The organism is Klebsiella sp. GW_Kp182, assembly GCF_040062275.1.
Classification (GTDB): Bacteria; Pseudomonadota; Gammaproteobacteria; order Enterobacterales; family Enterobacteriaceae; genus Klebsiella; species Klebsiella michiganensis.
This window is the reverse complement of sequence record NZ_JBEAFQ010000001.1, coordinates 1-57,671: the sequence shown is the minus strand read 5'-3', so window position 1 is coordinate 57,671 and position 57,671 is coordinate 1. Positions and strand designations below refer to the sequence as shown.

Annotated in this window: 52 protein-coding genes (1 of these 52 running past the window's edge); 14 read left to right on the top strand and 38 right to left on the bottom strand. The window is 56.3% G+C overall.

Annotated elements, in window-relative coordinates; translation table 11 throughout:
* On the bottom strand, positions 1 to 697 hold the 5' portion of the coding sequence (pepT, locus tag ABLU88_RS00260; RefSeq protein ID WP_032749571.1) for a peptidase T. The gene continues 533 nt to the left of window position 1, outside the view; 697 of the gene's 1,230 nt are visible here — the first part of the coding sequence; the start codon lies at positions 695 to 697; its stop codon lies beyond the left edge, outside the window.
* A 257-nt stretch (positions 698 to 954) separates the two neighbouring features.
* On the opposite strand from pepT, the gene potA reads away from it, so the two are divergent.
* From potA to potD, 4 genes are read left to right on the top strand one after another with little or no spacing between them, the layout of a single operon-like run.
* Positions 955 to 2,091 carry a spermidine/putrescine ABC transporter ATP-binding protein PotA gene (potA, locus tag ABLU88_RS00255; RefSeq protein ID WP_148851347.1) on the top strand — a complete coding sequence of 379 codons (1,137 nt, stop codon included), beginning with the start codon at positions 955 to 957 and terminating at the stop codon, positions 2,089 to 2,091.
* Positions 2,075 to 2,932: a spermidine/putrescine ABC transporter permease PotB gene (gene potB / locus ABLU88_RS00250; protein ID WP_004849963.1), complete on the top strand. Its 858-nt coding sequence runs from the start codon at positions 2,075 to 2,077 to the stop codon at positions 2,930 to 2,932. The genes potA and potB overlap by 17 nt, the downstream gene beginning before the upstream one ends.
* Positions 2,929 to 3,714 (top strand): spermidine/putrescine ABC transporter permease PotC, encoded by a 786-nt coding sequence (gene potC / locus ABLU88_RS00245; RefSeq protein ID WP_004849960.1) that lies wholly within the window; start codon positions 2,929 to 2,931, stop codon positions 3,712 to 3,714. Before potB ends, potC begins: the two co-directional genes overlap by 4 nt.
* A complete protein-coding gene (gene potD, locus ABLU88_RS00240) occupies positions 3,711 to 4,757 on the top strand; it encodes a spermidine/putrescine ABC transporter substrate-binding protein PotD (protein WP_049070293.1) in 1,047 nt (348 codons plus the stop codon). The genes potC and potD overlap by 4 nt, the downstream gene beginning before the upstream one ends.
* A gap of 56 nt (positions 4,758 to 4,813) precedes the next feature.
* Here the strand turns inward: potD and ABLU88_RS00235 are convergent, their stop codons facing one another.
* From ABLU88_RS00235 to pdxA, 8 genes are all read right to left on the bottom strand, one after another.
* Positions 4,814 to 5,095 carry a hypothetical protein gene (locus ABLU88_RS00235; protein ID WP_014228867.1) on the bottom strand — a complete coding sequence of 94 codons (282 nt, stop codon included), beginning with the start codon at positions 5,093 to 5,095 and terminating at the stop codon, positions 4,814 to 4,816.
* Between the two features lie 254 nt (positions 5,096 to 5,349).
* On the bottom strand, positions 5,350 to 7,353 hold the full coding sequence (gene tkt, locus ABLU88_RS00230) for a transketolase (protein WP_221691025.1): 2,004 nt from the start codon (positions 7,351 to 7,353) through the stop codon (positions 5,350 to 5,352).
* A gap of 18 nt (positions 7,354 to 7,371) precedes the next feature.
* On the bottom strand, positions 7,372 to 8,322 hold the full coding sequence (tal, locus tag ABLU88_RS00225; RefSeq protein ID WP_049084516.1) for a transaldolase: 951 nt from the start codon (positions 8,320 to 8,322) through the stop codon (positions 7,372 to 7,374).
* Between the two features lie 30 nt (positions 8,323 to 8,352).
* Positions 8,353 to 8,811: a ribose 5-phosphate isomerase B gene (gene rpiB / locus ABLU88_RS00220; RefSeq protein WP_004101165.1), complete on the bottom strand. Its 459-nt coding sequence runs from the start codon at positions 8,809 to 8,811 to the stop codon at positions 8,353 to 8,355.
* A 28-nt stretch (positions 8,812 to 8,839) separates the two neighbouring features.
* The gene (locus ABLU88_RS00215) at positions 8,840 to 9,214 is read right to left on the bottom strand and encodes a PTS glucitol/sorbitol transporter subunit IIA (RefSeq protein WP_032693899.1); all 375 of its coding nucleotides are present in this window, start codon (positions 9,212 to 9,214) and stop codon (positions 8,840 to 8,842) included.
* Between the two features lies 1 nt (position 9,215).
* The gene (locus ABLU88_RS00210) at positions 9,216 to 10,235 is read right to left on the bottom strand and encodes a 2-keto-3-deoxygluconate permease (RefSeq protein WP_148851700.1); all 1,020 of its coding nucleotides are present in this window, start codon (positions 10,233 to 10,235) and stop codon (positions 9,216 to 9,218) included.
* A 92-nt stretch (positions 10,236 to 10,327) separates the two neighbouring features.
* Positions 10,328 to 12,046, bottom strand: coding sequence for a four-carbon acid sugar kinase family protein (locus ABLU88_RS00205; RefSeq protein WP_348836073.1), 1,719 nt, complete (start codon positions 12,044 to 12,046; stop codon positions 10,328 to 10,330).
* 35 nt (positions 12,047 to 12,081) lie between these two features.
* On the bottom strand, positions 12,082 to 13,089 hold the full coding sequence (gene pdxA / locus ABLU88_RS00200) for a 4-hydroxythreonine-4-phosphate dehydrogenase PdxA (protein WP_014228860.1): 1,008 nt from the start codon (positions 13,087 to 13,089) through the stop codon (positions 12,082 to 12,084).
* A gap of 242 nt (positions 13,090 to 13,331) precedes the next feature.
* Between pdxA and ABLU88_RS00195 the strand changes: the two genes are divergently transcribed.
* Together ABLU88_RS00195 and ABLU88_RS00190 are read left to right on the top strand one after the other, a co-directional pair.
* A complete protein-coding gene (locus ABLU88_RS00195) occupies positions 13,332 to 14,126 on the top strand; it encodes a triose-phosphate isomerase (protein ID WP_032719679.1) in 795 nt (264 codons plus the stop codon).
* 41 nt (positions 14,127 to 14,167) lie between these two features.
* Positions 14,168 to 15,130: a sugar-binding transcriptional regulator gene (locus ABLU88_RS00190; RefSeq protein ID WP_004101147.1), complete on the top strand. Its 963-nt coding sequence runs from the start codon at positions 14,168 to 14,170 to the stop codon at positions 15,128 to 15,130.
* A gap of 296 nt (positions 15,131 to 15,426) precedes the next feature.
* Here the strand turns inward: ABLU88_RS00190 and cobB are convergent, their stop codons facing one another.
* The 5 genes from cobB to lolC are packed head-to-tail and all read right to left on the bottom strand — an operon-like array spanning position 15,427 to position 20,369.
* Positions 15,427 to 16,257 (bottom strand): Sir2 family NAD+-dependent deacetylase, encoded by an 831-nt coding sequence (gene cobB, locus ABLU88_RS00185; protein ID WP_032693896.1) that lies wholly within the window; start codon positions 16,255 to 16,257, stop codon positions 15,427 to 15,429.
* Positions 16,258 to 16,271: 14 nt separating this feature from the next.
* Positions 16,272 to 17,183, bottom strand: a complete 912-nt coding sequence (gene nagK / locus ABLU88_RS00180; RefSeq protein ID WP_032693895.1) for an N-acetylglucosamine kinase — start codon at positions 17,181 to 17,183, stop codon at positions 16,272 to 16,274.
* Between the two features lie 48 nt (positions 17,184 to 17,231).
* A complete protein-coding gene (gene lolE, locus ABLU88_RS00175; RefSeq protein ID WP_014228856.1) occupies positions 17,232 to 18,476 on the bottom strand; it encodes a lipoprotein-releasing ABC transporter permease subunit LolE in 1,245 nt (414 codons plus the stop codon).
* Positions 18,476 to 19,177 carry a lipoprotein-releasing ABC transporter ATP-binding protein LolD gene (gene lolD, locus ABLU88_RS00170; protein WP_014228855.1) on the bottom strand — a complete coding sequence of 234 codons (702 nt, stop codon included), beginning with the start codon at positions 19,175 to 19,177 and terminating at the stop codon, positions 18,476 to 18,478. Before lolD ends, lolE begins: the two co-directional genes overlap by 1 nt.
* Positions 19,170 to 20,369: a lipoprotein-releasing ABC transporter permease subunit LolC gene (lolC, locus tag ABLU88_RS00165; RefSeq protein ID WP_004849945.1), complete on the bottom strand. Its 1,200-nt coding sequence runs from the start codon at positions 20,367 to 20,369 to the stop codon at positions 19,170 to 19,172. Before lolC ends, lolD begins: the two co-directional genes overlap by 8 nt.
* 305 nt (positions 20,370 to 20,674) lie before the next feature.
* Here lolC and mfd point away from each other — a divergent pair, with 305 nt between their 5' ends.
* Both mfd and ABLU88_RS00155 read left to right on the top strand, forming a co-directional pair.
* Positions 20,675 to 24,121, top strand: a complete 3,447-nt coding sequence (gene mfd, locus ABLU88_RS00160) for a transcription-repair coupling factor (protein ID WP_064380800.1) — start codon at positions 20,675 to 20,677, stop codon at positions 24,119 to 24,121.
* Between the two features lie 166 nt (positions 24,122 to 24,287).
* Positions 24,288 to 25,247 (top strand): L,D-transpeptidase family protein, encoded by a 960-nt coding sequence (locus ABLU88_RS00155; RefSeq protein ID WP_048261592.1) that lies wholly within the window; start codon positions 24,288 to 24,290, stop codon positions 25,245 to 25,247.
* Positions 25,248 to 25,468: 221 nt separating this feature from the next.
* Here the strand turns inward: ABLU88_RS00155 and bhsA are convergent, their stop codons facing one another.
* Positions 25,469 to 25,726 (bottom strand): multiple stress resistance protein BhsA, encoded by a 258-nt coding sequence (bhsA, locus tag ABLU88_RS00150; RefSeq protein WP_004131427.1) that lies wholly within the window; start codon positions 25,724 to 25,726, stop codon positions 25,469 to 25,471.
* A gap of 250 nt (positions 25,727 to 25,976) precedes the next feature.
* Here bhsA and ABLU88_RS00145 point away from each other — a divergent pair, with 250 nt between their 5' ends.
* Positions 25,977 to 26,612: a TetR/AcrR family transcriptional regulator gene (locus tag ABLU88_RS00145; protein WP_004849937.1), complete on the top strand. Its 636-nt coding sequence runs from the start codon at positions 25,977 to 25,979 to the stop codon at positions 26,610 to 26,612.
* A gap of 370 nt (positions 26,613 to 26,982) precedes the next feature.
* The gene (locus ABLU88_RS00140) at positions 26,983 to 29,160 is read left to right on the top strand and encodes a TonB-dependent siderophore receptor (protein WP_049071768.1); all 2,178 of its coding nucleotides are present in this window, start codon (positions 26,983 to 26,985) and stop codon (positions 29,158 to 29,160) included.
* 56 nt (positions 29,161 to 29,216) lie between these two features.
* On the opposite strand, the gene ABLU88_RS00135 is transcribed toward ABLU88_RS00140, so the two are convergent.
* From ABLU88_RS00135 to hinT, 8 genes are all read right to left on the bottom strand, one after another.
* A complete protein-coding gene (locus ABLU88_RS00135; protein ID WP_004131424.1) occupies positions 29,217 to 29,756 on the bottom strand; it encodes a glycine zipper 2TM domain-containing protein in 540 nt (179 codons plus the stop codon).
* 225 nt (positions 29,757 to 29,981) lie between these two features.
* Positions 29,982 to 31,286, bottom strand: coding sequence for an NAD(P)/FAD-dependent oxidoreductase (locus tag ABLU88_RS00130; protein ID WP_004849932.1), 1,305 nt, complete (start codon positions 31,284 to 31,286; stop codon positions 29,982 to 29,984).
* A gap of 234 nt (positions 31,287 to 31,520) precedes the next feature.
* Positions 31,521 to 32,063 (bottom strand): alpha/beta hydrolase YcfP, encoded by a 543-nt coding sequence (ycfP, locus tag ABLU88_RS00125; protein WP_004849931.1) that lies wholly within the window; start codon positions 32,061 to 32,063, stop codon positions 31,521 to 31,523.
* A gap of 36 nt (positions 32,064 to 32,099) precedes the next feature.
* The gene (gene nagZ / locus ABLU88_RS00120; protein ID WP_029946910.1) at positions 32,100 to 33,110 is read right to left on the bottom strand and encodes a beta-N-acetylhexosaminidase; all 1,011 of its coding nucleotides are present in this window, start codon (positions 33,108 to 33,110) and stop codon (positions 32,100 to 32,102) included.
* A 31-nt stretch (positions 33,111 to 33,141) separates the two neighbouring features.
* Positions 33,142 to 33,960: a thiamine kinase gene (gene thiK / locus ABLU88_RS00115; RefSeq protein ID WP_046876503.1), complete on the bottom strand. Its 819-nt coding sequence runs from the start codon at positions 33,958 to 33,960 to the stop codon at positions 33,142 to 33,144.
* Positions 33,941 to 34,576: a penicillin-binding protein activator LpoB gene (gene lpoB / locus ABLU88_RS00110; protein WP_014228847.1), complete on the bottom strand. Its 636-nt coding sequence runs from the start codon at positions 34,574 to 34,576 to the stop codon at positions 33,941 to 33,943. Before lpoB ends, thiK begins: the two co-directional genes overlap by 20 nt.
* A 12-nt stretch (positions 34,577 to 34,588) precedes the next feature.
* Positions 34,589 to 34,963: a YcfL family protein gene (locus tag ABLU88_RS00105; protein WP_014228846.1), complete on the bottom strand. Its 375-nt coding sequence runs from the start codon at positions 34,961 to 34,963 to the stop codon at positions 34,589 to 34,591.
* A 5-nt stretch (positions 34,964 to 34,968) separates the two neighbouring features.
* Positions 34,969 to 35,325, bottom strand: coding sequence for a purine nucleoside phosphoramidase (gene hinT / locus ABLU88_RS00100; protein ID WP_004849924.1), 357 nt, complete (start codon positions 35,323 to 35,325; stop codon positions 34,969 to 34,971).
* Between the two features lie 354 nt (positions 35,326 to 35,679).
* Between hinT and fhuE the strand changes: the two genes are divergently transcribed.
* Complete coding sequence (fhuE, locus tag ABLU88_RS00095) at positions 35,680 to 37,863, top strand: ferric-rhodotorulic acid/ferric-coprogen receptor FhuE (protein ID WP_103814019.1); 2,184 nt, start codon at positions 35,680 to 35,682, stop codon at positions 37,861 to 37,863.
* 99 nt (positions 37,864 to 37,962) lie between these two features.
* On the opposite strand, the gene ptsG is transcribed toward fhuE, so the two are convergent.
* The 14 genes from ptsG to yceD all read right to left on the bottom strand — a co-directional run bounded on the left by ptsG (position 37,963) and on the right by yceD (position 50,599).
* Positions 37,963 to 39,396, bottom strand: coding sequence for a PTS glucose transporter subunit IIBC (gene ptsG / locus ABLU88_RS00090; protein WP_014228844.1), 1,434 nt, complete (start codon positions 39,394 to 39,396; stop codon positions 37,963 to 37,965).
* A gap of 297 nt (positions 39,397 to 39,693) precedes the next feature.
* The gene (locus tag ABLU88_RS00085) at positions 39,694 to 40,488 is read right to left on the bottom strand and encodes a metal-dependent hydrolase (RefSeq protein WP_032749596.1); all 795 of its coding nucleotides are present in this window, start codon (positions 40,486 to 40,488) and stop codon (positions 39,694 to 39,696) included.
* A gap of 10 nt (positions 40,489 to 40,498) precedes the next feature.
* Positions 40,499 to 41,503: a DNA polymerase III subunit delta' gene (gene holB / locus ABLU88_RS00080; protein WP_032749598.1), complete on the bottom strand. Its 1,005-nt coding sequence runs from the start codon at positions 41,501 to 41,503 to the stop codon at positions 40,499 to 40,501.
* The gene (gene tmk / locus ABLU88_RS00075; RefSeq protein WP_025106911.1) at positions 41,500 to 42,141 is read right to left on the bottom strand and encodes a dTMP kinase; all 642 of its coding nucleotides are present in this window, start codon (positions 42,139 to 42,141) and stop codon (positions 41,500 to 41,502) included. Before tmk ends, holB begins: the two co-directional genes overlap by 4 nt.
* On the bottom strand, positions 42,131 to 43,153 hold the full coding sequence (gene yceG, locus ABLU88_RS00070) for a cell division protein YceG (protein WP_103814015.1): 1,023 nt from the start codon (positions 43,151 to 43,153) through the stop codon (positions 42,131 to 42,133). Before yceG ends, tmk begins: the two co-directional genes overlap by 11 nt.
* 2 nt (positions 43,154 to 43,155) lie before the next feature.
* Positions 43,156 to 43,965: an aminodeoxychorismate lyase gene (gene pabC / locus ABLU88_RS00065; RefSeq protein WP_025106910.1), complete on the bottom strand. Its 810-nt coding sequence runs from the start codon at positions 43,963 to 43,965 to the stop codon at positions 43,156 to 43,158.
* A 145-nt stretch (positions 43,966 to 44,110) separates the two neighbouring features.
* Positions 44,111 to 45,352 carry a beta-ketoacyl-ACP synthase II gene (gene fabF, locus ABLU88_RS00060; RefSeq protein WP_103814013.1) on the bottom strand — a complete coding sequence of 414 codons (1,242 nt, stop codon included), beginning with the start codon at positions 45,350 to 45,352 and terminating at the stop codon, positions 44,111 to 44,113.
* A gap of 89 nt (positions 45,353 to 45,441) precedes the next feature.
* Positions 45,442 to 45,678, bottom strand: coding sequence for an acyl carrier protein (gene acpP, locus ABLU88_RS00055; RefSeq protein ID WP_000103754.1), 237 nt, complete (start codon positions 45,676 to 45,678; stop codon positions 45,442 to 45,444).
* A gap of 210 nt (positions 45,679 to 45,888) precedes the next feature.
* Positions 45,889 to 46,623, bottom strand: coding sequence for a 3-oxoacyl-ACP reductase FabG (fabG, locus tag ABLU88_RS00050; RefSeq protein ID WP_004131399.1), 735 nt, complete (start codon positions 46,621 to 46,623; stop codon positions 45,889 to 45,891).
* A 12-nt stretch (positions 46,624 to 46,635) separates the two neighbouring features.
* Positions 46,636 to 47,565 carry an ACP S-malonyltransferase gene (gene fabD / locus ABLU88_RS00045; RefSeq protein WP_025106909.1) on the bottom strand — a complete coding sequence of 310 codons (930 nt, stop codon included), beginning with the start codon at positions 47,563 to 47,565 and terminating at the stop codon, positions 46,636 to 46,638.
* Positions 47,566 to 47,580: 15 nt separating this feature from the next.
* Positions 47,581 to 48,534, bottom strand: coding sequence for a beta-ketoacyl-ACP synthase III (locus ABLU88_RS00040; protein ID WP_004131395.1), 954 nt, complete (start codon positions 48,532 to 48,534; stop codon positions 47,581 to 47,583).
* Between the two features lie 53 nt (positions 48,535 to 48,587).
* On the bottom strand, positions 48,588 to 49,685 hold the full coding sequence (gene plsX, locus ABLU88_RS00035) for a phosphate acyltransferase PlsX (protein ID WP_071846169.1): 1,098 nt from the start codon (positions 49,683 to 49,685) through the stop codon (positions 48,588 to 48,590).
* 202 nt (positions 49,686 to 49,887) lie between these two features.
* Positions 49,888 to 50,061 (bottom strand): 50S ribosomal protein L32, encoded by a 174-nt coding sequence (gene rpmF / locus ABLU88_RS00030; RefSeq protein WP_004101077.1) that lies wholly within the window; start codon positions 50,059 to 50,061, stop codon positions 49,888 to 49,890.
* A gap of 16 nt (positions 50,062 to 50,077) precedes the next feature.
* Positions 50,078 to 50,599, bottom strand: a complete 522-nt coding sequence (gene yceD, locus ABLU88_RS00025; protein ID WP_004849895.1) for a 23S rRNA accumulation protein YceD — start codon at positions 50,597 to 50,599, stop codon at positions 50,078 to 50,080.
* A 141-nt stretch (positions 50,600 to 50,740) separates the two neighbouring features.
* Between yceD and ABLU88_RS00020 the strand changes: the two genes are divergently transcribed.
* Together ABLU88_RS00020 and ABLU88_RS00015 are read left to right on the top strand one after the other, a co-directional pair.
* Positions 50,741 to 51,325 (top strand): nucleoside triphosphate pyrophosphatase, encoded by a 585-nt coding sequence (locus ABLU88_RS00020; protein ID WP_004849894.1) that lies wholly within the window; start codon positions 50,741 to 50,743, stop codon positions 51,323 to 51,325.
* 199 nt (positions 51,326 to 51,524) lie between these two features.
* Positions 51,525 to 52,670, top strand: coding sequence for an alpha/beta fold hydrolase (locus tag ABLU88_RS00015; protein ID WP_048261578.1), 1,146 nt, complete (start codon positions 51,525 to 51,527; stop codon positions 52,668 to 52,670).
* A 12-nt stretch (positions 52,671 to 52,682) separates the two neighbouring features.
* Here the strand turns inward: ABLU88_RS00015 and rluC are convergent, their stop codons facing one another.
* Positions 52,683 to 53,636 (bottom strand): 23S rRNA pseudouridine(955/2504/2580) synthase RluC, encoded by a 954-nt coding sequence (gene rluC / locus ABLU88_RS00010; RefSeq protein WP_014228836.1) that lies wholly within the window; start codon positions 53,634 to 53,636, stop codon positions 52,683 to 52,685.
* Positions 53,637 to 54,333: 697 nt separating this feature from the next.
* Here rluC and rne point away from each other — a divergent pair.
* Positions 54,334 to 57,588: a ribonuclease E gene (rne, locus tag ABLU88_RS00005; protein ID WP_049103761.1), complete on the top strand. Its 3,255-nt coding sequence runs from the start codon at positions 54,334 to 54,336 to the stop codon at positions 57,586 to 57,588.
* Positions 57,589 to 57,671 lie beyond the last annotated feature (83 nt).

Below are 57,671 nucleotides of genomic sequence, written 5' to 3'. Positions count from 1 at the left end.
TGACCATCACCCCTTTCGCCGTACCGGGATGAACATTGTTGCCAACGATCTTAATCGTCACCGACGCGGCGTTAAAGTTCTCGAACTCCAGCTCACCCACGCCGCCACCGTCGACGGTATAGGCCCAGCAGGCGTCAAACGCGGCAACATCGAAATGCTTCGCCCCTTTGCCCACCTCTTCATCTGGGGTAAAGGCCACGCGAATATCGCCGTGAGGAATATTCTTCGCCTTTAGCGTCGCCAGCGCGGTCATGATCTCTGCGATACCGGCTTTATCATCGGCGCCGAGGAGCGTTTTACCATCGGTGGTGATCAGCGTCTGCCCGAGCAGCTGGTGCAGTATCGGGAACATCACCGGCGAGAGGACCTCATCGCCAATACCAAGCGCGATATCGCCGCCGCGATAGTTTTCTACGATCTGCGGATTCACGTTCTTGCCGCTGAAGTCAGGCGACGTATCGACATGAGAAATAAAGCCAATGGCCGGAATATCACCCTCAACGTTAGCTGGCAGGGTGCCCATGACCGTCCCTTTCTCACTCAGCGTCACATTCACCAGTCCCATTTCTTGCAGCTGCGCCTGAAGCAGACGTAGCAGCTTCCACTGACCTTCCGTGCTCGGTACCTGACGCACGCCCGGTTTCGACTGCGTGTCTAAAGAAACGTACTGCAAAAAACGCTCAAGCAATTTATCCATGTAGCCACCCTCTTCTTTTGTGACAACATTATTGATAAGCCGGAAAAACCAAATATTGCGTCAGGTCATTTTTAGCCCGGCAAATGAGAATTTAATACATTTCACACGATAATGTTGTAAAGGTAGTTCATCATGGCGCATCAATCATTGGCGATTACAATCGTTTGCCGTAGAATGCTCGGCCTTATTATTTTATGTGCAAAACCAAAGGTGGTTAACCACAAACCCCGCATCGGTAAGCTTTCCGCTGCGTCTACATGGGACAGAGTCGAAAATTGAATACACAACCGCGTTCGCGTTCTCCGCTGGTTCATCTGGCGGGAATTCGCAAAAGCTTTGATGGTAAAACGGTTATCTCCGACCTCAATCTGACCATCAACAACGGTGAGTTTCTCACCCTGCTTGGCCCCTCTGGCTGCGGTAAAACAACCGTTCTTCGTCTTATCGCCGGACTGGAAAGCGTCGATAGCGGCCAAATCCATCTCGAAGATCACGATATCACCCATATCCCGGCGGAAAACCGCCATGTGAACACCGTCTTTCAAAGCTATGCGCTGTTTCCGCACATGACGGTGTTTGAAAACGTCGCCTTCGGCCTGCGTATGCAGAAAACCCCGACGGTGGACATCGCGCCCCGCGTCCACGATGCCCTGCGCATGGTGCAGCTTGAAGCGTTTGCTCAACGTAAACCGCATCAGCTGTCCGGCGGCCAGCAGCAGCGCGTGGCGATTGCCCGCGCGGTGGTGAACAAACCGCGCCTGCTGCTGCTTGATGAATCCCTCTCCGCCCTTGATTATAAACTGCGCAAGCAGATGCAGAACGAACTGAAGGCGCTGCAGCGTAAGCTCGGCATCACCTTCGTCTTCGTGACCCACGATCAGGAAGAAGCGCTGACCATGTCCGACCGTATCGTGGTGATGCGCGAGGGTAAAATCGAGCAGGACGGTACGCCGCGCGAAATCTACGAAGAACCGAAAAACCTGTTCGTCGCCAGCTTTATCGGCGAAATCAACATTTTCAGCGCCACGGTCATTGAACGGATTGACGATCGGCGGGTGCGCGCCAGCGTCGAAGGCCGCGAGTGCAATATCTACGTCAACTTCGCCGTTGAAAAAGGCCAGCGGCTTAACGTTCTGCTGCGCCCGGAAGACCTGCGCGTGGACGAGATCCACGACAGTAATGACGCCGATGGCCTGATAGGCTATATCCGCGAACGCAACTATAAAGGCATGACGCTGGAATCGGTGGTTGAACTGGAAAACGGTAAAATGGTGATGGTCAGCGAATTCTTTAATGAAGACGACCCTGATTTTGACCACTCGCTCGACCAGAAAATGGCCATTAACTGGGTAGAAAGCTGGGAGGTTGTGCTGGCCGATGAAGAACACCAGTAAATTCCAGAATGTGGCGATCGCCACCATCGTGGGCTGGCTTGTGCTGTTTGTCTTTCTGCCCAACCTGATGATCATCGCCACCAGCTTTCTGACCCGCGACGACACCAACTTCGTCAAGCTGGTCTTTACGCTGGACAACTACGCGCGCCTGCTCGACCCGCTCTACTACGACGTGCTGCTGCATTCGTTGAATATGGCGCTGCTGGCGACGCTGGCCTGCCTGGCGCTCGGCTACCCTTTCGCCTGGTTCCTGGCCAGGCTACCGGAGAAGGTGCGCCCGCTGATGCTGTTTCTGCTGATCGTGCCGTTCTGGACCAATTCGCTGATTCGTATCTACGGCCTGAAGATTTTCCTCAGCACCAAGGGCTACCTTAATGAATTTTTGCTGTGGCTGGGTATCATCGATACGCCGCTGCGCATCATGTACACCCCCTCGGCGGTGATTATCGGCCTGGTCTATATTCTGCTGCCGTTTATGGTGATGCCGCTCTACTCGAGCATCGAGAAGCTCGACCGCCCGCTGCTGGAAGCGGCAAAAGACCTTGGCGCCGGTAAGCTACAAACCTTTATCCGTATCATCATTCCGCTGACCATGCCGGGGATTATCGCCGGCTGCCTGCTGGTGATGCTTCCGGCTATGGGGCTGTTCTACGTTTCCGACCTGATGGGCGGCGCGAAGAACCTGCTGATTGGTAACGTGATTAAGAGCCAGTTCCTCAACATCCGCGACTGGCCGTTTGGCGCGGCGACCAGCATCACGCTTACGCTGGTGATGGGCCTGATGCTGCTGATTTACTGGCGCGCGGCGCGTTTACTGAATAAAAAGGTGGAACTGGAATGATCGGTCGACTGCTGCGCGGCGGCTTTATGACCGCTATTTACGCGTATCTCTATATTCCCATTATTATTCTGATCGTTAACTCGTTTAACAGTTCACGCTTTGGCATTAACTGGCAGGGTTTTACCACCAACTGGTATAGCCTGCTGATGAATAACGACAGCCTGCTGCAGGCGGCGCAGCACTCGCTGACCATGGCGGTGCTCTCGGCGACCTTTGCTACGCTTATCGGCTCGCTGACCGCCGTGGCGCTGTACCGCTATCGCTTTCGCGGCAAGCCGTTCGTCAGCGGGATGCTGTTCGTGGTGATGATGTCGCCGGATATCGTGATGGCGATTTCGCTGCTGGTGCTGTTTATGCTGATCGGTATTCAGCTGGGATTCTGGTCGCTGCTGTTTTCCCACATCACCTTTTGCCTGCCCTTCGTGGTGGTCACGGTATTTTCGCGCCTGAAAGGTTTTGACGTGCGGATGCTGGAAGCAGCGAAAGATCTCGGCGCCAGCGAACTGACCATTCTGCGAAAGATCATTTTGCCGCTGGCGCTGCCCGCGGTGGCCGCAGGGTGGCTGCTGAGCTTTACCCTGTCGATGGATGATGTGGTGGTCTCTTCATTCGTCACCGGGCCGGGTTATGAGATCCTGCCGCTGAAGATCTATTCGATGGTTAAAGTTGGGGTATCGCCGGAGGTTAATGCGCTGGCGACCATTCTGTTGGTTCTGTCGCTGGTGATGGTTATTGCCAGCCAGATAATTGCACGTGATAAAACTCAGGGGACGTTAAAATGAAAAAATGGTCACGCCACCTGCTCGCTGCGGGCGCTCTGGCAGTCGGTATAAGCGCCGCGCACGCGGACGATAGCAAAACGCTCTATTTCTACAACTGGACCGAGTATGTCCCGCCGGGGCTGCTGGAGCAGTTCACCAAAGAGACCGGCATCAAGGTGATCTATTCGACCTACGAGTCGAACGAAACCATGTACGCCAAGCTCAAAACCTATAAAGACGGCGCCTACGACCTGGTCGTGCCTTCCACCTACTTCGTCGACAAAATGCGTAAAGAGGGCATGCTGCAGAAGATCGACAAGAGCAAACTGAGCAACTTCAGCAATCTTGACCCTGAAATGCTCAACAAACCGTTCGACCCCAACAACGACTACTCCATTCCGTACATCTGGGGCGCGACGGCCATTGGGGTGAATAGCGAAGAGATCGATCCGAAGACCGTCACCAGCTGGGCGGATCTGTGGAAACCCGAGTATAAGAGCAGCCTGCTGCTGACCGACGACGCGCGCGAAGTGTTCCAGGTCGCGCTGCGTAAACTGGGCTACTCCGGTAATACCACCGATCCGAAAGAGATTGAAGCGGCCTATAACGAGCTGAAAAAACTGATGCCGAACGTCGCGGCGTTCAACTCCGATAACCCGGCGAACCCGTATATGGAAGGCGAGGTCAACCTTGGCATGGTATGGAACGGCTCCGCGTGGGTTGCGCGTCAGGCCGGTACGCCGCTGGAAGTGGTGTGGCCGAAAGAAGGCGGCATCTTCTGGATGGATAGCCTGTCGATTCCGGCAAACGCCAAAAACGTCGATGGCGCGCTGAAGCTGATCAACTTCCTGCTGCGCCCGGAAGTGGCCAAACAGGTAGCGGAAACTATCGGCTACCCGACGCCAAACCTTGCCGCGCGGAAGATGCTAAGCCCGGAAATCGCTAACGATAAATCGCTCTACCCGGACGCCGCAACGATTCAGAAAGGCGAATGGCAGAACGATGTCGGCAGCGCCAGTACGCTTTATGAAGAGTATTATCAGAAGCTGAAAGCGGGTCGTTAATCACCTCACAGGTCGGGTAGCATGGTGCTTACCCGACCGCTTCAGGAAGTGCGTTTCTAGCTTCTCAACGGATGAATTCTTGATTTAACCAGCGCGTCTTCAACGTCAAAATCGGCCAGCGGGTAGTTGGTCGCCACCAGATAAAATCGCCCATCCTGCGCCGGATATTCATGGACATTGTAGTTCACCATTTTTGGCTGCTCGGCAGAGGTATCTCCCCGGACGGAACAGGCGGCGTATTTCGAACGGACCCGGAGAGAGTGGCTTTTAATATCCCTGTGGATTTCGCCGTGATGCTCGTCGCCGAGGATCAGGTAGTCAACATATTCAGTGGCCATGGTGTTATTCCTTCTCTGTTGTCCGAGTGAAGAAACATGCCACAAATGTCTGTCTGATACTGTTTTGTTAATCACAGTGTTACATATATGTGAAATGCAAAATCAAAATATTAACGGCCAAAATAATACCAGCGCTGCCGCTCTGGCAACGGTGTGAGGCACGGCGAAGACAGGCTTTTCCCCCGGAGGCGGTGCTGCGCGCCTGTCCGGGCTACCCGACCGCGCTGGCCCGTAACCCGGAGGCGGTAAAAGAACTACAGCAGCGCTTTCGCTTTCGCGACCACGTTGTCCACGGTGAAGCCAAACTCTTCAAACAGCTGCTCCGCCGGCGCAGACTCACCGAAGGTGGTCATGCCAACGATCGCGCCATTCAGGCCCACGTATTTGAACCAGTAGTCGGCGATACCCGCTTCGATGGCCACGCGCGCAGAGACGGCTTTCGGCAGCACGGCTTCACGGTAAGCGGCATCCTGCTTGTCGAACGCGTCGGTGGACGGCATGGAAACCACGCGCGCCTTCACGCCTTCGGCTGTCAGTTTTTCGTAAGCGCCAACCGCCAGCTCCACTTCAGAACCGGTGGCGATGAAGATCAGCTCCGGCTGTCCCGCGCAGTCTTTCAGCACGTAGCCGCCGCGGGCGACGTTCGCCAGCTGCTCTTCGGTACGCTCCTGCTGCGCCAGGTTCTGACGGGAGAGGATCAGCGCGGTCGGGCCGTCCTGACGCTGCACGCCGTATTTCCACGCAATGGCGGATTCCACCTGGTCGCACGGACGCCATGTTGACATATTCGGGGTGACGCGCAGGGAAGCCACCTGCTCAACCGGCTGGTGCGTCGGGCCGTCTTCGCCCAGACCGATGGAGTCGTGGGTGTAGACCATCACCTGACGCTGCTTCATCAGCGCCGCCATACGTACCGCGTTACGCGCGTACTCGACGAACATCAGGAAGGTGGAGGTGTACGGCAGGAAACCGCCGTGCAGGGCGATGCCGTTGGCAATCGCGGTCATACCGAATTCGCGCACGCCGTAGTGGATATAGTTACCGGCAGCGTCTTCGTTGATGGCCTTAGAGCCGGACCACAGGGTCAGGTTACTTGGCGCCAGGTCAGCGGAGCCGCCGAGGAACTCAGGCAGCAGCGGGCCGAAGGCTTCAATGGCGTTCTGGGACGCTTTACGGCTGGCGATTTTCGCCGGGTTAGCCTGCAGCTTCGCGATGAATTCGTTCGCTTTCGCGTCTAAATCAGCCGGCATCTCACCTTTCATACGGCGGGTAAACTCGGCGGCTTCCTGCGGGAAGGCTCTGGCGTAGGCGGCGAATTTCTCGTTCCACGCGGACTCTTTCGCCTGGCCGGCTTCTTTCGCATCCCACTGGGCATAGATTTCAGACGGGATTTCAAACGCCGGGTGTTTCCAGCCGAGCGCTTCGCGGGTCAGCGCGATTTCCGCGTCGCCCAGCGGCGCGCCGTGGGAGTCGTGGGTACCGGCTTTGTTCGGCGAACCGAAACCGATGATGGTTTTGCACATCAGCAGGGACGGTTTGTCGGTAACCGCACGCGCTTCTTCTACCGCGCGTTTAATCGAGTCAGCATCGTGACCGTCAACGCCGCGCACCACGTGCCAGCCGTAGGCTTCAAAACGCTTCGCGGTGTCATCGGTGAACCAGCCTTCCACGTGACCGTCGATAGAGATACCGTTGTCGTCATAGAACGCCACCAGCTTGCCCAGTTTCAGGGTACCGGCCAGGGAGCATACCTCGTGAGAGATACCTTCCATCATGCAGCCGTCGCCCATGAACGCGTAGGTGAAGTGGTCAACAATGTCGTGGCCCGGGCGGTTGAACTGCGCCGCCAGAGTTTTCTCCGCGATGGCCATACCAACCGCATTCGCAATACCCTGCCCCAGCGGACCGGTGGTGGTTTCCACGCCCGCGGTGTAGCCGACTTCCGGGTGACCCGGCGTTTTAGAGTGCAGCTGACGGAAGTTCTTCAGCTCTTCAATCGGCAGATCATAACCGGTGAGGTGCAGCAGGCTGTAAATCAGCATGGAACCGTGGCCGTTGGACAGGACAAAACGGTCGCGGTCGGCCCATGACGGGTTCTGCGGGTTATGATTCAGGAAATCACGCCACAGGACTTCGGCAATGTCAGCCATACCCATCGGGGCACCCGGGTGGCCGGATTTGGCTTTCTGTACTGCGTCCATGCTCAGGGCTCGCAGCGCGTTGGCGCACAGGCTGCGGGTGGTTTTTGTGGTATTCATAAGTCTCTTTTCCTGCCCTTACAGCATCTGCTGAATCTGATTTTCCAGTTTGACCTGATCGACCGCGAACAGGCGGATACCTTCCGCCAGTTTTTCCACCGCCATCGGATCCTGATGATGCTGCCAGAGGAACTCCGCCTGAGTTATCGGGCTGGGGCGGGTTTCCGTCACGCAGCCGGGCGCCAGCTGGCGACTCAGCGCGCCTTCGCTGGCGGCCAGTTCATCAAGCAGCGCCGGGGAGATAGTCAGGCGATCGCAACCCGCCAGCGCCTGGATCTGCTCGATACGGCGGAAGCTGGCCCCCATCACCACGGTGTCGTAGCCGTGAGATTTGTAGTACTGATAAATCTGGCGCACGGAAACCACGCCCGGATCGCTGTCGACCTGATACTCCGACTGCGGTTGGTTTTTCTGATACCAGTCGTAAATACGCCCCACGAACGGCGAGATTAAAAAGACGCCCGCTTCGGCGCAGGCCCGCGCCTGGGCAAAGGAGAACAGCAGGGTCAGGTTACAGTTGATACCGCTTTGTTCCAGCTCCTCTGCGGCGCGAATCCCCTCCCAGGTGGCGGCAAGTTTGATAAGGATGCGTTCCGGCCCGATGCCGTTCTTTTCATACATCTGAATAAGCTTGCGCGCCTTCGACACGCACATCCCGCGATCCCAGGCAAAACGGGCATCGACTTCGGTAGAAATACGCCCCGGCACATGACGCAGTACCTCGGTACCGATATCCACCGCCACCTGATCGCAGGCGTTTATCAGCTGCGTTTCCGGGCTGCCGCCCTGCCGACGCGCCTTGCCGATTGCGTCGGCAATCAGCGCCTGATACTGCGGGAGCTGCGCGGCCTTCAGCACCAGTGAAGGGTTGGTGGTCGCATCCTGCGGGGCAAATTTTTTAATCGATTCGATATCGCCGGTGTCGGCAACCACCGTGGTGTATTTTTTCAGTTCGTCTAACTGGCTCATAGTCTGTTCCTTATATTACGACTGCGGATATTAATCTCTGGCGTGCTGGTGTTCGTAATAGTCGATACGCTCCACTTTCGACGCGGAGCCGCCGCCTTCATATTCGGATTCAAGCCAGGCCTGAATAATTTTTTTGCCCAACTCCGGGCCAATCACGCGCGCGCCAAGAGTGATAATCTGCGCGTTATTACTTTTGCGCGCCCGCTCGGCGGAGAAAGTATCGTGGCATTGGGCGGCTCGTATCCCCGGCACTTTATTCGCCACAATGCTCATTCCAATGCCGGTGCCGCAAATCAGGATGCCGCGATCGTGCTCGCCCTGCTTTATTGACATTGCCACCGCGTGGGCAACATCCGGGTAGACCATGCTGCCCTGGCGTTTATCGCTGCTGTAATCCGCGACCTTAATTCCCTGCCCATTCAGATAAGCGACGATAGCGTCGCGAAAAGCATAGGCGGCATCATCCGCACCAATAGCGATTGTTTTCATGATAATTTCCTTAATTTAGCTGTACGTCTTAATTTAGTTCCGGATAGAAAAAGATTTGGTCGCCGCGCTGAATATTCTGGGGGACGTCACCATTGAGATGCACCATCCCCGGTAATTCAGCGGTGGCAGCGCCATCAAATTTTAAAGTGATATGGCCAAGCTGTTTTAAATTTGCCGTTGCAACACAACCTACCGCCGTGACTCGATAAATAGTCTCATTTATTTTCATTATCTGCCCGGGTGACAATTCAGCTGTCAGCTCACTGCTCTGATGTACGGCGCAATACATCGCAATATCGTCAGGAACGGATTCAGAAAATAAAATCAGCTGATGCTCCTGTAGAGAGTTTTTGACATATTCCCCGACAGCCGTGATAAGTAATGAATACAACGGCGCGATCATATTATTTGTTCCCTTTGGTGGCAGGCGAAGATAATGTCACTTTCTCTTCACTGGTTTCTTCTTTTACTGGTTCAACCCTCGGCGAGCGCTTTTTCAGACGTTTATCAAACCAGGCCACCAGTATCGGCGCGGTAATCATGGTGATGATGCTCGCCGTCGCCAGCTGCGCGGTCGCGGCATCCACGTACATCGCCAGCGAGGGGTCGGCCTGAGCCACCATTGCCGGCGTCAGCGCAGAGCTGGCGGCGGTTGTCCCCAGCGCGGCGCCCAGCGCGGTTTTCTTCTTCAGGAACAGGTTGTAGATAAAATAGAACACAATGCCGGTTAGCGCAGAGATAATGCCAAGCAGGATCCCGGACAGTCCGGCGGTAAAGACCGTGTTAATGCTGGAATTGGCGCCGATGGCAAACGACATAATAATGATAATCAGCGGCTGAGCGGCGGCGCACAGCTGTTTGAAACGATCATCAAGGTTGCCCCATAGCATACCAATCAGCAGCGGGATCAGCATCGATAGCAGCGCGGCGAAAGGAATATTGGCCAGGCCGCTGACCCCCAGCACCATCATGGTAACAAAGGGCCCATCCTTGACGCAGAAGACGGAGATCGCCCCGGCGTCGCTGGCATCGCCGTAGTTGCTGCACAGCGCGATATATAGCGAGCTGTTGGAGCTGGTTAAACAGGCAATCAGTGCCAGGGTCGAAATACCGAGGAAACCGTTGGGGCCAAACATCGCTCCGGCCACCCATACGGCCAGCGCGCCGGCGAGGCATTTCAGGAACAGCAGCACCGCGCCTTTATAGAGCGGCAGGCCGGCCTGGCGGATATTGATCGAGGTACCGCAAATCAGCAGAAAAATCCCCATCATTGCGCTGGAACCAACCTTGAATAATGCGGTCGTCGGGCCGCCGATGCCCAGGACTTCCGGTGCAAAGGTATTAATAAGAATCGCCGCGAGCAACGGAATAATAATTAAACCGCCTGGCACCTTATTCATCTTCTCTAATATATTTATGTTCATAGGGTAACTCATAAATTATGATTTAACAGAGATAACGACGCAATACTACCCGGACGACCATTACGTCGTTTTTTATTTATATGACCGGTGGGTTATAGCTGCGCTTCTTTATAAATTCTTTCAACAATAGTACTAATAATATCTTCTGGTCCGGTTAAACCGCCTTTACCGACGCAAATCAATCCCGCATAATCGCCGCCGATAATACGCACCATATCGGTTTGCGGTATCACGTAGTCAATCATTTCAATCCCGGTAGCGCCGAGCTCTTTAAGAACATTCACCATCGTATCGCCACCGGTCATATACAGGCCTTTAATTTCTCCGGCTGCGCAGTTAAGCACGTCACGAACAATATTCCCCAGTCCCTGGTTAATATTTTCCGCAGCCTGTCCGTGGGCCAGCCCAAAGCGCTGCTCTTCTTCCTGAAGATTCAGCAGCCGCCCGGTTAACGCGGATTCAAAAACGAAGATGGCGTTCTGCTGTGCCGGCACGCACTGCCGGGCATGCTGCACCACGCGATTCACTTCGATTTCAGCGGCGTTTTTCCTGTCAACCAGCAGTTCGGCATCAACAGGAATGTGACATACTCTTTCGTCATTAGCGATCAGATGCTGAAGCTGCTTTTTAGTCACCGGCGTGGCGCTACCGGCAACCACCAGAATCGAACCGCGCGGGTTTTCCGCCCCTGACGACGCTGTCGCGCTGCTGCGCGCTTCCCGCATCAGGCCACGACGGACCGCAAGCCGCTCGGTAAAAGGCCCCGGGTCGACCGCCAGCACGTTCCAGTTCAGCGCCACCACCGCCCCGGCAATCGCATCGACATCGTCAACGGTAATCGCATCGACGACGATCACCCGCACGCCGCGCTGCTGCTGTTCCTGGAGATCCCGCTGCAGTTGCTCCTCGCCTTTCATCACCGAGGCCAGCGCGATATGTCCGACCTGATGATGGGTCTGTGCCTCCAGCAATCCCGGCACCCAGGATTCAGTAACCGGGGTACGCACATCGCGTGCGACATCGGTTCGCGAAAGCGCGACGGAGTCAATTACCGAATAGCCGCCAACCAGAATACGCCGCGACTGCGGCATCGCCGGCACGACTACGGCAACCGTTTCCAGCGGCAACTGTTCCAGCATGGCATCAATTTCAAAGCCGATGCCGCCGCGCAGCGTGGTATCAATACGCTTGGTAAAGTAGTGCGCGCCGCGCGCCTGCAGCTGCTTCACCGCGGCGCTGACCTGCTGCTGGGCTTCCGCTTTCGGCAAAGGACGGCTGTCGCTGCTAACGACCATCGCCGGATACTCCACCTCATTGCGGGCGAAGGATTCAGTATCGAAGAACGCGGCGGTTTTTAACCCGCTACGCGCCAGCAGCACCCCGACGGTGGTCGCGCCGGTCAGATCGTCGGCCACGATCCCCAGCTTACCGCCTTCCCCCTGCGGCCAGATCATTTCAATACAGGCAGGCATCACGCCGGAGACGTAGATCCCTTCATGAATAAACTCCGCCAGCGGGCCACTTTTACCGGTGGGATGGAGGTTAATCGTCGGAATACCGCGTTTGGGATAGAGACCGCAGCGTAGCGTGCCGCCGCAGTCGATAACCATCAGGCCGATCTCCTCTTCCGGCGGCTCGCCATTTTTAAATACGTCGACGGAAGGCCAGCCGGTCAGTTCGCTCAGGCGCTCAACAACCGGGGGACAAATCCCCCCGGTGATATAAGCAATCTTTTTCGCCTGGCTAATATTAATGGTCAGCGGCCCGCCCCAGCCCTTACAGCCTTTGCTAATTAACAGATGTTTTTCCATTTCTCTGCCCTTTTGCTTCGCATTAACCTCAGCGATTAGTGGTTTTTCATTTTCCAGTAGCTCACCGCGGCCATCGTGGACTCCAGCATACTGACGGTGCCCGCTTTACCGGTGCCGGCAATATCAAACGCCGTGCCGTGGTCTACCGAGCTACGCATAAACGGCAGGCCAAAGGTAATGGTCACGGAACGCTCAAAATCGAGGGTTTTACAGGCGATATGCCCCTGATCGTGGTAAAGCGAGAGGATGGCGTCATAGCGCCCCTGTTTACCCAGATGGAAGACGGAATCTGCCGGCACCGGGCCGATGGCGTTAATCCCCATTTCCTGCGCCGCTTTGACTGCCGGGATGAGGTTATCGGCTTCTTCGTGGCCAAACAGGCCGTTGTCTGAACCATGCGGATTCAGCGCGGCTACCGCAATGCGCGGATTTTTGATATTTAGCGCGGTGAACTCATGGTGGATCTGCTGCACGCAGGCCAGAACGCGCTCTTTATTGGCGTAATCGCAGGCGTCTTTAAGCGCCATATGACGGCTCACGAAGAAGACCCGCAGGTTATGAACGTGGAACATGGTCAGGCCATAATCGGATTGCGTTTCAACCTGATAGATCTCGGTATGACCCGGCAGTTTACACCCCGCCAGCTTGATTGCTTCTTTATGAATCGGCGCGGTAGAGACCACATCGATCAGGCCGGCTTTCCCCAGTTCGATAGATTTCAGAACATAGTCCAGCGACATCTGCCCCGCCAGCTTCTGCACTTTGCCCCATTCAATGCTCTCGCAGTCATAATCATCGGTTTCCAGCACGTCCAGCGTACCCCAGCTGAAGCGAGCTTCCTGCGGATGGCTAATTTTGTTAATCGGAAAATCACAGCCCATGATTTTCATTGCTCTGGCGATAATCGGCGCTGAGCCAATCAAAAAAGGTTTGCACTCGTCGTAGACGCTTTTCTCCATCATCGTCGCGACTGAAATCTCCGGACCAATCCCGGCAGGATCGCCAATGGTAAGTGCGACAACGGGCTTTTTCTCTTGTGACATCGTGGACCTCTCGTAGTGAAAATCGGTTTGTTCATATGTTCAATAGTGAATCATATGGTCAAAACATTACCTGATGATTGAGAGGTTATTGGTGATTTAGATCACATAAAAAAATCCATAGATTTATTTTATAAAAAAATGTGATCTAACATATGTTCATTGGGTGATAAAAAGTTCAATCTCACTCATAAGCGAAAGCCATTTCACGACAAGCTATTGATTTACCTATTACGGAGAACAAAATGGAACAAATCTGGTTAGGAACCAGCTGGAAAATGAACAAACCGTTATCGCAAGCCATGGCCTTTTGTGAAACGCTGGCGCAGCGGTTACCGCAGGTGAGGCATCCGAAAATCCAGCCGTTTATTATTCCCCCTTTCACCGCCATTTATCCCGTCAGCCAGTATCTACAGCAGCATCAGATCCCCTGCCTGACCGGCGCGCAGAATATGCATGAAGCGGAAAACGGCGCCTGGACCGGTGAAATATCCGCCGCCATGCTGGCTGAAACCGGCGCCGCCCTAGTCGAGCTTGGTCACTCCGAGCGTCGCGGCGCGTTCAATGAATCCGACGCCGCCATTAACCAAAAAGTACATCGCGCCCTGCGTCATGGCCTTCGGCCTCTGATCTGTATCGGCGACAGCGCCGATGAAAAACGCTGGCAGGTCTCACGGGAAACGGTAGTGCGGCAGATGAAAATCGCGCTTTATGGCCTGAATGAACAGCAGGTTTTACACACTCTGGTTGCCTATGAGCCCATATGGGCTATCGGCGAACACGGCACGCCGGCGACGCCGGAGCAGGCCGCAGAGATCCACCGGGCGCTGCGTCAGGCGTTATGCGAGACCTTCAGCGAAGAAATCGGACGGCGCATTCCCCTGCTGTACGGCGGTAGCGTCAATCGGCAAAATGCCGTAGAACTCCTTCAGCAGGATGACATTAACGGACTGTTTATTGGCCGCGCGGCATGGGATGCCAACGGCTATTGCGACATTGTTCAACGCGTTACAGAGGAATTTATTCTTCAGGCGCAGTAGTATTAGGGAGACATCAAAGATGGAAACACCAGGCGATAACTATGACTGAACAAGACTCAGATTATGCGCTGCTGACAGAAATTGCCGTGGCCTATTACGATCAGGAGCAAACCCAGGAAGAGATTGCAAAACGCTTTGGGATCTCACGCATTAAGGTCGGTCGGCTGCTGAAAAAAGCTCGCCACGAAGGAATTGTCGAGATCAGCGTGAAATACCACCCGGTCTTCAGCTCCCAGATTGAGCAGCAGTTTATCTCCCATTTCGGCATCAAGCGCGCGCTTATCGCCCTGGACCATCACGACGAGGATGAACAGCGCCAGCAGGTCGCGGCGCTGGTCAGCAACTATCTCGCCGGGATCCTCAAAAGCGATATGACGGTGACCGTCGGGCAGGGTCGCAACGTCGCCGCCGTGGCCAACCACGTGGGGATTTTTCCGGAGCGCAACTGTCGCTTTATTTGCGGTATCGGCGGCACCAAGCGCGACAACCAGCTGATCGATGCCGATCACATCAGTCGAAACCTGGCGCGTAAATTCAACGGTTTTAGCGAAACGCTGTACGCCCCGGCCTATGTCGAAACGCCGGAACTGCGCTCGGCGTTTATGCAAAACCGGCTGATTAAAGCCACGCTCGAACAGGCCAGCAAGGCGGATGTCGCCATCATTGGCCTTGGCGATATGAATGAAAATAGCTTTATGGTGCAGCTCGGCTGGTTCTCCCCACAGGAGATTGCGACCGCGCGCCAGGAACAGGGCGTAGTGGGCGATCTCGCCGGCTATAGTTTTTTCAATATCCAGGGTAAACCGGTTGATACGGTGATGAACGATCGGGTTATCGGCCTGAGCCTTGAACAGCTCCGCGCCATCCCGTGCGTGATCGCCATTGCTTCGGAAAGCACCAAGGCAACGGCGATTCTCGGCGCGCTGCGCACCGGCGTGATTGACGTGCTGGCCACCAGCGCATCCAATGCCCGGGCGGTGATTAATATGCAGAAGGCGCTATGAATAAAGGGCGCCGCGGCGTCCTGAATTTCATGAGCGACCTGCCCTGGCGATTGTCGTACGCTTTTTCTCGGGCGGTGGCAAAAGCGTGGATTATTTCTTGTCCTGGTTTTCGTTAAGACAGCAGCAAGCTTTCCCGCAACATAATTCAGCGGCTTCCACAACGCGCTCAGCACGATAAGCGGGCCGAACCACGCCGAACCGCCCCTACTGCGGCCAAAAATATCGCGGCAGATATTGCTAATGGGCTATCCATAGCCACTCCTGTTTTCCGTAACGCTGTAGTGATGAGGTTGCGTTTATCCTGCCAGCTGTTTAAGCAGCTTTTCCACAAAGAGCGGCACCACTTCGCTTGCCAGGCCATAGTGCTTTTCGGCAAATTCGCTGCCCACCTGGCTTGGCTCGAGGTTGAGCTCTACCGTATGGGCGCCCTGCAGCCGCGCTTCGTGAACAAAGCCTGCCGCCGGATAAACGTGCCCGGAAGTGCCGATGGCGATAAAGATATCGCACTCGGCCAGCGCAAGGTAGATCTCATCCATATCCAGCGGCATCTCGCCGAACCACACCACGTGCGGGCGCAGCGGCGCGGGGAACTGGCAGCAGTGGCATTTGTCTTCCGTCGTCACATCGCCGGTCCACGCCAGCACCTGGCCGCTCCACGAGCAGCGCACCTTCAGCAGCTCGCCGTGCATATGAATCACCCGGCGATTGCCCGCGCGCTCGTGCAGATTATCGATATTCTGGGTGACCAGCAGAAAACGATCGCCCAGCGCCTCTTCCAGCCGCGCCAGCGCCTGATGCGCCGCGTTGGGCACGATGTCCGGTCCTTGCAGCTGGCGGCGGCGGTCATTGTAAAACGCCTGCACCAGCGCCGGATCGCGGGCGAAGCCTTCCGGCGTCGCCACGTCTTCCACCCTATGCTCTTCCCACAGGCCATCGGCGGCGCGGAAGGTTTTAATTCCCGACTCTGCCGAAATACCCGCGCCGGTTAGCACCACGACTCTTGGTTTTTCCATCGTTTCAGGGGTCTCCTTATCTTCGCCGAAGAAAATCCGCTGACGCAGACGGTCTCGTAACCGACGCTTATTGCGGCGAAATCGGCTTAATCGATGTAAGCGGCGCGACTGCATAGCTACCTCTGTCGTTATTGAGTCAGATGAAGGAAGGCCGCACCGCGCATGCCTCCGGCATCGCCATGACGCGCGCGCTCAATGCGCGGCACGCTGGCAACGGGAAGCAGATGTCGCGGCAGGCGCTGCGCCAGCCCTTCGGTTATTGCTGTAAAGTTAGACAATCCACCGCCAAGCACCAGCAGATCCGGGTCGACAATCGTTAAAATATTGCCCAGGCATACCGCCAGTAAATCGAGATAGCGCTCGACGTGCTCGCGCGCCTTCGCGTCGCCCTGCTGCCATAGCGCGACGATCTCGGGCGAGGTTAAAGCGTGTTGGTAAAAATGTTCATACAGCCAGGCGAAGCCGCGTCCGGAAAGGTAGTTTTCAATGCAGCCCAGCTGGCCGCAGCCGCAGCGCGTAAGCGGAAAATCGCGCCCCACCACCTCCAGCGCATCCACCGGCAGGCGGATATGGCCGAATTCGCCGGTAATATAGCGATGCCCGGTAATCGATTTTCCGTTGAGCACCAGCCCCCCGCCAACCCCGGTGCCGAGGATCATCCCCATCACCAGCGGATATTGGGTGAACTCGTCATCCCACGCTTCGGAGAGGGCAAAACAGTTGGCGTCGTTATCAAGCCGCACATCGCGGCCCAGACGTTCGCTCAGATCGGCCCGCAGCCGCCTGCCGCTGGCGGCGGGCACGTTGGCGGCGTAGAGCGTGCCGTCTTCCGTCTCCGGCATGCCCGGAATACCGATGCCCACCGAGCCCTGGCAGCCGAAGCGCTGGTCGGCTTCTTCAACCAGCTCCTCTACCGCCTGCAAAAATGCTTCGTAGCTCTCTTTCGGCGTGGCGACGCGTTTTTCCCACTGCAGCCGCCGCGATTTATCAAATACGCCCAGCGCTATCTTGCTGCCGCCAATGTCAAATCCATAGTACATTTCAGCAATTCCTCTTTACTGGTCAGCAAAGCCGACCATGACGATAAATTACTGGCCACTCAGCACCCTCGCCGGGTCAATGCGGCTGGCGCGGCGGGCGGGATACCAGCTGGCCAGCAAACTCAGCAACAGTGCCGTCACCAGCACGTAAACGACGTCCAGCCAGTGCAGTTCAGACGGCAGGAAGTCAATAAAATAGATGTCGCCGGAGAGGAATTTATGCCCGATCAGGTTCTCAATACCGTTAATGATTGCGGTCAGCTTAAAGGCGCAGATAACGCCAATCGCCACCCCAATCAGGCTCCCTACCGAACCGGCAAGTAAACCATACCATACGAAAATCGCGCGGATCAGCCCGTCTTTTGCGCCAAGCGTGCGCAGCACCGCAATATCGCCGCTTTTATCTTTCACCGCCATCACCAGGGTCGAGACGATGTTAAAGCAGGCCACGCCAATCACCAGCACCATCGCCAGGTACATAATGGCGCGGATCATCTGAATGTCCCGGTACATATAGCCGTAGGTGCCTATCCAGCTCTTGATATAAACGTAGCTATTGGTCACCTGGCCCGCATCGCGTACCAGGGTGTTGGCATGAAACACGTCGGTCACTTTGATGGCGATCCCCGTCACGCTGCTGCCCATATCAAGGTACTGCTGCGCATCCTGCATGGGAATCATGGCAAAACTATGATCGAGCTGACCGCTGAGCTGCAAAATACCGGCGACGTGAAGCCTGACGCGCTTTGGCTGCAGCAGCTGATGCTCGGCATCGGAGTTAGGGATCATAATTGACACCCAGTCCCCCTGCTTAACGTGCAGGGCATCGGCGACGCCTTTACCAAGGATCACCTGCTGTTCGCCGGCTTTAAAGCTGGCCCACGCATTGTTCTGCACAAAGTTGGGCAGCGAACTGAGACGGCTCTCCTGCTGCGGGTCAACGCCTTTCACCTGGATGGCGCGCATATTACTGCCGCTCTCCACCAGCCCGGTGAAGTTAATATATGGCGCCGCGGCAACGATGCCTTTGACCTTCTCAACCTTCGCCAGCGCCTCGTTCCAGTTGTTCCACGGCTGGTTCACCGGTTCAATCTCACCGTGCGGGACCACCGCCAGAATGCGGTTGTTGAGCTCGCGTTCAAAGCCGTTCATCGCGCTCAGGCCAACGATCAACACCGCCACGCCCAGCGCGATACCGATCGTCGAAATAACCGAAATCAGCGACACCATCCCACCGCGCCGCCGTCCACGGCTGAAGCGCAGGGCAATCAATAACGATAACGGAGAAGCCATTACTCAGCCCCCATCAGGGAGAGTTCGGCTGTCAGGCGCCCGTCGCGCATCTCCAGCTGGCGGCTCATGCGTTTTGCCAGCTGCAGGTCGTGGGTCACCACCAGGAAGGCGGTACGCTGCGCCACGTTCAGCTCGCCAAGCAGCTGAAAAATGCTGTCGGCGTTGCGGGCGTCAAGGTTACCGGTGGGCTCGTCCGCCAGCACCAGGCGCGGTTTATTGACCAGCGCGCGGGCAATCGCAACGCGCTGACGCTCGCCGCCGGAGAGCTCCGACGGACGGTGGTCGCTGCGGTGCTCAAGCCCGACGGCGCGCAGCATCGCTTTCGCCTGCCGCTCGATATCCGCCGCCTTCTGCTTACCAATCAGCAGCGGCATCGCCACGTTTTCCAGCGCGGTGAAATCCGGTAAGAGGTGGTGAAACTGATAGATAAAGCCCAGTTCGCGGTTGCGCAGATCGGCGCGGGCGGCGGCGGAGAGCTGGCTCATCGGCTGGCCGGAAAAGATAACGTCGCCGGAGGTCGGCGTATCCAGCCCGCCAAGCAGATGCAGCAGCGTACTTTTGCCGGAACCGGAGGTACCGACAATCGCCATCATCTCGCCCTCCTCAATGCTGAAGCTGACATCATGCAACACGTCGGTTTGCACGGTGCCTTCCTGATAGCGTTTGCACAGGTTGTCGCATTGCAGCAGGATCTTATTCATAACGTAAAGCCTCAGCGGGTTGAGTGGCGGCAGCGCGCCATGAAGGATACAACGTAGAGAGTAATGCCAGCACCATTGCCACCAGGGCAATCACAATGACCTGCAGCGGCTCAATGGCCACCGGCAGCGCGGCGCCGTCGAGGAACGCGCCGATAATCGGCATCAAATTATTCAGCTGGCTGGCCAGCAGCGCGCCCAGCCCGGCGCCAAGCAGCGCGCCGACGATCCCGGCGCTGGCCCCCTGAACCATAAAGACCAGCATGATCTGCCGCGGCGTCAGGCCGAGGGTCTGGAGAATCGCCACCTCGCCCTGCTTTTCCATCACCATCATTCCCAGAGAGGTAATGATGTTAAAGGCGGCGACGGCGACGATCAGGCTCAGCAGCAGGCCCATCATATTTTTTTCCATCCGCACGGCCTGGAACAGTTCGCCTTTACGCTCGCGCCAGTCCTGCCATTTGGTCCCTTCCGGCAGCGTCTGCTGGCTGAGGGTATCCACCTGTAAAGGCTGATTCAGCCACAGCCGCCAGCCGGTAATATTTCCCTGCGGGTAGCGCATCAGGCGCGAGGCGTCGTCGATGTTGGTCAACATTTGATAACCATCGACTTCACTGCTGGCGGCAAAGGTACCGATTACGTTAAACAGGCGCTGGCTGGGAAGCCGCCCCATCGGGGTAAACTGGCTGGCGGAAGGCACCATCACGCGGATTTGATCGCCGCGATTGACGCCCAGCTGTCCTGCCAGCTGTTCACCCAGGATGACGTTATACTTGCCGGCCTGCAGATCGCTCTGCTTGACGTTAACCAGGTAGGGCGTCAGGGGATCTTTTTGCGCCGGGTCGATGCCGAGCATCACGCCGACCGCCACGCTGCGGGCGCTTTGCAGCACCACATCGCCGGTGGTCAGCGGCGCCACGCGGGTGACCCCCTGTAATCTGGCTGCGCTTTCCGGCAGCTGTTGCGGGTTTACAGACCCCTGCTTGGCGCTAAGAATGGCCTGCGGCATCAGCCCCAGGATGTTGTTTTGCAGCTCGCGTTCAAAGCCGTTCATCACCGAAAGAACGGTCACCAGCGCCATCACGCCAAGCGTAATGCCGATGGTCGAAAGCCAGGAGACGAAACGACCGAAGCGGTCGGCTGCGCGCCCACGCATATAGCGAAGGCCGATAAAGAGTGCGGCAGGTTGATACATGTAATCCATCTGATTGCTGATAGCCGATGCCCGAGTATATAAGCGATTATGGGCAGCGTAAATGACTGATACCTGTAGATTTTATTGACAAAAACAGCAAAACATCAATATAAACAACAAGATAGACAGGTAAGTCATTATTTAACTTTACGCTTATCGGAGTTCGTTACATTTTTGGCCACGACAGGATGTTTGCGATACGGGTTGGCGAATCCGGGTCGATCGCGGATAATCTCACTATTGAATATCAGCGAGTTGCCCTCCATATCGGCAGAGCGAATACCCAAGAGATCATGATACCGTCTATGCCTGAACAATACCGATACTCTCTGCCGGTTAAAGCCGGCGATCAGCGCCAGATTGGCGAACTGACCGGCGCGGCCTGCGCCACTCTGGTGGCGGAAATGGCCGAGCGCCACGGCGGACCGGTGGTACTGATTGCCCCCGATATGCAAAACGCCCTGCGTCTGAATGATGAAATCAGGCAGTTTACCGATAGCATGGTGGCGGGCCTGGCGGATTGGGAAACCCTCCCCTACGATAGCTTTTCCCCGCACCAGGACATTATCTCTTCCCGTCTCGCCACCCTGTACCAGCTCCCGACCATGGAACGCGGCGTACTGATTATCCCGGTCAGCACCCTGATGCAGCGCGTCTGTCCGCATAATTTCCTCCACGGCCACGCGCTGGTGATGAAAAAAGGCCAGCGCCTGTCGCGGGATGCGCTGCGCTCCCAGCTGGATAGCGCCGGCTATCGTCACGTCGACCAGGTGATGGAGCACGGCGAGTACGCCACGCGCGGCGCATTGCTTGACCTTTTTCCTATGGGCAGCGAGCAGCCCTACCGTCTCGATTTTTTTGATGATGAGATAGACAGCCTGCGTCTGTTCGACGTCGACAGCCAGCGTACGCTGGAGGAAGTCGCCAGCATTAACCTGCTTCCGGCGCACGAATTCCCGACGGATCAGGCCGCTATCGAGCTATTCCGCAGCCAGTGGCGCGACCGCTTTGAGGTCAAACGCGACGCCGAGCATATCTATCAGCAGGTCAGTAAAGGCACGCTGCCCGCAGGAATCGAATACTGGCAGCCGCTGTTCTTTAACGAGCCGCTGCCGCCGCTGTTCAGCTATTTCCCGGCGAAAACGCTGATCGTTAATACCGGCGATCTGGAGGCCAGCGCCGAACGCTTCCAGAACGAAACCCGCGCCCGCTTTGAAAACCGCGGCGTCGACCCGATGCGCCCGCTTTTGCCGCCGGAACAGCTGTGGCTGCGCAGCGATGAGCTGTTTAGCGAGCTCAAAAAATGGCCGCGCGTCCAGCTCAAAACCGAGCGTCTGGCGGAAAAAGCCGCCAACACCAATCTCGGTTATCAGAAATTACCCGAGCTGGCGATCCAGGCGCAGAACAAAGCGCCGCTGGATAACCTGCGCCGATTCCTCGAGTCCTTCAGCGGGCCGGTGATTTTTTCGGTCGAGAGCGAGGGGCGTCGAGAGGCGCTTGGCGAAATGCTGGCGCGTATTAAGATCGCGCCAAAGCATATCCTGCGTCTTGAAGAGGCGACGGGTAATGGCCGCTATCTGATGATCGGCGCCGCCGAGCATGGTTTCGTCGATAGCCAGCGTAATCTGGCGCTGATTTGCGAAAGTGACCTGCTGGGCGAGCGCGTCGCGCGCCGTCGTCAGGACTCTCGCCGCACCATCAATCCCGATACGTTGATTCGTAACCTGGCGGAGCTGCATATCGGCCAACCGGTGGTGCATCTTGAGCATGGAGTTGGGCGCTACGCCGGAATGACCACCCTTGAAGCGGGCGGCATCAACGGCGAATACCTGATGCTGACCTACGCCAACGATGCCAAACTGTACGTGCCGGTGTCGTCGCTGCATCTGATTAGCCGCTATGCGGGCGGCGCGGAAGAGAATGCGCCGCTGCATAAACTGGGCGGCGACGTCTGGGCGCGGGCGCGGCAGAAAGCGGCGGAGAAAGTGCGCGACGTGGCCGCCGAACTGCTGGATATCTACGCCCAGCGTGCGGCGAAAGCGGGCTACGCGTTTAAACATGATAAAGAGCAATATCAGCTGTTCTGCGACGGCTTCCCGTTCGAGACCACGCCCGATCAGGCGCAGGCTATTAACGCCGTACTGAGCGATATGTGTCAGCCGCTGGCGATGGACCGTCTGGTGTGCGGCGATGTCGGCTTCGGCAAAACGGAAGTGGCGATGCGCGCCGCGTTTCTGGCGGTTGAAAACCATAAGCAGGTGGCGGTGCTGGTGCCGACCACCCTACTCGCCCAGCAGCACTTCGATAACTTTCGCGATCGCTTCGCCAACTGGCCGGTGCGCATCGAGATGCTCTCGCGCTTTCGTAGCGCCAAAGAGCAGGCGCAGATCCTCGAGCAGGTCGCGGAAGGGAAAGTCGATATTCTTATCGGCACCCATAAACTACTGCAGCCGGACGTTAAGCTGCGCGATCTCGGCCTGCTGATTGTTGATGAAGAGCACCGCTTTGGCGTGCGCCATAAAGAGCGCATCAAGGCGATGCGCGCCGACGTCGATATCCTGACCCTGACCGCCACGCCTATTCCGCGTACGCTGAATATGGCGATGAGCGGTATGCGCGATCTGTCGATCATCGCCACCCCGCCCGCCCGCCGTCTGGCGGTCAAAACCTTCGTCCGCGAATATGACGCGCTGGTGGTCCGCGAGGCGATCCTGCGTGAGGTACTGCGCGGCGGCCAGGTTTACTACCTCTATAATGACGTGGAAAACATCCAGAAAGCCGCCGAGAAGCTGGCGGAGCTGGTGCCGGAAGCGCGCATTACCATCGGTCACGGCCAGATGCGCGAGCGCGAACTCGAACGGGTGATGAACGATTTCCATCACCAGCGCTTTAACGTACTGGTGTGCACCACCATTATCGAAACCGGGATCGACATTCCAACGGCGAACACCATTATTATCGAACGCGCCGATCACTTCGGTCTCGCACAGCTGCACCAGCTGCGCGGTCGCGTCGGTCGTTCGCACCATCAGGCTTATGCCTGGCTGCTGACGCCGCATCCGAAGGCGATGACCACCGATGCGCAAAAACGCCTTGAGGCTATTGCATCGCTGGAAGATCTCGGAGCTGGTTTCGCTCTGGCAACGCATGACCTCGAAATTCGCGGCGCGGGTGAACTGTTGGGCGAGGATCAGAGCGGTTCCATGGAAACCATCGGCTTCTCCCTCTATATGGAGCTGCTGGAAAATGCCGTTGACGCGCTGAAAGCAGGCCGCGAACCCTCGCTGGAGGATCTTACCAGTCAGCAGACCGAAGTTGAGCTACGGATGCCGTCGCTGCTGCCGGATGACTTTATCCCGGATGTGAATACGCGCCTGTCGTTCTACAAACGCATTGCCAGCGCGAAGAACGAGAATGAGCTGGAGGAGATCAAAGTCGAGCTTATCGATCGCTTTGGCCTGCTGCCCGACCCGGCAAGAAACCTGCTCGATATCGCCCGACTGCGCCAGCAGGCGCAGAAGCTGGGGATCCGCAAGCTGGAGAGCAACGAAAAGGGCGGCACCATTGAGTTTAACGAGAAGAATAACGTGAATCCGATGTGGCTGATTGGCCTGTTGCAAAAGCAGCCTCAGCACTATCGCCTGGATGGCCCAACGCGCCTCAAGTTTACGCAGGACCTTGCCGAGCGTAAAACGCGGATGGAGTGGGTGCGCCAGTTTATGCGCCAGCTCGAAGAGAACGCCGCCGCCTGATAGCAAGCGGGATACGGCCTGTGCGTCGTATCCCGCCCCTCCCCACTTGTTCGGCAAAATTTACAAACATTTTGCAATCCCTCTGAACTTCCAGACACTCTCTTCGCCATAATCTCAGGGACTTTTCGTATAAAAATAACCACTTACTTATTATGGAATTAGGGTGATGAAAAGCTTTACGCGAATTTCTCTCTGGCTGGGGATGATGGCTATCGCCGCCGCGCTGGCGCTGCCCGCTCGCGCCAATACCTGGCCCCTGCCGCCTCCGGGCAGCCGTCTGGTCGGGCAAAACCAGTTTCATGTCGTCGAGAATAACGGCGGCTCGCTCGAAGCGATCGCCAAAAAGTACAACGTCGGTTTTCTGGCCCTGCTCCAGGCTAACCCCGGGGTGGATCCGTATGTTCCACGAGCCGGTAGCGTGCTGACGATTCCGCTGCAAACCCTGCTGCCCGACGCGCCGCGCGAAGGATTAGTCCTTAACCTGGCCGAACTTCGCCTCTATTACTATCCGCCAGGAAGAAGTGAAGTGACCGTTTATCCTATCGGCATTGGTCAGCTCGGCGGCGATACCATCACGCCGACGATGGTCACCACCGTCTCCGACAAACGCGCCAACCCGACCTGGACGCCGACGGCCAATATTCGCGCCCGCTATAAAGCAATGGGCATTGACCTGCCCGCCGTCATGCCCGCTGGCCCGGATAACCCCATGGGGCACCACGCTATTCGCCTGGCGGCGTACGGCGGCGTGTATCTGCTGCACGGCACCAACGCCGACTTCGGCATCGGCATGCGCGTCAGCTCCGGCTGTATTCGCCTGCGCGATGACGACATCAAAGCGTTGTACAACGAAATCACCCCTGGCACCAGGGTGACGATTATCAATACGCCAATCAAGGTGTCCGTGGAGCCGAACGGCACCCGTCTGGTGGAGGTCCATCAGCCGCTGTCAAAACATATTGATGACGACCCGCAGACGCTGCCCATTACCCTTACCGACAGCATGCAGGCGTTTAAGCAGGCACAGTTGACCGACACCGAGGTAATGGAACGCGCGATGATGCTGCGTTCGGGCATGCCGATTGACGTCACCCGCCACCATCGCGTAACGGAGCAGCCGCTCTAGTTCGCTAAACTGCCGACGAAAAAAAACCGCCTTCAGTTCACTGAGGCGGTTTTTTTATGGCAATAATCAAACAGGGTCCTGCTTTTCTGCGGGTTGCGGCGCCATATAAGGGGTGGGCACCGCCTCTCGTCAGAGAACAACGTACTTCTTACTTTACGCGGACTGCTGAAGGGGGTCAGATCCGCGCGTGGTCAGTGGCATAACAGGGGTAGTTCAAAAAATTATTTGTAGATAACCGCAGTCCCGTGAAGGGTGTTAGGACCGGTTACGGACGTAATACGGTAAGAGGTTGCGCCCATCTCTTCCGCTTTTTGCGCCAGCTGATCTTCCAGCGAACCCAGGTTGGTCCCGGCTGAGGCGGAAACGGTACCGATTTTATGCTGACCCGCCGGCGTTGACTGAACTTCTACAGCGGCGAAGCTGGCGAAAGAGAGTGAGCTAAGAACAGCGGCGATAGCGAGTGTTTTAACATTTTTCATGATTGTTATACCTGTGCAGATGAATGTTTTTGTAGGGGGCGAACGCATTTAATTAACGATCGATAGGGAAATGATAATGTGATCCACATCACACGTCAAACTATTTTTATAACGACCGTTTAACTATTTATAAACAGCTTAAAATTCATACATATATGAATTATTTATTTTTAGAGCAACATCGCTGGTAGCACGTAAGGTTTATTTTTATAATGCCCTTTCAACAAACCAACACAGGTACAGCGGCACCATGACAACTGACGTTCAAAGTTGCACGAAAAAAAGCCGTGGCCGACCTAAAGTGTTCGACAGGGAAGCGGCGCTGGATAAGGCCATGACACTCTTCTGGCAGCACGGCTATGAAGCGACCTCTCTCGCCGATTTAGTGGAGGCGACGGGCGCAAAAGCGCCTACGCTTTACGCGGAATTTGTGAATAAAGAGGGGTTGTTTCGCGCGGTGCTGGATCGCTACATCGCGCGTTTTGCCGCCAGGCACGAAGCGCTCCTCTTTGACGAAGAGAAAAGCGTCGATCGGGCGTTACGCGACTACTTCACCGCCGTCGCGACTTGCTTTACCAGCAAAGAAACGCCGGCAGGCTGCTTTATGATTAATACCTCCGCAGCGCTGGCGGCGGCGTCCACCGATATCGCCAATACCGTTAAGTCCCGGCACGCAATGCAGGAACAGACGCTAACGCAGTTTCTCCAGCAGCGGCAGCTGCGCGGCGAGCTGCCGCCAGACGGTGACGTACGTCAGCTGGCGCAGTTCCTCAACTGCATATTACAAGGCATGTCGATCAGCGCCCGCGAAGGCGCCGACTTCACTAAAATCATGCAAATCGCCGAGACCACGCTGCGTCTGTGGCCCCAGGTTCTTCAGCGCTAAGACCTCGCTTACCGGTGGGCTCCCCACCGGTTCCCCTCCCCTTTATCCCTACATAACGCAATGTTTTCAGTCATTTATTTTGTTCATTTCGCGAGAATGATATTGATAACAATAATCAATACGGGCAAAATTCAGTCTTAAACGTTTCTGTATATTTCACCATGTAACAACCGGTACGCCCGTACCGAATAACGAAAACAACGATATCGTAAGCCCTAAATAATTCGAGTTGCAGGACATGGCGCTTGTGCCTTGATCTGCGCTAGCGCTGGCCCCGTAGGGGCGAGGCCCATGGATGGGCCGAGTAATCCGCAGTCAACACACCTGCAACTTGAAGAATGACGGGCATAAACTCATAAAAGGAATGAGCATGAACAAGCGTCTCTGGGTGCTTAACCCACTGCTGCTGGCAACCGCCCTGCCCGCCTGGGCCGCTGATGACAGCATGATCGTCAGCGCAAACCGAACGCACCGCACCGTCGCTGAAATGGCCCAGACCACCTGGGTTATCGAAGGCCAGGAAATTGAACAGCAAGTTCAGGGCGGAAAAGAATTTAAAGACGTGCTGGCGCAGCTGATCCCCGGCATCGACGTCAGCAGCCAGGGACGCACCAACTACGGCATGAATATGCGCGGCCGCGCGATTGTCGTGCTGATTGACGGCGTTCGCCTTAACTCTTCCCGTACCGATAGCCGCCAGCTGGATTCTATCGATCCGTTTAACATTGAGCATATCGAGGTGATCTCCGGCGCCACATCGCTGTACGGCGGTGGTAGTACCGGCGGCCTTATTAATATCGTCACCAAAAAGGGCCAGCAGGAGCGCCAGGTCGACCTGGAGCTGGGGAGCAAAACCGGTTTTGCCAACAGCAACGATCATGATGAACGCGTGGCGGCAGCGGTCAGCGGCGGTACCGACCACGCTTCCGGCCGTTTATCGGTCGCCTATCAGCGTTTTGGCGGCTGGTATGATGGCAATAATGATGCGCTGATCCTTGATAATACCCAGACCGGGCTTCAACATTCCGACCGCCTGGATGTGATGGGAACGGGAACCATTGAGATTGACGAGAACCGTCAGCTGCAGCTGGTAACCCAGTACTATAAAAGCCAGGGCGACGATTACGGTCTGTACCTCGGGAAAAATATGTCGGCGGTGACCGGCGACGGCAAAGCCTTTACCACCGATGGCCTGAACTCCGACCGCGTCCCCGGCACCGAACGTCACCTGATAAGCCTGCAGTATTCCGATGCCGATTTCCTCGGCCAGAATCTGGTCAGCCAGGTCTATTATCGTGATGAATCCCTGACTTTTTACCCTTTCCCTACGCTCAGCAAAGGCCAGGTCAGCAGCTTCTCCTCTTCAAAACAGGATACCGATCAGTACGGCGCGAAGATCACCCTGAATAGCCAACCGCTGGATGGCTGGGATCTGACCTGGGGAGTGGACGCCGACCACGAAACCTTCAACGCCAATCAGATGTTCTTCGATTTGGGCCAGTCTATGTCTTCCGGCGGTCTGAATAACCAGGCTATCTACACCACCGGCCGTTATCCCGGCTACAGCATTACCAACCTGGCGCCGTTCCTGCAGTCCAGCTATGACCTGAACGACATCTTCACTATCAGCGGCGGCGTACGTTATCAGTGGACGGAAAACCGGGTCGATGATTTTGTCGGCTATGCCCAACAGCAGGATGTCGCCAGCGGCAAGGTCAGCTCTGCGGATGCCATTCCGGGCGGAAAAACCGATTACGACAACTTCCTGTTTAACGCCGGGATTGTCGCCCATCTCACCGATCGTCAGCAGACCTGGTTTAACTTCTCCCAGGGCGTTGAGCTGCCGGATCCGGGCAAATACTACGGCATCGGTAAGTACGGCGCGGCGGTCAACGGCCATCTTCCGCTTCTCTCAAGCGTGAACGTTGGCGATTCGCCGCTGCAGGGAATTAAAGTTAACTCGTACGAACTGGGCTGGCGCTACACCGGCGATAATCTACGCACTCAGCTGGCGGCTTACTACTCGACCTCCGATAAAACGATCGTCGTTAACCGTACCGATATGACCATCGATGTGCAGTCCGATAAACGCCGTATTTATGGCGTAGAGGGCGCGGTGGACTACTACTTCCCGAACAGCGACTGGAGCGCCGGAGCTAACTTTAACGTACTGAAATCGCAGGTGAAAAGCGACGGTAGCTGGCAGAAGTGGGACGTCACTCTCGCCTCGCCGTCAAAAGCCACCGCGTGGGTTGGCTGGGCGCCGGAGCCGTGGTCGCTGCGGGTGCAGAGCCAGCAGGTGTTTGATATCAGCGATGCCAGCGGCAATAAGCTCGACGGCTACAATACGGTAGACTTTATCGGCAGCTACGCGCTCCCTCTCGGCAAGCTGACCTTCAGCATTGAGAACCTGCTCAATGAAGATTATGTCACCCTCTGGGGCCAGCGCGCGCCGCTGCTGTATAGCCCGACCTACGGCAGCAGCTCTCTCTACGAGTATAAAGGTCGCGGACGCACCTTCGGCCTGAACTACGCTTTGAGCTTCTGATAAAAAAAGCCCCTCAGCCAGAGAGCCTGAGGGGCGAATAAAGATACACATCTTTTTTACGCTTTGTTAGTCAGAATCAGTTGGCCATTGCTGTCCAGCGGGATTTGCGTACCAGGGTCGCGATCCATACGGATTTTGCCCTGCTGGTCGCCGATTTTGTAAGTGACATCGTAGCCGAGCATTTTTTCTGATTTATCGTACACCGTTTTGCAGCGCTGCTGCGTCGTGGTGTAGGTATCCCCTTCCTGCATTGAGCCCTGAATCTGGTTACCGGCATAGCCGCCGCCCAGCGCGCCCACAACGGTGGCAACGTCGCGGCCGCGTCCGCCGCCGAACTGATGGCCAATAACCCCACCGGCCACCGCGCCCAGCACGGATCCGGCGATGCGGTTTTCATCCTGCACCGGTCGACGATGGGTCACGGTGACGTTCCGGCACTCCTGACGCGGGGTTTTGACGCTCTCTTTTATCGGCGTACTGGATACTACCTGTGCATACTGCGGGCCGCGATCTAACACGTTAAGACCGGCAACGGCTGCGACGCCCAGCGCGGCAGCCACGCCAATTCCTATACCCGCCAACATTGATTTATTCACGGGACTTCCTCCTTCGTTGCTATTGCCCGTAATTTTGCAATCCAGGCATCAGGCTTGCAAATAAGAAAGCGGATGAAAAGTGCGTGAACGTGTGGCAAATCAACGGGATTCGGAGGAATCTGAGAGGGTTTCCCGGCAAGGAAAGGAGGATATTCTGGTTATGAGTCTCTTAATGCGAAAAGCAAACGGGCGGACAAAACCTTCTGGCTTTGCCGCCCAGAGACATTAATGCAGCTTCAGGCGCGGACGAATAATGCGGTTGATACGTCCTACCAGCATCATCAGGCCGGTTTTAAAGTAGCCGTGCAGCGCAATCTGGTGCATGCGATACAGAGAGATATAGACGAAGCGCGCAATGCGACCTTCGATCATCATTGAACCGCGCATCAGGTTGCCCATCAGGCTGCCCACGGTGGAATAGTTAGAGAGCGACACCAGCGAACCGTGATCTTTATAGGTATAAGCTTTCAGCGGCTTACCTTTCATCTGCGCCAGAATATTGTGCAGGGCGCAGGTCGCCATCTGGTGCGCAGCCTGAGCGCGCGGCGGGACAAAACCGCCTTCCGGGCGGGCGCAGGACGCGCAGTCGCCGATGGCGTAAATATCCGCATCGCGCGTCGTTTGCAGCGTCGGTTCGACCACCAGCTGGTTAATACGGTTAGTCTCCAGACCGCCAATCTCTTTCATAAAGTCCGGCGCCTTAATCCCGGCCGCCCAGACCATCAGGTCAGCGTTGATAAATTCACCTTCTTTCGTGTGCAGACCGTTTGCATCGGCGCTGGTGACCATGGTTTTGGTCAATACGCGGACGCCAAGCTTGGTCAGCTCGCTGTGCGCGGCGCCGGAAATGCGCGGCGGCAGCGCGGGCAGAATACGCTCGCCAGCTTCAACCAGCGTCACGTTCAGAGCTTCGTTAGTCAGACCTTTGTAGCCGTAGCTGTGCAGCTGTTTCACCGCATTGTGCAGCTCGGCCGACAGCTCAACGCCGGTCGCGCCGCCGCCGACGATGGCGATATTCACCTTGCCGTTCGCCCCGAGGTTCGCCGAATACTTGAGGAACAGATCCAGCATTTCCTGATGGAAACGACGCGCCTGATGCGGATTATCGAGGAAGATGCAGTTCTCTTTCACGCCAGGCGTGTTGAAGTCGTTCGACGTACTTCCCAGCGCCATGACCAGCGTGTCGTACGGCAGCTTACGCTCGGGCACCAGCAGCTCGCCCTTCTCGTTATGCAGCTCGGCGAGGGTGATCGTTTTGGTTTCACGGTTAATATCCACCACCGATCCCAGCTGGAACTGGAAGTCGTGGTTACGGGCGTGAGCAAGGTAGCTCAGCGCGTCTACACCTTCATCAAGTGAACCGGTCGCCACTTCATGCAGCAGCGGTTTCCACAGGTGGCTGTGGTTACGATCAACCAGCGTGATTTTGGCCTTTTTATTACGGCCCAGCTTTTTACCCAACTGGGTAGCCAGCTCCAGCCCACCGGCACCACCACCCACAATCACTATTTTTTTCAATGGCGTAGTCACGCGACCCCCTAAAATTATTAACCAATTGTTAACTAAAAGTTATACATATAACCTTTAATTAACAACAGGTTACGGCAGTGAAACCATTCAGCGAGATCGAGAATAACATGAACGGTGCATTGGTCATACCAAAATTGATATGCATCAAGTTTTACCGCATATTTTTTGAGCGCAGAATCGCAAAAATGAATAAAAAAAGCCCGCGATGTTTTCACATTGCGGGCCGGCGCGCGTTTAGCCGAGGGTTTTGAAGGCTTTTATGCGCTGGAGATGCGGGGAGATATTCTTGAACTTGTGGGTCTGTTCTTCATCCCAGATTATCTCATAGTAATGGTGCAGCAGGTCCGCCGAACGCTGGCTATTCAGCGCTTCGTCCTGACGAGATAGCACCACCAGGCAGCGATCGCGGTTTTTTTCGCGGAAATTATTCACGCATTTGGTGGCAATATCCGCATACTCTTCCGGCCGATCAATTTTCCCTTCCATGTTTTCATTGGGAAACAGGTTCGGGTTAAAAATGGCCTGGCGGATATCGCAAAGAAAGCCAATTCGCTCCGCCCAGAAGCCGCCGAGACCCACGCCGCAAATCAGCGGCCGATCGTCGGCGCTCAGCTGCAGCATCTTATCGACCTCTTTTAATAAGTGCTGCATATCATGTTTGGGATGCCGCGTGCTGTAGCTAATCAACCGAACATCGGGGTCAATAAACTGAAGCTGAAGCACCTTCTCATGGTTACCGGGGCTGTTTGAGTCAAAACCATGTAAATAGATAATCATCGCATCCTCACCAGACAACAACGCCTTTCAGGTTTATTACGCGGATTTCGCCTCTTGCCAGCGCGCGTGAAGCTGCTCAAGCTGCGCGCTGATCGTCTTCCAGCGGGCGGAATCCCTTAACGCCTGACGGCTAAAGGAACCTTTATGATACAATTTCGTAACACGTTCTGCTTTGATCGGCGACAGGTTATCCAGCACGCTGACCGCACCCTTACGATTATTGCAGACAAGGATCATATCGCAACCCGCATCCAGCGATGCCTGGCCGCGCTCGGCGTAGCTGCCCATAATCGCCGCCCCTTCCATCGACAGATCGTCAGAGAAAATCACCCCTTCAAATCCCAGCTCACCGCGCAGAACCGTTTTTAGCCAGTGCGCAGATCCGCTGGCCGGACGCGGGTCAACGTCGCTGTAGATGACGTGAGCGGGCATGATCGCATCAAGCCGCTGCTCGCCAATCAGCGTACGGAAGATGGCCATATCTCTGGCGCGAATTTCCGCTTCCGCGCGCGGATCGCGCGGCGTCTCTTTATGGGAATCGGCCGTCACCGCGCCGTGTCCGGGAAAGTGCTTACCGGTGGTTTTCATTCCCGCGGCGTGCATGCCGTCAATAAAATGACGAGCTATCGCCAGGGCTTTGTCGGGATCGTCGTGATAGGATCGCTCGCCAATAGCGGCGCTGATATGCCCAACGTCCAGAACCGGCGCAAAGCTGATATCAATATCCATGGCGATCATTTCGCTGGCCATCAGCCAGCCGGCCTCTGCGGCCAGCTTACCGCCCTCCTCCATGCCGAGCAGCGCGGCGAAAGATTGCGCCGCGGGAAGGCGGGTAAAGCCCTCGCGGAAACGCTGTACGCGCCCGCCTTCCTGATCTACCGCCACCACCAGATGGTTGCGCGAGGCCTCGCGGATCTGGCGGACCAGCTCACGCAGCTGCGCCGGATCGTGATAGTTGCGGGTAAACAGGATCAGCCCGCCAACCAAAGGATGCGCCAGAATCTCACGCTCTTCCGCATCCAGTTCAAAACCTTCGACATCCAACATTACCGGGCCCACATCCACCTCTCTTATCCTTTTACTTTTTGTCTAACTGGCGCCATACCTCATCCGCCAGCGCAATAAACTGTCGGTCACCGGTTTGCTGCCAGCGTCGCTCGTACCAGCCCGCCATCAGCAGCTGCACCCACGGACGCCAGCGCTGAATTTGCCGCCAGAGCTGAAGCTCATCGATGCTCGCCCGTCTCGCGTATTCTGCGGCTAGCCGACGATGCGCGGCGGGCTCGATCCACACCGCCGCCAGCTCCAGCGCAACATCGCCATCGCCCGCATATTCCCAGTCAATCAGCCGCAGCCCCGCCTCGCCGTGAACGATGTTGCCCGCATGGACATCCATATGTAACGGGGCGAGACGCAGCGGCCGGGGCTCGCCGCGACGCAGCAGCCGTTTGTGCCAACGTAGCCACTGCGGTGTGCGCCGCGCGGGGCTGCACTGTTGCCAGTAGCGCTCAAGCAGCGGCCGCAGCGCGATACGCCAGCCAAAGCGCGGCTGTCGGTGCAGATGATACAGTAACCCTGCGAGCGCCGGACACTCCGGTAATGCGTTAACCACATCGCCTGAGCAATATTCCACCACCATCCAGGCGGGAGAATAAAACACCGGCGCGGGCGCTAACGAATCGGGAAGGCGTGACAGAACGTGATATTGACGGCGAAAATCGCAGGCCGGCGCATGCGGATCGTGCGGCTGGCGCAGCACCCGCTTTTGCCGACCATCGCTGAGAATGCAGCTGCCGCCGCTCAGCCCGTTTTGGGGCGGCGCGGCGACAGGCGTATAGCGCGGGAAAAAGCGCGACAGCACTTCGTCGCGCGTGAGCTTATTGTTGCTGAACAGCACCTTTGCCTGACCAGATAATTTCGCCGGTCTGTACCAGCATTAGCTGCATTTTCAGCTCAGGGGAATTGACGTTGCCGGTCGCGTTGGAATAGAGCACGTACTGTGCGCCAACGGTACGCGCAATACCCATCGCTTTACTGCGGCTGCCAAGGCTATCCTGCGGCGACAGGCCAAGCTGCTGTTTAGCTACGCCCAGCTGCTGCTGCGAGACCAGGGTGAATTTTCCATTGCCTTCCAGCGCGTTGCGCAGCGCCGTGGTGGCCTCTCCCGCATTCAACGTGCCGTTGGTGCGGTTATTGACGCTGTCGACCAGCAAAATGCTGCCCGCATTTACGCCGCTGGCCTGCAGCATCTGCCCAATCATCGGCTGCACCGCGGAATTCCAGTCAAAATGACGCACGCGCGGCGCCGGCTGCGCTGGCTGCTCGCCGTGTTCAATCGGACCCGGCTGCGTAGGTATCACGGGAATAGTCGGCACAGTCGGCTGCGGCTGAACGGGCTGCTGCGGCTTCGGCTGCGCTTCCTCAACGGGAGCGGGTTCCTGACGTTGACCCACGCATCCGGCAAGGAATATCGCCAGTGCGGTAACTAATGCATAGCGACATAGTTTAATCATTACGATTACCTCTTACAGATAAAGATAAAGTCGGGCCTTGTGCGCCCCCAGAATATTGGCGCTGCCATAAAGCGTAACGGAAGAGTGCGCAGGCACCGTTATGCTGCGCGCGGACTCCAGCGGATGCATTTCCAGCCCTCTGGCGTCATACCAGAAAAAGCGATAATGCACGGTCACCGGTACCTGGCGTTCATTGAACAATCGGGTGGTCGCCGTCGCCTGAATCTCGGATGCGGTCACCGTCGGTACTTCAGCGCTGATGCCCGCTGCCAGTACGTTTGATTCCATCACCAGACTTTGCTGATCGCTGACCGGAATTTCCGGATGCGAACTGCACCCGGCCAGTAACGTCACGGCCAGAAGTGCGCCGAAGTGGGCTGCGCGCATGAATGTTAACCTTTATGAGCCAGCATCGGGCCTAACGGACGGCCGCCCAGCAGGTGCATATGGACATGGTAGACCTCCTGGCCCCCGTGGCGATTGCAGTTGACGATCAGGCGATAGCCATCGTCGGCAAGCCCCTCATCGCGGGCGATTTTCGCCGCGACGGTCATCATGCGTCCCAGGGCAAGCTCGTGCTCTGCGGTCACATCGTTGACGGTGGGAATCAGGATATTGGGAACGATCAGAATATGGGTTGGCGCCTGCGGAGAGATGTCGCGAAAAGCGGTCACGAGCTCATCCTGATAAACCACATCCGACGGGATCTCCCGGCGAATGATTTTGCTGAAAATCGTTTCTTCTGCCATGACTGATTCCTTAATAATTTTTATACCGTGCTCTGGCCTGCCTCTGCAGGTAAACGCGGATGCACAGGATTCCCCTAAGAGTATGAGCGAGTTACTCCCCCTCTTTCAACCTGAATGCGTTTTTTCTTACGCGACCAGGCGCTTAGCTGCTGACGGATTAAGCGTTTCTTCGCTGTATGCCCCCCCGGTACCGGTCAACAAGACCCGGGTACAGCCGTTTTCCCGCTTGTTTACACATTAAATATTAATGCGTATATTTCTCATTTGCATTCAAAGCAAATACAGTGCACTGACGATCTACCGCGGCCATCGCGCCGCAGCAAATAACAACAATCACACGATCAAGGGCTTATGATGTCTCTCTCCACCAACTTTCGGGATGGGCGTAACGCGCCGTCCCTGCTTGCTATGGGTATCGCGCTGGCGATCTTTCCCAACCTCAGTCAGGCAGCCGGCACGTCCGAAGACACTATTATTGTAGAAGGTTCCGCAGATAGCGCCTCGGAGACACAAGAGCAGGACTACAGCGTCAGAACCACCTCAGCCGGGACTAAAATGGAGATGGCCCAGCGCGATATCCCGCAATCGGTCAGTATCATTACCGAACAGCGGATGCGGGATCAGCAGCTGCAAACGCTGGGCGACGTCATGGACCATACCATGGGGATCAGCAGCAGCCAGGCGGACTCAGACCGCACCAGCTATTATTCCCGCGGTTTTGAGATCGACAATTATATGGTCGATGGCATTCCGACCTGGTTTGAATCTCGCTGGAATTTGGGCGACGCGCTTTCCGATATGGCCCTCTTCGAACGGGTTGAGGTCGTACGCGGCGCCAACGGCTTGCTGACGGGTACCGGCAACCCTGCCGCGTCGGTCAATATGATCCGCAAGCACGCGACCAGCCGGGAGTTCAAGGGAAACGTCTCCGCGGAGTACGGCAGCTGGAATAAGCAGCGCTACGTTGCTGATATGCAAAGCCCGCTGACTGACGATGGCAGCGTACGGGCGCGCATTATCGCCGGTTATCAAAACAATGACTCGTGGCTGGATCGCTATAACAGCGAAAAAACGTTCTTCTCCGGCATTCTTGATGCCGATCTCGGTACGTCGTCCGCTTTATCCGCTGGCTACGAGTATCAGCGTATCGACGTGAATAGCCCGACATGGGGTGGCCTGCCTCGCTGGAATACCGATGGCAGCAAGAACCACTATGATCGCGCCCACAGCACCGCGCCCGACTGGGCCTATAACGACAAAGAGATCAACAAGGTCTTCGTCACGCTGAAACAGCGCTTTGCCGATACCTGGCAGGCAACGATGAATGCCACCCATTCTGAGATCACGTTCGACAGCAAGATGATGTACGTGGACGCGTATGTCAACAAAGCGACCGGAATGCTGGTGGGCCCCTATAGCAGCTACGGCCCGGGCTATGATTACGTCGGCGGTACCGGCTGGAATAGCGGCAAACGTAAAGTCGACGCCGTTGACCTGTTCGCCGACGGCGGCTACGACCTGTTTGGTCGCCAGCACAACCTGATGATCGGCACCAGCTACAGTAAACAAAACAACCGCTATTTCAGTTCGTGGGCAAACGTCTTTCCCGATGAGGTTGGCAGCTTCTATAGCTTCAATAGCGCGACATTCCCGGAAACCAGCTGGGGCCCGCAGAGCCTGGCGCAGGACGATACCACGCGAATGAAGTCGCTGTATGCGGCGACGCGTTTTTCCCTGCTTGACCCGCTGCATCTGATTCTTGGCGTCCGCTATAACAACTGGAGCATCGAGACGCTAACCTACACGATGGAGAAAAACCATACCACCCCGTACGCCGGGCTGGTTTACGACATCAACGACAGCTGGTCGGCCTACACCAGCTATACCTCGGTCTTCCAGCCGCAGAATAAGCGCGATAGTTCCGGAAAATACCTGACCCCGGTTACCGGAAACAACTATGAAGTGGGCCTGAAGTCGGACTGGATGGACAGCCGGTTAACGACGACGCTCGCCCTATTCCGCATCGAGCAGGATAACCTCGGCCAGGCGACCGGCGGGCAAATCCCCGGCAGCAATGGCGAAGCAGCCTATAAAACCGTCGACGGTACCGTAAGCAAAGGGGTGGAGTTCGAAATCAACGGGGCGGTTACCGATAACTGGCAGATGACCTTTGGGGCGACGCGTTTTGTCGCTGAAGACAATGAAGGCAATGCGGTGAATCCCAACCTGCCGCGTACCAGCGTCAAGCTGTTCACCCGCTACCGTCTGCCGGTAATGCCTGAACTGACCGTCGGCGGCGGCGTTAACTGGCAGAACCGGGTGTATAAAGATACCGCGACGCCGTACGGGACGTTCCGTGCGGAACAAGGCAGCTACGCGCTGGTGGATGTGTTCACTCGCTACCAGGTCACTAAAAATTTTGCTGTGCAGGGTAACGTCAATAACCTGTTCGACAAAACCTACGACACCAACGTCGATGGTTCCATCGTCTACGGCGAACCGCGCAACGTCAGCATTACGGCCAGCTATCAGTTCTGATCTCTGCTTAACGTGACAAAAGCCGCGGGCGCGCTTTTAACGCCTGCGGCCATTAAAAAAGGCAGCCCGTAGGCTGCCTTAGTCTCCCCATATCACAACTTAGCTGTTGCGGATGTATTCATCCATTTCAGTTTTCAGGTTATCGGATTTGGTACCGAAAATAGCCTGAACGCCTGAACCTGCAACAACCACGCCTGCGGCACCCAGTTTTTTCAGGCCAGCCTGATCAACTTTCGCCACATCCGCCACGCTCACGCGCAGACGAGTGATACATGCGTCGAGGTTAGTAATGTTCTCTTTACCGCCGAACGCGGCAATCAGAGCCGGAGCCATTTCGCTGGTCGCGCCAGCTTTGCTGTCTTCGGTGGCGTCTTCACGACCCGGGGTTTTCAGATCCAGCGCTTTGATCAGCACGCGGAACACCACGTAGTAAACAATCGCGTAGCAGATACCGACGATCGGGAACAGCCACAGCTTGCTGCTGTTGCCAGACAGAACGATGAAGTCGATCAGACCGTGAGAGAACGACGTACCGTCACGCATACCCAGCAGGATACAGATCGGGAAGGCCAGACCTGCCAGAATCGCGTGGATGATGTACAGGATCGGCGCAACGAACATGAACGAGAACTCGATCGGCTCGGTAATACCGGTCAGGAACGAGGTCAGCGCTGCGGAGATCATGATACCGCCCACTTTCGCGCGGTTTTCTGGTTTGGCAGAGTGCCAGATAGCGATAGCGGCGGCCGGCAGACCGTACATTTTGAACAGGAAGCCGCCGGACAGTTTGCCCGCAGTCGGGTCGCCTGCCATATAGCGCGGAATATCACCGTGGAAGACCTGACCTGCTGCGTTGGTGTATTCACCAATCTGCATCTGGAAAGGAACGTTCCAGATGTGGTGCAGACCAAACGGCACCAGGCAGCGCTCAATGAAGCCGTAGATACCGAACGCGACAACCGGGTTCTGGTAAGCGGCCCACTGGGAGAAAGTCTGGATTGCGGTACCGATCGGTGGCCAGATAAAGGACAGGATCACGCCAGTGAAGATCGCTGCCAGGCCGGAGATAATTGGCACAAAACGCTTGCCCGCAAAGAAGCCCAGATACTCAGGCAGCTTAATGCGATAGAAGCGGTTGAACATGTAGGCTGCGATGGCACCGGAGATGATACCGCCGAGGACGCCGGTATCCGCCAGGTGTTTAGCCGCAATCTCTTCAGCAGGTAAATGCAGAACCAGAGGTGCAACCACGGCCATGGTTTTCACCATGATGCCGTAAGCGACGACCGATGCCAGAGCGGATACGCCGTCGTTATTGGTGAAGCCAAGTGCGACACCGATAGCAAAAATCAGCGGCATGTTAGCGAAGACCGAACCGCCCGCTTCCGCCATGACGTGGGAAACTACGGCTGGCAGCCAGCTGAAGTTTGCGGAACCGACGCCCAGCAGGATACCTGCGATAGGCAGTACGGATACCGGCAGCATCAGCGATTTACCGACCTTCTGCAGGTTAGCAAATGCATTCTTAAACATAATTGAGAGTGCTCCTGAGTATTTGGTGCTTTTTTACGTTTTCACGCATTGGCCCGGGGGGAGAACCGCGCCGTGGACAGGACATCTAAGCGCCCTTTATTTATTACACAGAGTAAAATAATTACCGGGATGATTGTTTGACGGCTATCACGTTTCAATCAGACACCCATTAAAAACTGACATTGATTTACATAACTCGTGTCTGAATGTTGCCAAAAAACCTTCACCGCCCCATTTGTGGCGGTGAACTTTACTCGCTTTAGCTATTAATTACGAGCCTTAAAATAATAAGCAATATCAGAGAGGTTGCAGCCGGGAGGGGTCAATATGAAAAAGCGTCGCGAAATTTTCAGTCGTCTGTTGTGCCAGCTGCTCCAGCGATACGCCCTTGAGGACCGCCATATACTCGGCGACGTCCCTGACCATCGCCGGCTGGTTCTCTTTGCCGCGATGCGGTACCGGCGCCAGATACGGCGAATCGGTCTCCACCAGCAGGCGATCGAGAGGTACATAGCGCGCAGCATCGCGAAGCTGCTCCGCATTACGGAACGTCACAATGCCGGAAAACGAGATATAGAACCCCATATCCAGCAGCTTACCCGCTGTCTCCCTATCCTCAGTGAAACAGTGTAGTACGCCACCGCAATCCGTCACTTTTTCTTCGCGTAAAATTTCCAGCGTATCGGCGCGGGCATCGCGGGTGTGAACAATAACCGGCTTATTCAGCTCCCGGCCTATACGGATATGATCGCGAAACGACGCCTGCTGACGCGCTTTTGTTTCCGGCGTGTAGAAATAATCGAGCCCGGTCTCGCCCATCGCGACGACGCCGTTCTCTGCTGCGAGTTTGCGCAGCTCTTCAACGTCATACTCTTCATCCTGGTTTAACGGATGGACGCCGCAGGAAAAAACGACGTCGTGACGCTGCCCCACCAGCTCGCGCATACCGCGGTATCCCGGCAGCGTCGTCGCCACCGCCAGGCAAAATTTCACATCGCGCGCGGAAGCCTTTGCCAGTACATCGTCCACATCTTTATGCAGCGTTTGATAATCCAGGCCATCGAGATGGCAATGGGAGTCGACTAAAAACATGATGTCTCTCTCAGAGGTGGGATACGGGAAGAACCGCCCCGGGTTGCAGGTAATGTTCCCAGCGCAGAAGGCGCTCGGTTAGCAGCAGTTCGCGATTAATGCCGACAACGCTCAACAGCTGTTCGCGGCAGGCGCTGACGTCACGCGCAATCGCCTGCAGGCGCGCCGCCGGCAGCGCAGCGGCCAGCTGATTGACCAGTGGCCAGGCGTCCGGATTGCTGATAAGCGTAATCCCCTGCTGCCTTTTTTGCGCATCGACCAGCAGCGATGCCAGCCAGTGCAGGCGAATCGCGGCCTGTTCATGGTTCAAAATCGGCAACAGCGTCAGCCAGTCGCCGTGAGTTAAAATATTACCCAGGATCTGACAAAGCTGCTGGCGCGGTGCCCAGTGAGTATCCTGCAGCAGATCCAGCGCTGCCGCTGGCGCGTTGGCGCTCAGCCGCAGCGCCGCGAGCAGCGCGTCTTGTGACATCGTCACTTCACGCTCTAACCACGCCAGCGCGTAGCGTTCTGTAGGCGGAGCAAGGTGATACAAACGACAGCGGCTGCGCAGCGTTGCCAGCAGGCGCGCTGGCTCCTGACAGGCCAGGAAGAACCAGGTATTCTCCGGCGGCTCCTCCAGCGTTTTCAGCAGCGCGTTTGCCGCCGCATCCGTCAGCATAGCGGCATCGCCTATCCACACCACCTTCGCGCCGCCAAGCCGGGCGTGCTCATAAAGCTTTTCGCTCACTTCGCGCACGGCATCGATCCCGAGCGAGCTCTTCCCCTTTTCCGGGGCCAACGCATAATAATCAGGATGGGTACCGGCCTGCATCAGCTGACAGCTGTGGCAATGACCGCAGCTTTTATGCCCTTCCGGCTGGCGGCACATCAGAAAGCGACAAAGCGCGTAAATCAGCGCATCGCTCCCCATGCCCGGCAGCGCCTGGACCATCAGCGCATGGTGGCCCCGTCCCGCCTGATAGCTGGCAACCAGCTGTTCAAAGGGCGGGCGTAACCACGGATACCATTTCATGGGAGTTGCTCCGCAACCCACCGATTCACCACCGCACGGATGTCGCGCTCGACGGCCTCCAGCGGCTGGGTGGCGTCAACGGTGCGGATGGTGGGATCCTGCGCCGCCAGTTCAAGGTAGCGCGCGCGAGTTCGATTAAAGAAATCCAGCGACTCCTGCTCAATTCGGTCAAGTTCGCCGCGGGCGCGGGCGCGCTTCAGGCCCACCTCCGGAGTCACATCAAGATAAAGCGTCAGATGGGGACGAAAGTCTCCCAGTACCGCGTCACGCAGGGTCGCCAGCATCGTCTGGTCGATACCGCGACCGCCGCCCTGATAGGCCTGGGTAGAGAGATCGTGACGATCGCCAATGACCCATTGACCGCGCGCCAGAGCGGGTTTAATCACCGTCTCTACCAGCTGTACGCGCGCCGCGTAAAACATCAGCACTTCCGCTTTATCATTAATCACTTCATCGCCGGTGGACTGAATATCCAGCACCAGGCTGCGCAGCTTCTCGGCCAGAATGGTGCCGCCCGGTTCGCGGGTAAACACCATATCGCTAACGCCCAGCTGTTTTAGCGTCTCTACCACACATTCACGCGCGGTGGTTTTCCCTGCGCCCTCCAGGCCCTCGATGACGATATAGTTACTGCGCATTTTTTTCCTTAAGTACTTTCAAATAATCCTGAACCGAGCGGTTATGGCTGGCCAGGTTGGTGTTAAACGTATGCCCGCCCTTACCGTCCGCGACAAAATAAAGATACGGCGTTTTCGCCGGATGCGCGGCGGCGTTCAGCGAGGCCTCGCCCGGTGCGGCAATGGGTCCGGGCGGCATACCGTTAATGGCATAGGTATTGTAAGCGGTCGGCGTTTCCAGGTCTTTACGCGTCAATTTGCCATTATAACTCTCCCCCATCCCGTAAATCACGGTGGGATCGGTTTGCAGACGCATGCCGATACGTAAACGATTAATAAATACCGATGCGACGCGGTCGCGCTCTTCCGGCAGCGCCGTCTCTTTTTCAATGATAGAGGCCATCGTCAGCAGCTGATTCTTATCATGATACGGCAGATTCTCCATCCGCCCTTCCCAGGTTTTATCGACCGCGGCAACCATCTTCTGATGCGCGCGCTTAAGGATCGCCACATCGCTGGTATTGGCGGTATACATCCAGGTATCCGGCCAGAACCAGCCTTCAACCCAATCGGGATGTTCCAGTTCAAGGGCCTTCGCCACGGTTTCATAGCTGTCATCCGCCAGCGTATGCTTGACGTAAGGCGCATCGCGCAGCTGACGCAGGTAGTCACTCACCCGCATACCTTCAACGAAGCGCAGCGGAAACTGCGCCTCTTTACCGCTGGCGAGCAGCTGCAGCATCTGGCGTACCGTCATATCAGGCGTGAAGCGATAGGTCCCGGCTTTAAAGTGGGACAGCTCAGGCTTGATGCGCAGCAACCACTGGAACACCCGAGGGCGGTTAATGACTTTATCGCTATACAGCTGTTGCCCAAGCGCCAGGCGCCCCGTTCCGGCCTCAAGGGTAAAGATGGTCTCTTCTTTAATCAGTAACTTACTGTCCGCCAGCTGGCGAACTTTCCACATACCGATGCCCGCGGCGATGCCCAGCACCACCACCAACAGCAGAATGAAACGTAACATTTTCTTCATGGCTAATCAGACAGCTCACACAAGGGGGCTAAAAAATGATAAAGCTCGCGCGTGGACCAACGTTTATCGTTCCAGCGGCGAACAGGCACCAGCGGCATTAATGCGTTACAGACAAGGACCTCGTCGGCTTCGCGTAACGCCTCGGGGCGCATGGTGGCTTCGACAACGCGAAACGGCGATGGTGCCAGCTTAGCGAGAATGTACTGGCGCATAATACCGTTGACCCCCGCCTGATCGAGGCGCGGGGTAAAGACGTCGGATCCTTTACGCCAGAATAAGTTCGCGGCACAGCATTCCGTAAGCCACCCGTCGCTGTCAAGGACCAGCGCTTCATCGGCGTCCGTCTGCTCAAGATGAGAACGAATCAGCACCTGCTCCAGCCGATTAAGGTGTTTGAGGCCGGCGAGCGAGGGATTGCGTCCCAGCCTGACAGGGCTCAACGTCACGGAGATCCCCTCCTCGCGCCAGCGAAGATAGTGCTCCGGCCAGGGCGATACGCTGAGGATTCTCACGGGATTCACGCAGCCGGCAGCGCTGTATCCGCGCCCCCCCGCCCCGCGCGTGATGATGACCTTCAGCACGCCATCCTGATGGGGCTGTGCCAGATGCGCCATCTCCTGCGCTAATAGCGCCCAGTCGTCGTAGGGGATAAAGAGCTGTTCACAGGCCTTCTGCAGGCGGGCCAGATGGGCTGACAGCAGCTGAACCCGGCCTCTGACGATGCGCGCCGTGGTAAAGCAGCCATCGCCGAACTGAACGCTGCGATCGTTCACCGCAAGCGTTTCACTTTCAGCGCCATTTATCAAATACATAAAAGTCTCCTTATCGCTGGCCGGTTAGTTTCGCAGGAGGAGATACATTGAACAAGCGGAGAAAACTGAATAAAAAAAGGCCCGACGAGCGGGCCAGTTTTTCGATGAGCATTGACGTCAGCAAAGACGTGGCGTCAGGCGCGCATCACACCCTTTTAAAGATTAGCGAGCCGTTAGTGCCGCCGAAGCCGAAGGAGTTACACAGGGTATACTCCAGATCGCTAACCTGACGCGCTTCGTGCGGAATGAAGTCCAGATCGCAACCGTCATCCGGGTTATCCAGGTTGATGGTTGGCGGAACCGCCCGATCGCGCAGCGCGAGGATGGAGTAGATAGACTCTACTGCGCCCGCGGCGCCCAACAGGTGGCCGGTCATTGACTTAGTCGAGCTGACCATGACGCGGCTGGCAGCGTCACCGAAGACGGATTTCACCGCCTGCGCTTCTGCTTTATCGCCTGCCGGCGTAGAGGTGCCGTGGGCGTTGACGTAGCCAATCTGGCTAGCTTCAATGCCAGCATCACGAATGGCGTTCACCATCGCCAGCGCGGCTCCAGCACCATCTTCCGGTGGCGAAGTCATATGGTAGGCATCGCTGCTCATACCAAAGCCGACGATTTCCGCATAGATTTTCGCGCCGCGTTTTTTCGCGTGCTCATACTCTTCCAGCACGACCATGCCGGCGCCGTCGCCGAGCACGAAACCGTCACGCTCTTTATCCCATGGACGGCTTGCCGCCTGCGGGTTGTCATTGCGCGTGGACAGCGCGCGCGCTGCACCAAAGCCGCCTACGCCCAGCGGGGTACTGGCTTTTTCCGCACCACCGGCGACCATTGCGTCAGCATCGCCATAGGCGATAACGCGCGCGGCGTGACCAATGTTGTGTACGCCAGACGTGCAGGCGGTTGCGATGGAAATGCTTGGTCCACGCAGACCAAACATGATGGTCAGATGCCCGGCCACCATGTTAACGATTGTGGAAGGAACAAAGAACGGGCTGATCTTACGCGGTCCGCCTTTTACCAGCGAACTGTGGTTTTCTTCGATCAGGCCAAGCCCGCCAATACCGGAACCAATAGCGGCACCGATGCGGGTAGCATTCTCTTCCGTCACTTCAAGGCCAGAATCCTGCATGGCCTGAATGCCAGCGACAATTCCATATTGAATGAAGGCGTCCATCTTGCGCTGTTCTTTGCGCGAGATGAAGTCATCACAGTTAAAATCCTTTACTAAGCCAGCAAATTTCGTTGCATAGGCGCTAGTATCGAAATGGTCGATCAGGCTGATGCCACTCTGACCGGCAAGGAGAGCTTTCCAGGTAGACTCTACGGTATTGCCGACAGGAGACAACATGCCCAGTCCGGTCACAACTACACGACGCTTAGACACGGTTGTCCTCCAGGGAGGGAAAATAGATTCTTGTGGGACAAAATATAGATAAAACTCAGGCGGTCGAATGACCGCCTGGAGATGTTCACTTACGCCTGGTGGCCGTTGATGTAATCAATGGCAGCCTGAACAGTAGTGATTTTCTCAGCTTCTTCGTCCGGAATCTCAGTATCAAACTCTTCTTCCAGAGCCATTACCAGCTCAACGGTGTCAAGAGAATCAGCGCCCAGGTCTTCAACGAAGGAAGCATTGTTGGTAACTTCTTCCTGCTTAACGCCCAGCTGTTCGCCGATAATTTTCTTAACGCGTTCTTCGATAGTGCTCATACTCTTAAATTTCCTATCAAAACTCGCTTTCGCGATGGTTTTCGTAGTGTATAAAATGTTGAAAAATTTGCAACTAAATCCCGGCAGGTCTTACCACGATTTTACGCTATTTTGCGGCTGTTTGCCCTCATAACGCAAATCATTTTGTACAAAACATTACGGTGAACCGCACAGACTGCGCGGTTCCTGAGCGTTTTGCACAAATCTCGGTCAGACCATATACATTCCGCCGTTGACGTGCAGAGTTTCACCGGTGATGTAACTCGCTTCGTCAGAGGCTAAAAATGCCACCGCGCTGGCGATTTCATTTGGAGAGCCTAAGCGCCCCGCAGGAACTGCCGCCAGCGTACCCGCACGCTGCTCATCGGTCAGCGCACGCGTCATGTCCGTTTCAATAAAGCCCGGAGCAACAACGTTTACAGTAATACCGCGGGACGCAACTTCGCGAGCCAGTGATTTACTGAAGCCAATCAGACCCGCTTTCGCCGCAGCGTAGTTGGCCTGACCCGCATTTCCCATGGTACCAACCACAGAACCGATAGTGATAATACGTCCATGACGCTTTTTCATCATAGCGCGCATTACCGCTTTTGACAGACGGAAAACAGATGACAGGTTGGTTTCGATAATATCGTTCCACTCATCATCTTTCATGCGCATTAACAGGTTATCACGAGTAATCCCGGCATTGTTCACCAGGATATCAACTTCACCAAATTCTGCGCGAATATTTCCCAGAACAGATTCGATAGATGCAGGATCGGTCACATTCAGCAGCAGACCTTTACCGTTAGCACCTAAATAATCGCTGATCGCCTGCGCGCCGCTCTCGCTGGTCGCAGTACCGATAACTTTCGCGCCACGGGCAACGAGCGTTTCAGCGATTGCGCGGCCAATCCCGCGACTTGCACCGGTAACCAGCGCGATTTTTCCTTCAAAACTCATGGTTTTCCTCTTTTATTGCTCAAGCGCCGCAGACATCGCCGCCGGCTCGTTAAGCGCGGAAGCGGTCAGGGTGTCAACAATACGTTTAGTCAGACCGGTGAGGACTTTACCCGGACCAACTTCATACAGATGCTCTACGCCCTGTGATGCCATAAATTCAACGGTTTTGGTCCACTGAACCGGACTATACAGCTGGCGAACCAGGGCATCACGGATAGCATCAGGCGCCGTTTCACTTTTCACGTCGACGTTGTTTACCACCGCAATCGTCGGCGCGTTAAAGGTGATTTTCTGCAGCTCAACCGCCAGTTTTTCCGCCGCCGGCTTCATCAGCGCGCAGTGGGACGGTACGCTGACCGGCAGCGGCAGGGCACGTTTCGCACCCGCAGCCTTACAGGCGGCTCCCGCGCGCTCTACGGCCTCTTTGTTACCCGCAATAACCACCTGTCCTGGCGAGTTAAAGTTTACCGGAGAAACCACCTGCCCTTCAGCAGATTCTTCGCAGGCTTTGGCAATCGCAGCGTCGTCAAGCCCGATGATCGCGGACATCGCACCGGTACCTTCCGGTACCGCTTCCTGCATAAACCTGCCGCGCATCTCAACCAGGCGGACGGCATCAGCAAAATCAATAACGCCTGCGCATACCAGCGCAGAGTATTCGCCGAGGCTGTGGCCCGCCAGCAAAGCGGGCGCTTTACCGCCCTGCTGCTGCCAGACGCGATACAGCGCTACGGAGGCGGTCAGCAGAGCCGGCTGCGTCTGCCAGGTTTTGTTCAACTCTTCCGCCGGGCCCTGCTGTGCAAGCGCCCACAGATCGTAACCCAACGCCGCAGAGGCTTCACGGAACGTCTCTTCAATGACCGGGTAAGCGGCCGCCATGTCTGACAGCATCCCGACACTCTGAGAGCCCTGTCCCGGGAACACAAAAGCAAATTGCGTCATGTTTAAATCCTTATCCTAAAAACGAACCAGCGCGGAACCCCAGGTGAAACCACCACCGAAGGCTTCCAGCAGAATAAGCTGACCACGTTGAATGCGGCCATCGCGAACGGCTTCATCCAGCGCACAGGGAACAGATGCCGCCGACGTATTGCCGTGTCTGTCGAGCGTGACGACCACGTTGTCCATCGACATGCCCAGCTTCTTCGCCGTGGCGCTGATAATACGCAGGTTGGCCTGATGCGGCACCAGCCAGTCAAGCGCAGAGCGCTCGAGGTTGTTCGCAGCTAAAGTCTCGTCCACGATGTGCGCCAGCTCGGTTACCGCCACCTTAAAGACTTCATTACCCGCCATCGTCAGATAGATGGGGTTTTCCGGTTCGACGCGATCGGCGTTCGGCAGCGTCAGCAGCTCGCCGTAACTGCCATCCGCGTGCAGATGGGTGGAGATGATGCCCGGCTCTTCAGAAGCGCCCAGCACCACGGCACCGGCGCCATCGCCAAAAATAATAATGGTTCCGCGATCGGCAGGATCGCAGGTGCGCGCCAGCACGTCAGCGCCGATCACCAGCGCGTAATCCACCGCACCGTTTTTCACGTATTGATCGGCAACGCTGAGCGCGTAGGTGAACCCCGCGCAGGCCGCAGCGACGTCAAACGCCGGGCAGCCTTTAATACCCAACATTGATTGAATCTGGCAAGCCGAGCTAGGAAACGCATGGGTACCGGAGGTGGTCGCAACAATAATCAGACCAATTTGCTCCGGCTTGACGCCCGCCATGTCCAGCGCATTCTTAGCGGCTTCAAGGCCCATCGTAGCAACTGTTTCATTCGGTGCGGCAATACGACGCTCGCGGATACCGGTACGAGTAACAATCCACTCGTCAGACGTATCGACCATATTTTCCAGTTCAGCGTTCGTACGCACGTGCTCAGGCAGATAGCTGCCGGTACCAATAATCTTCGTATACATGTACGCTCAGTCACTCTTGGGTAATATACCGGGTTAACTCAAACTGCGAGGCGTCAGTCGTTGCCGGTCATCCGGGTTTGAGGCCTGGAATTTCCGCTTCTGCCGCCTTCAGGCAATTCGAAACCTGCAGGGTATAAAGATTCCAGGCGAGCGGCAATTCGCTGAGGAACCTGCCGCTGCACAGCCTGCACTGCCTGCTCTATCGCGACGCAAAAAGCGCGCTGATTGGCAGCCCCATGACTTTTAATCACGGAACCGCGTAATCCTAACAGACAGGCACCATTATACTGGTCGGGGTTGAGGTGACTGAATCGCCTCGACAGGCTTTTTTGTAACCAACGCTTTAATAAAAGCAGCCACCACGACCTTTTTTTCCCCTCTCCCTGTGATTTCAACAGTGAAAGGAACATTCTGACAACACCTTCCATCGTTTTTAATGTGACGTTGCCCGTGAATCCATCACAAACCAAAACATCCGTCTTGCCCGTCAACAATTCGTTGGCTTCCAGATACCCAATATAGTTGAGGGTTGGCAGGGTCTTCAAAACCGCCGCCGCGTCGCGAATGCTGCTGAGACCTTTCATCTCTTCTTCGCCGATATTCAGAAGCGCAACGCGGGGATCCTTAATACCGATCGCTTCTTCGGCAAGAACCGCCCCCATGATGGCAAACTGCACCAGCATTGTGCTATCGCAATCCACGTTAGCGCCTAAATCCAGCACCACCGTTTTGCCCTTCAGCTGATGCGGCAACATAGTAACCAGCGCAGGGCGCTCAATCCCCTCAATGGGCTTAAGCAGCAGCTTCGCCAGCCCCATCAGCGCTCCGGTATTACCCGCACTGACGCAGGCCTCCGCCCGCCCTTCTTTCACTAACTCAAGCGCAATGCGCATTGAGCTACCGCGACTGGCGCGAATCGCTTGCGCGGGTCGAGCATCACTGGCAATAACTGACTGCGCAGGGATAACCTGCAGACGTGAACGTTGTTCAAAATCAGCTTTGGCAAGTAATGGCGCGATAGTGTCGGGATCGCCGACTAAAAGAAGTGTGAGTTGTGAATTAGAGTTCAGTGCCTGCAATGCTGCAGGCACTGTCACGGAAGGGCCAAAATCCCCGCCCATGACATCTAACGCCAGGGTTAGACGTGTCAAGGTATCGTCGCTGCTCGGTTCGGTTATTCCCCAGTTACCCGGGGAGATCCTCACTAAGCTTCATCACGCTTTTACTCTTCGTCTTTCACGCGGCAAGTGCGTTGACTACGCTCGTTCACACCAGTCACATAGTGAGCTATGCTCCTGGTGCTTCTCTCGCTTGCGTCTTCTTGCAACGCGAAATCCATGGAGTAATGCGTGATTACTTAGCGATAACCTTGCGACCGCGGTAGAAACCGTCGGCAGTGATGTGGTGACGCAGGTGTTTTTCACCAGAAGCTTTGTCTACAGACAGGCTGGTGACTGCGGTCAGCGCGTCATGGGAACGACGCATGCCACGTTTGGAACGGGTTGGTTTATTCTGTTGTACGGCCATGGACCTTACTCCTCAATTACTTATGCTTTAAGCTGGCTAATACGGCAAATGGATTTGGTTTTTGTGCCTCTTCAGGCAGTTCACCAAAGACCATGTCCGCGTCGGACACTTCACAGTGTTCAGAATCATGCACCGGAACTACGGGCAAGGCGAGGATGATTTCATCTTCAACCAGCGCCAGCAGATCGATTTCACCGAATTCGTTAACCTCAATCGGCTCATACGCTTCCGGCAGTGCTTCGGCCTGTTCGTCATTTCTGACGGGGCTGAAACAATACGTTGTGTGAACATGATGGGGGAACGGTTTCCCGCAACGCTGACATTCGAGGGTTACCGACACCGTCGCATCGCCGCTTAAAACGGCAAGACGCTGGTTATCGATAGCGAACGACATGCTGCATTCCACATCGCTGTCCACGCTGACAACAGAATCAGCGACACGCACAGCCTGATCACGGGTATAGATACCTTGGTAATCTAAGCGTTTTTGAGCCGTGCGAACCGGATCGAGAGTCAGGGGTAATTTTACCTTTTGCATAGGGCGCGCATATTAACTTTGTAACGTCATAGAGTCAAAGAAAAAGGCAGCCTCAGGTTGCCTTTTGCCATTTATTCGCACACATTGCGGCGCATAGTTTAAAATGATGCTCTGCGAAGCGCTATATGTGGATGAAAAAATATGTCTGAACTAATCCTCGCGTCAACCTCGCCGTGGCGGCGAATGCTGCTGGAAAAACTGTCGGTGCCTTTTGAATGCGCTGCGCCGAACGTTGATGAAACCCCGCTGCCCGGCGAACCTGCCCGCCAGCTGGTGATGCGTCTGGCGCAGGCAAAGGCGCAGGCCCTTGCCGCACGCTACCCACAGCACCTCATTATAGGCTCCGATCAGGTTTGTGTCCTGGACGGTGAAATTACCGGCAAACCGCATACGGAAGAAAACGCCCATCGCCAGCTGAGAAAGGCCAGCGGCACCATCGTCACGTTCTATACCGGCCTGGCGCTGTACAATTCCGCCAACGGTCATCTACAAACGGAATGCGAACCTTTCGACGTTCATTTCCGCCGTTTAAGCGACCAGGAAATTGAGAGCTATATCCGCAAGGAAAACCCGCTGCAGTGCGCCGGAAGCTTTAAAAGCGAAGGTTTAGGCATCACGCTATTCGAACGGCTTGAGGGGCGCGATCCCAACGCGCTGGTCGGTTTGCCGCTCATTGCCCTGTGCCAGATGCTGCGCCGGGAAGCGTTGAATCCCCTGCTCACGTAAACATGATAAAGGCCTCCCGATCCCACGCGGTCTCTTCCTGAGGCCGCGTGCCGCCACTTTACAACGCGTTTTACCCGCTGCCCAACGGAGCAGAGCAGGTTTACCCCAACTTAATTAATGCATCGCCTGTCACAGTTTATTTTACCCGCGCCATTAGAATCCATTATGAAACGTTGTTTTATTTTTAAATGGAGCCACTATGCCAACCCGCGCTACGCTTTTGACCCTCACCCTGCTGGCCGCCGCCGGCGTTAATGCCCATGACTGGCAGCGCCAGGGCATCGTAGAGGGCAATCTCCCCGCCTCCTGGCAGCAGTTGAAAGCGCAGATGACCTACCCGGACTCGTGGCTCTCTGGCCACTACCGTGATTTTGAGCAATGGCGACAGCAGGCCCGTACGCTGCTTCGGCAGTCTCTGCTAACCCCGGCGTCGACACTCCCCTTCGCGCCGCAAACGCTGATGAGAGAAAATCGAGGCGCGTATACCGCCGAGAAGCTGGCCTTCAACGTAACCGACGATAACAGGATTGCCGCGCTGATGTTGACGCCAAATTCCCCCGGCCCTCACCCGGCAATTGTTCTGCTGCACGACCATGGCTCAAAGTTTGATATCGGTAAGGAGAAGCTAATCCGTCCGTGGAACGACGCTGCACGGCTGGCCAGCGCTGAGGCGTGGGCGGATAAATTTTTCAGCGGTCGGTTTATCGGCGATGAACTGGCGCAGCGCGGCTATGTCGTCATCGCCATTGATAGCCCGGGTTGGGGGGACCGAGGGCCGATGGTCTACGAGCAGCAGCAGGCCCTCGCCAGCAACTACTTTAACCTGGGGCGCTCGCTGGCTGGTGAAGTCGCCTATGAAGATCTGCGTACCGTCGATTTCCTCAGCACTTTAAAAACGGTTGATAGTCAACGCATTGGGGTCGTGGGTTTCTCAATGGGCGGTTTTCGCGCCTGGCAGCTGGCAGCCCTGTCTGACAAAGTCGCCGCGACTGCGGTTATATCCTGGTTTGGAACCTGGAACGGCCTGATGCAGCCTGGCAACAACGTTTTGCGCGGCCAGTCGGCGTTTTATATGCTTCACCCTGGCTTATCCGGACGCCTCGATATTCCCGATATCGCCAGCATTGCCGCGCCAAAACCGATGCTTATTTACAGCGGCGGACAAGATAAGCTCTTCCCGGCGGAAGCCGTTAACGAGGCCTTCGCAAAAGTACATAAAGTGTGGGCGTCGCAAAACGCGCAGGATAAGCTGGAAACAAAAACGTGGCCGGAAGTGGGCCACGTTTTTAATCAACAACAGCAGGAAGAAGTTTTCCCCTGGCTTGCCAGGTGGCTCAAACCCTGAGCCTGAGCGCGGTTATTTCGCGTTACGCAAGACCTGCAGGCAGCGCTTAAGCTGATTATCTAAGGGGGCTTCAATGCGCATAATCTCCCCGCTACCCGGATGGGTAAACTTCAGCGCCGCCGCATGCAGAAACAGCCGGTTAAGGCCGGTGCCCGCCAGCTGCTTATCAAATTCACGGTCGCCGTAGCGGTCGTCAAAAGCAATAGGGTGGCCGGCGTATTGCGTATGCACGCGGATTTGATGCGTACGACCGGTCACCGGGCTGCAGCGCACCAGCGTCGCATGGGTATAACGCTCTTCAACTTTAAAGCGCGTCTCCGACGGTTTCCCCTCCTGGTTAACCCGCACAATGCGCTCACCACTCTGCAGAATATTTTTCAGCAGCGGTGCCTGCACCACTTTAGTATGCGACTGCCACTGCCCGCGCACCAGCGCCAGGTAATCCTTCTGCATTCCTTTGTCGCGCAGCTGCTCGTGCAGGGAACGCAGCGCGGAGCGCTTTTTGGCGACCAGCAGCACGCCGGAGGTGTCGCGATCCAGGCGATGCACCAGCTCCAGGAAACGCGCTTCCGGACGCAGCGCGCGCAGACCTTCAATTACGCCAAAGCTCAATCCGCTGCCGCCGTGTACCGCCGTTCCGGAAGGCTTGTTAAGCACCAGGATATGATCGTCTTCATATAAAATCACATCGGCCAGCGCGGCCACTTTTTGTAGGTGTGGAGAGACCGCCTCTTCTTCTTTCTCAGAGACGCGAACCGGCGGGATGCGCACTTCGTCGCCGGCTTCCAGTTTATATTCCGGCTTCACGCGCTTTTTGTTAACCCGCACCTCGCCTTTACGCAAGATGCGATAAATCATGCTCTTCGGTACGCCCTTCAGCTGCGTACGCAAAAAGTTGTCGATACGTTGCCCGGCTTCATCATCAGCAATGGCAACCATTTTTACGCTTGGGATCTCAGTTTTCATGGTGCGCGATTCTAAATAGCCCGACGCATTAGCGCCACTCATTTTTATATGCTTATATTTATCATCATCCGGATTTCACAGTACGCTTCATCATCGTTTTGTTTGTTATTAGAACAATCTGTATACGCGGGTGAAAAAACTGTGAGTAACCGGGTGATAAAAGGTGAAAGTCAACTTGCTATAACGAGCTTAGCAATGGAATAATGATGCAGTATTCCGTGCTGAAACTTGTTAGAACAAGAAATTAGCGGAATGATCAATTTTGTCTGACCGATCATCAACGCAGCAATGGCGTAAGACGTATTGATCTTTCAGACAGTTAGCGGGCTGCGGGTTGCAGTCCTTACCGGTACAGGCTCTATGGATTTCACGTCGCAGGAAGGCGTTCACACTGGGATATCCCGGCGCTCATCTGGATCAAATGATTAAGATGAGCAGGTTAAGCCGCCACGCCTGCTGCATGAAAAACGATGGGTATAAATGGAATCTTCTCTGGTGATACATCCCAGGCAGTTCCCCTGATAAGTGCGCTGTGTTTCCGTTTGAAATACAGGCGACCGACACTCTGCGCCTCTTAAGCGCGCGACAGCCGTGAGGTTGGCGACGTGAAACAGACACGAGGCCATCGGTTTTCCCCGGTAAGGCGTTACTCTGCCCGTAGCTTAGTCGTCAATGTAAGAATAATGAGTAAGTTACGATGAAAAGAATGTTAATCAACGCAACTCAGCAGGAAGAGTTGCGCGTCGCCCTTGTTGATGGGCAGCGCCTGTACGACCTGGATATCGAAAGCCCCGGGCACGAACAGAAAAAAGCGAACATCTACAAAGGCAAAATCACTCGTATTGAACCTAGCCTCGAAGCCGCATTTGTTGATTATGGTGCCGAGCGTCATGGTTTCCTCCCTCTCAAAGAAATTGCCCGCGAATACTTCCCTGCCAACTACAATTCTCACGGTCGTCCAAACATCAAGGACGTGCTGCGTGAAGGCCAGGAAGTGATTGTCCAGATCGATAAAGAAGAGCGTGGCAATAAAGGCGCCGCGCTGACCACCTTTATCAGCCTGGCGGGTAGCTATCTGGTGCTGATGCCGAATAACCCACGCGCTGGCGGTATTTCACGCCGCATCGAGGGTGACGATCGCACCGAACTCAAAGAAGCGCTGGCCAGCCTTGAGCTGCCGGACGGCATGGGACTTATCGTCCGCACCGCTGGCGTCGGCAAATCCGCCGAAGCGCTGCAGTGGGACTTAAGCTTCCGCCTGAAGCACTGGGAAGCCATCCAGAAAGCCGCAGACAGCCGCCCTGCTCCGTTCCTGATCCATCAGGAAAGCAACGTCATCGTGCGCGCTTTCCGCGACTATCTGCGTCAGGATATCGGCGAAATCCTTATCGACAACCCGAAGGTGCTTGAGCTGGCTCGCCAGCACATTGCGGCGCTGGGTCGTCCGGATTTCAGCAGCAAAATCAAACTGTACACCGGGGAAATCCCGCTGTTCAGCCACTATCAAATCGAATCGCAGATTGAGTCCGCTTTCCAGCGTGAAGTGCGTCTGCCTTCCGGCGGTTCTATCGTTATCGACAGCACCGAAGCGCTGACCGCTATCGATATCAACTCCGCACGCGCCACCCGCGGCGGCGACATCGAAGAAACGGCGTTTAATACCAACCTTGAAGCAGCCGATGAAATCGCTCGTCAGCTGCGTCTGCGCGACCTTGGCGGCCTGATCGTTATCGACTTCATCGATATGACCCCGGTTCGCCACCAGCGTGCGGTAGAAAACCGCCTGCGCGAAGCCGTCCGTCAGGACAGAGCGCGCATCCAGATCAGCCATATTTCCCGCTTTGGACTGCTGGAGATGTCGCGTCAGCGCCTGAGCCCGTCGCTCGGGGAGTCCAGCCATCACGTCTGCCCGCGCTGTAGCGGAACGGGTACCGTGCGCGATAACGAATCGCTGTCGCTTTCTATTCTGCGTTTGATCGAAGAAGAAGCGCTGAAAGAGAACACCAAAGAAGTTCACGCTATCGTACCGGTGCCGATTGCCTCTTACCTGCTGAACGAAAAACGTGCCGCGGTAAGCGCGATTGAAACCCGTCAGGCCGATGTGCGCGTTATTATCGTGCCAAACGACCAGATGGAAACACCGCACTACTCTGTTCTGCGCGTGCGTAAGGGCGAAGAGACCTCCACGCTGAGCTATCTGCTGCCGAAACTGCACGAAGAAGAGATGGCCATGCCTTCTGATGAAGAGCCGGCCGAGCGTAAACTCCCGGAACAACCGGCGCTGGCTGCTTTTGTCATGCCTGACGCGCCTCCGGCTCCGGCCCAGGAAGAGCCGGCCAGAGCCGCGGCTACCGTTGCGCCTGCCGCATCCGCACCGAAAGCGGCAGCGCCGGCGCAGCCTGGCCTGGTTGCCCGCTTCTTCAGCGCGCTGAAAAATATGTTCTCCAGCGAGGAAGAGACTAAACCGGCAGAAGTTCAGGTTGAGAAAAAAGCGGAAGAGAAATCCGAGCGTCAGCAGGATCGTCGTAAACCGCGCTCCAACAACCGCCGCGATCGCAATGACCGCCGCGACAACCGGGATAATCGCGATAGCCGCGAGAACCGCGATAGTCGTGCCGAGAACAGCGAAGGCCGCGAGTCTCGTGAAGAAAACCGCCGCAACCGTCGTGAGAAGCAGCAGCAGAACGCTGAGCCGCGCGAAATCCGCCAGACAACGGTCGAAGATAGCGAAAAAGGCAAAGCGCGCGACGAGCAGCAGCCGCGCCGCGAACGTAATCGCCGTCGTAACGATGATAAACGTCAGGTTCAGCAGGAAGCCAAAGCGCAAACCCGCGAAGAGCCGGTTGTTCAGGAGAGCGAGCAGGAAGAGCGCGTGCAGACGATGCCGCGTCGTAAACCTCGCCAGCTGGCGCAGAAGGTGCGTATTGAATCCGCCGCCGCTGAACAGGTTGTCGAGCCGGTAGCCGCGCCTCAGGTCGCCGAAGCGCCGGTCGTCCAGCCGGAAGCCGCAGCGCCGCGCACTGAACTGGCGAAAGTCGACCTGCCGGCGGTTGTTGAAACCGCTGCGGAACATGATGAGAACGGTGAAGCCCGCGAATCCAACGGTATGCCGCGTCGTTCACGTCGTTCCCCTCGTCACCTGCGCGTCAGCGGCCAGCGCCGTCGTCGCTACCGTGATGAGCGTTACCCGACGCAATCCCCGATGCCGCTGACCGTAGCCTGCGCATCGCCGGAAATGGCGTCTGGTAAAGTGTGGATCCGCTACCCGGTCGTTCGCCCTCAGGACCAGCAGCAGGAAGACGTGCAGGTTCAGGAGTTCTCAACCACTGCGGCTGAGCCCGTCGTCGCACCAGTGGCTGCCGCTGAGCCGGCTGTCTCTGACGTCATTGCCCCGGCTGTCGCCGCAGAAAGCGCAGTCGAGCCAGTGGCTACTACCGAGCCTGTGGCGGTGATTAACGAACCTGAAGTTCCGGTCGTAGAAACCACGCATCCGGAGGCTATCGCCGCCCCGGTTGATGAACAGCCGCAGCTGATTGCCGAAGCCGATGAAGCCGTGGCCGAAGAAGTTGTCGCAGAAGCCGTTGACGTCGTTGCGCAAGAGGCTGTCGAACCGGAAGCTGCGGTCGCTGAACCTGTTGCGGTTGAAGAGACTGCGGTGGTTGTTGAGGAAGCGCCTGTTGTTTCCGAACCGGTGGTTGAACCTGCACCAGCGGCGGAGCCGGTCGTTGCGACTCAACCTGTTGTCACGGCTGCGCCGGTCGTTAAGGTCGCCAATCGTCACGCCACGGCGCCGATGACCCGCGCCCCAGCGCCAGACTACGTACCTGAAGCGCCTCGTCAAAGCGAGTGGGTTCGCCCGAACTTTGATTTTGACGGTAAAGGTTCTGCTGGCGGTCATAGCGCCACGCACAAAGCCGCTGCCGGACCTACCCGTCCGCAGCCCGTAGAGTAACGTCACCTCGAAAAGACCGGCCCCCGCGTGAACTGACCCCATAATGTTGGACGGTTTATATCAAGCGGCTATCAGGGCCTGAG

Bases quoted from the DNA above. Each gene is read 5' to 3' on its own strand.
- potA (WP_148851347.1), top strand. From the start codon at position 955: ATGGGACAGAGTCGAAAATTGAATACACAACCGCGTTCGCGTTCTCCG.
- potB (WP_004849963.1), top strand. From the start codon at position 2,075: ATGAAGAACACCAGTAAATTCCAGAATGTGGCGATCGCCACCATCGTG.
- potC (WP_004849960.1), top strand. From the start codon at position 2,929: ATGATCGGTCGACTGCTGCGCGGCGGCTTTATGACCGCTATTTACGCG.
- potD (WP_049070293.1), top strand. From the start codon at position 3,711: ATGAAAAAATGGTCACGCCACCTGCTCGCTGCGGGCGCTCTGGCAGTC.
- ABLU88_RS00235 (WP_014228867.1), bottom strand. From the start codon at position 5,095: ATGGCCACTGAATATGTTGACTACCTGATCCTCGGCGACGAGCATCAC.
- tkt (WP_221691025.1), bottom strand. From the start codon at position 7,353: ATGAATACCACAAAAACCACCCGCAGCCTGTGCGCCAACGCGCTGCGA.
- tal (WP_049084516.1), bottom strand. From the start codon at position 8,322: ATGAGCCAGTTAGACGAACTGAAAAAATACACCACGGTGGTTGCCGAC.
- rpiB (WP_004101165.1), bottom strand. From the start codon at position 8,811: ATGAAAACAATCGCTATTGGTGCGGATGATGCCGCCTATGCTTTTCGC.
- ABLU88_RS00215 (WP_032693899.1), bottom strand. From the start codon at position 9,214: ATGATCGCGCCGTTGTATTCATTACTTATCACGGCTGTCGGGGAATAT.
- ABLU88_RS00210 (WP_148851700.1), bottom strand. From the start codon at position 10,235: ATGAACATAAATATATTAGAGAAGATGAATAAGGTGCCAGGCGGTTTA.
- ABLU88_RS00205 (WP_348836073.1), bottom strand. From the start codon at position 12,046: ATGGAAAAACATCTGTTAATTAGCAAAGGCTGTAAGGGCTGGGGCGGG.
- pdxA (WP_014228860.1), bottom strand. From the start codon at position 13,089: ATGTCACAAGAGAAAAAGCCCGTTGTCGCACTTACCATTGGCGATCCT.
- ABLU88_RS00195 (WP_032719679.1), top strand. From the start codon at position 13,332: ATGGAACAAATCTGGTTAGGAACCAGCTGGAAAATGAACAAACCGTTA.
- ABLU88_RS00190 (WP_004101147.1), top strand. From the start codon at position 14,168: ATGACTGAACAAGACTCAGATTATGCGCTGCTGACAGAAATTGCCGTG.
- cobB (WP_032693896.1), bottom strand. From the start codon at position 16,257: ATGCAGTCGCGCCGCTTACATCGATTAAGCCGATTTCGCCGCAATAAG.
- nagK (WP_032693895.1), bottom strand. From the start codon at position 17,183: ATGTACTATGGATTTGACATTGGCGGCAGCAAGATAGCGCTGGGCGTA.
- lolE (WP_014228856.1), bottom strand. From the start codon at position 18,476: ATGGCTTCTCCGTTATCGTTATTGATTGCCCTGCGCTTCAGCCGTGGA.
- lolD (WP_014228855.1), bottom strand. From the start codon at position 19,177: ATGAATAAGATCCTGCTGCAATGCGACAACCTGTGCAAACGCTATCAG.
- lolC (WP_004849945.1), bottom strand. From the start codon at position 20,369: ATGTATCAACCTGCCGCACTCTTTATCGGCCTTCGCTATATGCGTGGG.
- mfd (WP_064380800.1), top strand. From the start codon at position 20,675: ATGCCTGAACAATACCGATACTCTCTGCCGGTTAAAGCCGGCGATCAG.
- ABLU88_RS00155 (WP_048261592.1), top strand. From the start codon at position 24,288: ATGAAAAGCTTTACGCGAATTTCTCTCTGGCTGGGGATGATGGCTATC.
- bhsA (WP_004131427.1), bottom strand. From the start codon at position 25,726: ATGAAAAATGTTAAAACACTCGCTATCGCCGCTGTTCTTAGCTCACTC.
- ABLU88_RS00145 (WP_004849937.1), top strand. From the start codon at position 25,977: ATGACAACTGACGTTCAAAGTTGCACGAAAAAAAGCCGTGGCCGACCT.
- ABLU88_RS00140 (WP_049071768.1), top strand. From the start codon at position 26,983: ATGAACAAGCGTCTCTGGGTGCTTAACCCACTGCTGCTGGCAACCGCC.
- ycfP (WP_004849931.1), bottom strand. From the start codon at position 32,063: ATGATTATCTATTTACATGGTTTTGACTCAAACAGCCCCGGTAACCAT.
- nagZ (WP_029946910.1), bottom strand. From the start codon at position 33,110: ATGTTGGATGTCGAAGGTTTTGAACTGGATGCGGAAGAGCGTGAGATT.
- lpoB (WP_014228847.1), bottom strand. From the start codon at position 34,576: ATGATTAAACTATGTCGCTATGCATTAGTTACCGCACTGGCGATATTC.
- ABLU88_RS00105 (WP_014228846.1), bottom strand. From the start codon at position 34,963: ATGCGCGCAGCCCACTTCGGCGCACTTCTGGCCGTGACGTTACTGGCC.
- hinT (WP_004849924.1), bottom strand. From the start codon at position 35,325: ATGGCAGAAGAAACGATTTTCAGCAAAATCATTCGCCGGGAGATCCCG.
- fhuE (WP_103814019.1), top strand. From the start codon at position 35,680: ATGTCTCTCTCCACCAACTTTCGGGATGGGCGTAACGCGCCGTCCCTG.
- ptsG (WP_014228844.1), bottom strand. From the start codon at position 39,396: ATGTTTAAGAATGCATTTGCTAACCTGCAGAAGGTCGGTAAATCGCTG.
- ABLU88_RS00085 (WP_032749596.1), bottom strand. From the start codon at position 40,488: ATGTTTTTAGTCGACTCCCATTGCCATCTCGATGGCCTGGATTATCAA.
- holB (WP_032749598.1), bottom strand. From the start codon at position 41,503: ATGAAATGGTATCCGTGGTTACGCCCGCCCTTTGAACAGCTGGTTGCC.
- tmk (WP_025106911.1), bottom strand. From the start codon at position 42,141: ATGCGCAGTAACTATATCGTCATCGAGGGCCTGGAGGGCGCAGGGAAA.
- yceG (WP_103814015.1), bottom strand. From the start codon at position 43,153: ATGAAGAAAATGTTACGTTTCATTCTGCTGTTGGTGGTGGTGCTGGGC.
- pabC (WP_025106910.1), bottom strand. From the start codon at position 43,965: ATGTATTTGATAAATGGCGCTGAAAGTGAAACGCTTGCGGTGAACGAT.
- acpP (WP_000103754.1), bottom strand. From the start codon at position 45,678: ATGAGCACTATCGAAGAACGCGTTAAGAAAATTATCGGCGAACAGCTG.
- fabG (WP_004131399.1), bottom strand. From the start codon at position 46,623: ATGAGTTTTGAAGGAAAAATCGCGCTGGTTACCGGTGCAAGTCGCGGG.
- fabD (WP_025106909.1), bottom strand. From the start codon at position 47,565: ATGACGCAATTTGCTTTTGTGTTCCCGGGACAGGGCTCTCAGAGTGTC.
- ABLU88_RS00040 (WP_004131395.1), bottom strand. From the start codon at position 48,534: ATGTATACGAAGATTATTGGTACCGGCAGCTATCTGCCTGAGCACGTG.
- rpmF (WP_004101077.1), bottom strand. From the start codon at position 50,061: ATGGCCGTACAACAGAATAAACCAACCCGTTCCAAACGTGGCATGCGT.
- yceD (WP_004849895.1), bottom strand. From the start codon at position 50,599: ATGCAAAAGGTAAAATTACCCCTGACTCTCGATCCGGTTCGCACGGCT.
- ABLU88_RS00020 (WP_004849894.1), top strand. From the start codon at position 50,741: ATGTCTGAACTAATCCTCGCGTCAACCTCGCCGTGGCGGCGAATGCTG.
- ABLU88_RS00015 (WP_048261578.1), top strand. From the start codon at position 51,525: ATGCCAACCCGCGCTACGCTTTTGACCCTCACCCTGCTGGCCGCCGCC.
- rluC (WP_014228836.1), bottom strand. From the start codon at position 53,636: ATGAAAACTGAGATCCCAAGCGTAAAAATGGTTGCCATTGCTGATGAT.
- rne (WP_049103761.1), top strand. From the start codon at position 54,334: ATGAAAAGAATGTTAATCAACGCAACTCAGCAGGAAGAGTTGCGCGTC.